This is a genomic window from Streptomyces sp. NPDC014656 (assembly GCF_043084305.1).
Lineage (GTDB): Bacteria > Actinomycetota > Actinomycetes > Streptomycetales > Streptomycetaceae > Streptomyces.
The window spans coordinates 109,961-150,573 of the sequence record NZ_JBIBZN010000018.1; the positions used below are offsets into that span (position 1 = coordinate 109,961).

General features: G+C 74.0%; 37 protein-coding genes and 1 rRNA gene (1 of these 38 cut by a window edge). 8 read left to right on the forward strand and 30 right to left on the reverse strand.

Annotated features, from left to right (window positions below; genetic code table 11):
* On the reverse strand, positions 1-780 hold the 5' portion of the coding sequence (locus ACF1ED_RS31930; protein ID WP_391766419.1) for a prephenate dehydrogenase. Its footprint begins 309 nt before the window's first position; the window shows 780 of its 1,089 coding nt (coding positions 1-780); its start codon is at positions 778-780; its stop codon lies off the left edge, out of view.
* A gap of 131 nt (positions 781-911) precedes the next feature.
* Positions 912-1,358, reverse strand: a complete 447-nt coding sequence (locus tag ACF1ED_RS31935) for a YidB family protein (RefSeq protein ID WP_391766421.1) — start codon at positions 1,356-1,358, stop codon at positions 912-914.
* 111 nt (positions 1,359-1,469) lie between these two features.
* Here ACF1ED_RS31935 and ACF1ED_RS31940 point away from each other — a divergent pair, with 111 nt between their 5' ends.
* Genes ACF1ED_RS31940 through ACF1ED_RS31950 form a run of 3 tightly spaced genes read left to right on the forward strand, consistent with a single transcriptional unit; the run spans position 1,470 to position 3,055 of the window.
* On the forward strand, positions 1,470-1,805 hold the full coding sequence (locus ACF1ED_RS31940) for a DUF952 domain-containing protein (protein WP_391766422.1): 336 nt from the start codon (positions 1,470-1,472) through the stop codon (positions 1,803-1,805).
* Positions 1,806-1,860: 55 nt separating this feature from the next.
* Positions 1,861-2,349, forward strand: coding sequence for a Rieske (2Fe-2S) protein (locus tag ACF1ED_RS31945; RefSeq protein WP_391766424.1), 489 nt, complete (start codon positions 1,861-1,863; stop codon positions 2,347-2,349).
* A gap of 16 nt (positions 2,350-2,365) precedes the next feature.
* Positions 2,366-3,055, forward strand: a complete 690-nt coding sequence (locus ACF1ED_RS31950; protein ID WP_391766499.1) for a DNA polymerase beta superfamily protein — start codon at positions 2,366-2,368, stop codon at positions 3,053-3,055.
* On the opposite strand, the gene ACF1ED_RS31955 is transcribed toward ACF1ED_RS31950, so the two are convergent.
* From ACF1ED_RS31955 to ACF1ED_RS32020, 14 genes are all read right to left on the reverse strand, one after another.
* Positions 3,035-3,805: a DNA polymerase beta superfamily protein gene (locus ACF1ED_RS31955; RefSeq protein WP_391766426.1), complete on the reverse strand. Its 771-nt coding sequence runs from the start codon at positions 3,803-3,805 to the stop codon at positions 3,035-3,037. The genes ACF1ED_RS31950 and ACF1ED_RS31955 overlap by 21 nt on opposite strands.
* A gap of 25 nt (positions 3,806-3,830) precedes the next feature.
* Positions 3,831-4,844, reverse strand: coding sequence for an ADP-ribosylglycohydrolase family protein (locus ACF1ED_RS31960; protein WP_391766428.1), 1,014 nt, complete (start codon positions 4,842-4,844; stop codon positions 3,831-3,833).
* On the reverse strand, positions 4,841-5,578 hold the full coding sequence (locus ACF1ED_RS31965) for an NUDIX domain-containing protein (RefSeq protein WP_391766430.1): 738 nt from the start codon (positions 5,576-5,578) through the stop codon (positions 4,841-4,843). Before ACF1ED_RS31965 ends, ACF1ED_RS31960 begins: the two co-directional genes overlap by 4 nt.
* Positions 5,575-6,657 (reverse strand): AAA family ATPase, encoded by a 1,083-nt coding sequence (locus ACF1ED_RS31970; RefSeq protein WP_391766432.1) that lies wholly within the window; start codon positions 6,655-6,657, stop codon positions 5,575-5,577. Before ACF1ED_RS31970 ends, ACF1ED_RS31965 begins: the two co-directional genes overlap by 4 nt.
* Positions 6,654-7,304 carry a nicotinamide riboside transporter PnuC gene (gene pnuC / locus ACF1ED_RS31975; RefSeq protein ID WP_391766434.1) on the reverse strand — a complete coding sequence of 217 codons (651 nt, stop codon included), beginning with the start codon at positions 7,302-7,304 and terminating at the stop codon, positions 6,654-6,656. Before pnuC ends, ACF1ED_RS31970 begins: the two co-directional genes overlap by 4 nt.
* Positions 7,305-7,428: 124 nt before the next feature.
* Positions 7,429-8,559 carry a pseudouridine synthase gene (locus ACF1ED_RS31980; protein WP_391766436.1) on the reverse strand — a complete coding sequence of 377 codons (1,131 nt, stop codon included), beginning with the start codon at positions 8,557-8,559 and terminating at the stop codon, positions 7,429-7,431.
* Positions 8,559-9,161 carry an SMC-Scp complex subunit ScpB gene (gene scpB / locus ACF1ED_RS31985; protein ID WP_391766438.1) on the reverse strand — a complete coding sequence of 201 codons (603 nt, stop codon included), beginning with the start codon at positions 9,159-9,161 and terminating at the stop codon, positions 8,559-8,561. Before scpB ends, ACF1ED_RS31980 begins: the two co-directional genes overlap by 1 nt.
* Positions 9,158-10,306: a segregation and condensation protein A gene (locus ACF1ED_RS31990; RefSeq protein WP_391766440.1), complete on the reverse strand. Its 1,149-nt coding sequence runs from the start codon at positions 10,304-10,306 to the stop codon at positions 9,158-9,160. Before ACF1ED_RS31990 ends, scpB begins: the two co-directional genes overlap by 4 nt.
* 48 nt (positions 10,307-10,354) lie before the next feature.
* Positions 10,355-10,861 (reverse strand): hypothetical protein, encoded by a 507-nt coding sequence (locus ACF1ED_RS31995; RefSeq protein WP_391766501.1) that lies wholly within the window; start codon positions 10,859-10,861, stop codon positions 10,355-10,357.
* Entirely contained in the window at positions 10,858-11,901 is a 1,044-nt protein-coding gene (locus ACF1ED_RS32000) for a ParA family protein (RefSeq protein WP_226651714.1), read from the reverse strand. The genes ACF1ED_RS31995 and ACF1ED_RS32000 overlap by 4 nt, the downstream gene beginning before the upstream one ends.
* A 452-nt stretch (positions 11,902-12,353) precedes the next feature.
* Positions 12,354-13,469, reverse strand: a complete 1,116-nt coding sequence (gene ald / locus ACF1ED_RS32005; protein WP_362187744.1) for an alanine dehydrogenase — start codon at positions 13,467-13,469, stop codon at positions 12,354-12,356.
* Between the two features lie 146 nt (positions 13,470-13,615).
* A complete protein-coding gene (locus ACF1ED_RS32010; protein ID WP_391766443.1) occupies positions 13,616-15,601 on the reverse strand; it encodes a tetratricopeptide repeat protein in 1,986 nt (661 codons plus the stop codon).
* A gap of 234 nt (positions 15,602-15,835) precedes the next feature.
* Positions 15,836-16,462, reverse strand: coding sequence for an NUDIX domain-containing protein (locus tag ACF1ED_RS32015; protein WP_391766445.1), 627 nt, complete (start codon positions 16,460-16,462; stop codon positions 15,836-15,838).
* Positions 16,463-16,566: 104 nt separating this feature from the next.
* The gene (locus ACF1ED_RS32020) at positions 16,567-18,219 is read right to left on the reverse strand and encodes a CTP synthase (protein WP_391766447.1); all 1,653 of its coding nucleotides are present in this window, start codon (positions 18,217-18,219) and stop codon (positions 16,567-16,569) included.
* Between the two features lie 551 nt (positions 18,220-18,770).
* On the opposite strand from ACF1ED_RS32020, the gene ACF1ED_RS32025 reads away from it, so the two are divergent.
* Both ACF1ED_RS32025 and ACF1ED_RS32030 read left to right on the forward strand, forming a co-directional pair.
* Positions 18,771-20,573 carry a glycoside hydrolase family 15 protein gene (locus ACF1ED_RS32025; protein ID WP_391766449.1) on the forward strand — a complete coding sequence of 601 codons (1,803 nt, stop codon included), beginning with the start codon at positions 18,771-18,773 and terminating at the stop codon, positions 20,571-20,573.
* Between the two features lie 89 nt (positions 20,574-20,662).
* Complete coding sequence (locus tag ACF1ED_RS32030; RefSeq protein WP_391766450.1) at positions 20,663-22,060, forward strand: FAD-binding oxidoreductase; 1,398 nt, start codon at positions 20,663-20,665, stop codon at positions 22,058-22,060.
* A 4-nt stretch (positions 22,061-22,064) separates the two neighbouring features.
* On the opposite strand, the gene ACF1ED_RS32035 is transcribed toward ACF1ED_RS32030, so the two are convergent.
* On the reverse strand, positions 22,065-23,705 hold the full coding sequence (locus tag ACF1ED_RS32035; RefSeq protein ID WP_391766452.1) for a flavin monoamine oxidase family protein: 1,641 nt from the start codon (positions 23,703-23,705) through the stop codon (positions 22,065-22,067).
* A gap of 52 nt (positions 23,706-23,757) precedes the next feature.
* Positions 23,758-25,281: an APC family permease gene (locus ACF1ED_RS32040; protein WP_391766454.1), complete on the reverse strand. Its 1,524-nt coding sequence runs from the start codon at positions 25,279-25,281 to the stop codon at positions 23,758-23,760.
* Positions 25,282-25,440: 159 nt separating this feature from the next.
* Here ACF1ED_RS32040 and ACF1ED_RS32045 point away from each other — a divergent pair, with 159 nt between their 5' ends.
* On the forward strand, positions 25,441-27,063 hold the full coding sequence (locus tag ACF1ED_RS32045; protein ID WP_391766456.1) for a PucR family transcriptional regulator: 1,623 nt from the start codon (positions 25,441-25,443) through the stop codon (positions 27,061-27,063).
* Positions 27,064-27,093: 30 nt separating this feature from the next.
* On the opposite strand, the gene ACF1ED_RS32050 is transcribed toward ACF1ED_RS32045, so the two are convergent.
* From ACF1ED_RS32050 to ACF1ED_RS32070, 5 genes are all read right to left on the reverse strand, one after another.
* Positions 27,094-28,185 carry a glycosyltransferase family 4 protein gene (locus ACF1ED_RS32050; RefSeq protein ID WP_391766458.1) on the reverse strand — a complete coding sequence of 364 codons (1,092 nt, stop codon included), beginning with the start codon at positions 28,183-28,185 and terminating at the stop codon, positions 27,094-27,096.
* A gap of 213 nt (positions 28,186-28,398) precedes the next feature.
* Positions 28,399-30,150 (reverse strand): DNA repair protein RecN, encoded by a 1,752-nt coding sequence (recN, locus tag ACF1ED_RS32055; RefSeq protein ID WP_391766460.1) that lies wholly within the window; start codon positions 30,148-30,150, stop codon positions 28,399-28,401.
* Positions 30,151-30,200: 50 nt separating this feature from the next.
* A complete protein-coding gene (locus tag ACF1ED_RS32060) occupies positions 30,201-31,118 on the reverse strand; it encodes an NAD kinase (RefSeq protein ID WP_391766462.1) in 918 nt (305 codons plus the stop codon).
* Positions 31,115-31,930 carry a TlyA family RNA methyltransferase gene (locus tag ACF1ED_RS32065; protein WP_351856744.1) on the reverse strand — a complete coding sequence of 272 codons (816 nt, stop codon included), beginning with the start codon at positions 31,928-31,930 and terminating at the stop codon, positions 31,115-31,117. Before ACF1ED_RS32065 ends, ACF1ED_RS32060 begins: the two co-directional genes overlap by 4 nt.
* Before the next feature lie 7 nt (positions 31,931-31,937).
* Positions 31,938-32,246 carry a hypothetical protein gene (locus tag ACF1ED_RS32070; RefSeq protein WP_391766464.1) on the reverse strand — a complete coding sequence of 103 codons (309 nt, stop codon included), beginning with the start codon at positions 32,244-32,246 and terminating at the stop codon, positions 31,938-31,940.
* Between the two features lie 42 nt (positions 32,247-32,288).
* On the opposite strand from ACF1ED_RS32070, the gene ACF1ED_RS32075 reads away from it, so the two are divergent.
* On the forward strand, positions 32,289-32,636 hold the full coding sequence (locus tag ACF1ED_RS32075) for an SCP2 sterol-binding domain-containing protein (protein WP_391766466.1): 348 nt from the start codon (positions 32,289-32,291) through the stop codon (positions 32,634-32,636).
* Here the strand turns inward: ACF1ED_RS32075 and ACF1ED_RS32080 are convergent.
* The 4 genes from ACF1ED_RS32080 to ACF1ED_RS32095 form a co-directional block, all read right to left on the reverse strand.
* Entirely contained in the window at positions 32,625-33,506 is an 882-nt protein-coding gene (locus ACF1ED_RS32080; protein WP_391766468.1) for an ABC transporter ATP-binding protein, read from the reverse strand. The two genes, ACF1ED_RS32075 and ACF1ED_RS32080, sit on opposite strands and share 12 nt — an antisense overlap.
* A gap of 47 nt (positions 33,507-33,553) precedes the next feature.
* Positions 33,554-34,588, reverse strand: a complete 1,035-nt coding sequence (locus ACF1ED_RS32085; protein ID WP_391766470.1) for a FecCD family ABC transporter permease — start codon at positions 34,586-34,588, stop codon at positions 33,554-33,556.
* Positions 34,585-35,640: an iron chelate uptake ABC transporter family permease subunit gene (locus ACF1ED_RS32090; protein WP_391766472.1), complete on the reverse strand. Its 1,056-nt coding sequence runs from the start codon at positions 35,638-35,640 to the stop codon at positions 34,585-34,587. Before ACF1ED_RS32090 ends, ACF1ED_RS32085 begins: the two co-directional genes overlap by 4 nt.
* A 169-nt stretch (positions 35,641-35,809) precedes the next feature.
* Complete coding sequence (locus ACF1ED_RS32095; protein WP_391766474.1) at positions 35,810-36,910, reverse strand: HAD hydrolase-like protein; 1,101 nt, start codon at positions 36,908-36,910, stop codon at positions 35,810-35,812.
* A gap of 84 nt (positions 36,911-36,994) precedes the next feature.
* Between ACF1ED_RS32095 and ACF1ED_RS32100 the strand changes: the two genes are divergently transcribed.
* The gene (locus ACF1ED_RS32100) at positions 36,995-38,287 is read left to right on the forward strand and encodes a DUF1015 domain-containing protein (RefSeq protein WP_391766476.1); all 1,293 of its coding nucleotides are present in this window, start codon (positions 36,995-36,997) and stop codon (positions 38,285-38,287) included.
* A gap of 66 nt (positions 38,288-38,353) precedes the next feature.
* On the opposite strand, the gene ACF1ED_RS32105 is transcribed toward ACF1ED_RS32100, so the two are convergent.
* The 3 genes from ACF1ED_RS32105 to rrf form a co-directional block, all read right to left on the reverse strand.
* Positions 38,354-39,109 (reverse strand): hypothetical protein, encoded by a 756-nt coding sequence (locus ACF1ED_RS32105; RefSeq protein ID WP_391766477.1) that lies wholly within the window; start codon positions 39,107-39,109, stop codon positions 38,354-38,356.
* On the reverse strand, positions 39,109-40,290 hold the full coding sequence (locus ACF1ED_RS32110; RefSeq protein WP_391766479.1) for a hypothetical protein: 1,182 nt from the start codon (positions 40,288-40,290) through the stop codon (positions 39,109-39,111). Before ACF1ED_RS32110 ends, ACF1ED_RS32105 begins: the two co-directional genes overlap by 1 nt.
* A gap of 232 nt (positions 40,291-40,522) precedes the next feature.
* Positions 40,523-40,613 (reverse strand): 5S ribosomal RNA (gene rrf / locus ACF1ED_RS32115); the annotation flags it as partial.

Consider the following 40,613-nt stretch of genomic DNA (forward strand, 5'->3'; position numbering starts at 1 on the left):
CCGCTCCTCCTCGTCCGGCGACTGCAGGGACCGCAGCGCCCGTACCGTCTCGTCCAGGTCCGCGGCGACGCCGGAGAGGACGTCGGCGACGGGCCCGGGGTTGGCGGAGAGGATCTCGATCCACATGCGGGGGTCGGACGCGGCGATCCGCGTGACGTCCCGTATCCCCTGCCCGCAGAGGCGCACGGCCGACTCCTCCGCCTCCTCCAGCCGCGCCGCGACCAGCGAGGAGACGAGCTGCGGGGTGTGGGAGACGAGGGCGACCGCGCGGTCGTGGGCGTCGGCGTCCATGACGACGGGCACGGCCCGGCAGAAGGCGACGAGCTCCAGTGCGAGGTTGAGGACCTCGGTGTCGGTGTCCCGGGTCGGGGTGAGCACCCAGGGCCGGCCCTCGAAGAGGTCGGCGGTGGCCGCGAGCGGGCCCGAGCGCTCCTTGCCGGACATGGGGTGGGTGCCGATGTACGGGGCGAGGTCGAGGTCCAGCGCCTCCAGCTCCCGTCGCGGGCCGCCCTTGACGCTGGCGACGTCGAGGTAGGCGCGGGCGGCTCCCGCGCGCATCGCGCCGGCGAGGGTGGCGGCGACGTGCGCCGGCGGTACGGCGACGATCGCGAGGTCCACCGGGCCCTCGGGCTCCGTGTCGGTGCCCGCGCCGAGCGCCGCGGCGGTCCGGGCGCTCGCCTGGTCGTGGTCGCGCAGGTGGACCGTGACGCCCCGGCCGGCGAGGGCGAGTGCGGCGGAGGTGCCGATCAGTCCGGTTCCGATGACGAGCGCTGTTCTCACGGGGGGACGTCCTTGGGGGCGCGGGGCGGTGAGGCCCCAGCCTAGTCAGCCGCCGGGGGCGCACGCGCGTGCGCCCGTCCCGCGGGACGCGGGCCGGGCGACGGCGTCCGGGAGGCGCCCGGCGGCCCGCGTCAGAGCTTCTGCTCGCGGATGATGTCCTCCAGCGACCCGCCCTGCGGGAGCGTGCCGCCCGGGGTCAGCCTGTCGACCGCCTGCGGCAGCGACCGCGCGATCTCGTCGGCGGCCTGCTGCGGGGTGACGCCGGCGTCCCGCGCGACCTTCTGGAGGGTCTCGTCGGGGAGGGCCCGGGCGATCTGGTCGCCGTCGACGGGCTTGTTGTCGCCGGTGCCGATCCAGGACTGGGCCTGGTCGGCGAGGCCGGACCTGGTGAGCACGTCGAGGAGCCCGCCGAGCGGGTTCTGCCCGCCGCCCGCGCCGCCGCTCCCCCGGCCGCCGCCCGCGAGGGCGCCGAGCAGGGAGCCCAGGATGCCGCCGGCGCCGCCGGATCCGCCCTGTCCCGCGCCCGCGCCGCCGCCGAGGAGGGAGCCGAGGAGACTGCCGAGATCGTTGCCCGCCATGGGTTCCGCCTTTCGTCCGGTGAACAGCCCCGATCGCCTCAATCTCACCCATACCGTCACATTCCGCCACCCGGTGTAAGCGCCGTCCCCGCGAGCGGGTAGAAAGGGCGGATGCTGTTCCACGTCGTACCGCTGGACGTCTGGTCCGCGGACCCCGCCCGCCCCTACGCCCCGCCGTCGCTCGCCGCCGAGGGCTTCGTGCACTGCTCGCCGGACGAGCGGTCCGCGCTGGCGGTCGCCGACGCCCGCCACCGGGACGCGCCGGGCCCGCTGCTCGTGCTGGTGCTCGACGAGACCCTGCTCTCCGGGGAGGTCCGCTGGGAGGGTTCGGAGGGCCGGCTCTTCCCGCACGTGTACGGACCGGTCGAGCGGGGCGCGGTGACCGCCGTCCTGGAGGTGCTGCGGGACGCGGACGGCCGTGCGAGGGAGTTGGCGCCCCGGGTGTAGCCCGGGCCCGGCGTGTTGCGGGGGCGGCGGCGCGGACGGCGGGAAGCTGGCCCGTATGACTTCACGGACGACACCCCGCCGGACGGTCCTGCTCGCCGCGGCGGCCCTGACCACGGCGACCGCCGCGACGACCACCGCCTGCGGCTCGGACGACGGCGGGGGCGGCGACGGCGGTACGGAGTCGAGCGCCCCGGCCTCCCCGGAGCCGACCGGCACGGCGACCGGCGCCCCCACCTCCGCGCCGGGGACGGCCGGCGGCACCCCGCTCGCGAGCACCTCGGAGATCCCGGTGGGCGGCGGCACCGTCTTCACGGACCGCAAGGTGGTCGTCACCCAGCCGGAGGAGGGCGAGTTCAAGGCGTTCTCGGCGGTCTGCACCCACCAGGGCTGCCTGGTGAACAAGGTCGCGGACGGCACCATCGACTGCCCCTGCCACGGCTCGAAGTACAGCATCGCCGACGGGGCGGTGAAGGCCGGCCCGGCGCCCCGTCCGCTGCCCGCCGAGAAGATCACCGTCTCCGGGGAGACGATCACCCTCGCGTAGCCTGGCCGCCATGGACATGTCCCCCGAGGCGCTGGTGCGCGAGCACACCGTCTACGCCTGTGTGATGGGCTCGCGCGCCTTCGGCCTGGCCACCGAGGACAGCGACACCGACCTGCGGGGCGTCTACCTCGCCCCCACCCCGCTCTTCTGGCGCTTCGACAAGCCCCCGGCGCACGTGGAGGGCCCCGCCCCGGAACAGTTCAGCTGGGAGCTGGAACGCTTCTGCGAACTGGCCCTGCGCAACAACCCGAACGTCCTGGAGTGCCTCCACTCCCCGCTCGTCACCCACACCACCGAGTGGGGCCGCGAACTCCTCGGCCTGCGCGGCGCCTTCCTCTCCCGCCAGGCCCACGGCACCTTCGTGCGCTACGCCGGCGGCCAGCGCCGCAAGCTGGAGGCGGACGTCCGCCAGTACGGGCACCCGCGCTGGAAGCACGCCATGCACCTGCTGCGCCTGCTGGGCAGCTGCCGGGACCTGCTGCGCACCGGCGAGCTGCGGATCGACGTGGGCGGGGACCGGGAGCGGCTGCTCGCCGTCAAGCGCGGCGAGCTCCCGTGGCCCGAGGTCGAGGCGTGGATGAACCGCCTCCAGGACGAGGCCGACACCGCCCTCGACTCCAGCCCGCTGCCCGCGGCCCCGGACCACGCGCGCGTGCAGGACCTCCTGGTCCGCGCCCGCCGCGCCTCAGCCCTCCAGGTGCTCTAGCCGGGCCCGTACCACCAGGTCGTGCAGGGCGTCGCCGGCGCGGACCGCGTCCGGGAGGCCCGAGGCCGCCTGCGCCGCGTCGAGGACGCCGTGCAGGGCCTCCACCTCGGCCCGTACGTCCTCCGGCACGAGTCCGGCGGCGCCGTGCTCGGCGGCCGTCTTCGCGGCGACCAGGCCGGAGATCCGGGCCGGAGCCTCCGGCACCTCCGCCACGAGGGTCGGCAGGTGGGCCTGGACTTCGCCTGAGCGCATCAGGTGGATGCCGGTGAGCAGCGCCCGGTAGGCGTAGAGCAGCGGCTTGAGCTCGCCGCTCTTCTCGAAGAGCCGCCACTGGGTCGCGGCGAAGCCCCGGTAGTGGTGGGCGTGGTGGGTGGTGAGCACGCCGGGCACGAGGGCGGTCAGCTCGGCGTGCACCGGGGTGGTGTGCACGACCAGCGGCGAGGTGAGCTGCTCCAGGACGTAGCCGTTGCGGCGCAGCATCAGCCGGGCGAACTTCCGCAGGTCGTGCGTGACGAGGTCCATCTCGACCCCGTCGCGCTCCCACATCCGGTCCCGGGTCTCCTCCGGCTCCCGGAGGCCGACCAGCGCCTCGGCGGGGAGCAGGTGGACGCCCCGCAGGTCCACGTCGGAGTCGTGGGACGGGAAGCCGTACAGGTGGGCGCCGGAGACCGTGGCGAAGAGGAGGGGGTCGGGTTCCCCGGCCACCACGGCGGTCAGTTCGGCCTGGTGGGCCTCAAGGGTGAGCGTCATGGGGCCCAAGCCTCCCAGAAGCGGCTCACGCGTCCCAGAGGGCGCCGAGCTCCCGCAGCTCGTCCCGGTGCTCGATCCGCGCGGTCCACTCCGCCGGCCAGGCGTCCGCGCCCAGGTGGGCGCCCGCGAAGGCGCCGGCGAGGGCGGCGATCGAGTCGGAGTCGCCGCGCGTGCAGGCGGCCCGGCGCAGGGCGGTGACCGGCTCGCCGGGGAAGAGCAGGAAGCAGAGCAGCCCGGTGGCGAGCGCCTCCTCCGCGATCCAGCCGTCGCCCGTGTACGCGCAGGGGTCGAGCTCCGGGTCGGCGGTGCGCTGCACGGAGTCGAGCCGTTCGAGCACGGCGAGGCACTCGTCCCAGCCGCGCCGGACGAAGTGGAGGGCGTCCGGGTCCTGGGAGCGGGTCCACAGGTCGCCGAGCCAGCGCTCGTGGTACCGGTCGCGGTTCTCGTACGCGTAGGAGCGCAGCTGTCCGACGAGCCCGGCCGGGTCGACCCCCTGGGCGAGCAGCCACACGGCCCGCGCGGTCAGGTCGGAGGCGGCGAGCCCGGTGGGGTGCCCGTGGGTGAGCGCGGCCTGGAGCTGGGCGGCGCCGGCCCGCTGCTCCTCGCTCAGCCCGGGGACCAGCCCGATGGGGGCGACGCGCATGTTGGCGCCGCAGCCCTTGGAACCGATCTGGCTGGCGTCCTGCCAGCGGCGGTCGCCGTCGAGGAGCCGGCAGGCGAGCAGACAGGTGTTGCCGGGGGCCCGGTTGTTCTCCGGGGAGTGGTACCAGCCGACGTACTCGTCGCGGACGGGCCGGGTGAGCCGGTGCGGGGTGAGGGGGCCGCCGTCCATGGCGGTCCGGACGCCCCGGGCGAAGGCGAGGGTCATCTGGGTGTCGTCGGTGATGTACGCGGTCCCCCGCGTCACCGGCAGCTCCATCTCCCGCCAGGGCCCGCACTTCGCGAGGATCGCGGGCACGTCGTTGAACTCGGTCGGGAAGCCCAGCGCGTCCCCCAGCGCCAGCCCCATCAGCGTCCCCGTGGCAGCCTGCTTGTTCATGCGGATCGTCCTTCCGGTCGGAGCAGCGGCGGGTGGAGGGCGGTGGCCTCTCCCGCCCGGTAGAGCGCGGCCGGTTTCCCCCGTCCGCCGGTGCGGCGCGGCGGTCCTTCCACGGCCTCGACGAAGCCGGGGGTGGTGAGGACCTTGCGCCGGAAGTTGGGGCGGTCCAGCGGGACGCCCCAGACCGTCTCGTAGACCTCCCGGAGCTCGCCGAGGGTGAACTCGGGCGGGCAGAAGGCGGTGGCGAGGCAGGTGTACTCCAGCTTGGCGCCGACGCGCCCACGGGCGTCGGCCAGGATCACGTCGTGGTCGAAGGCGAGTGGCGGGACCTCGTCGTAGGGCAGCCAGCGGGCCTCCGCCGCGTCGCCGCCGCCGCGCGGTTCGGGCAGGTCGGGGACGAGGGCGGTGTACGCGACGGAGACGACCCGCATCCTCGGGTCGCGGTCCGGTTCGGTGTAGGTGCGGAGCTGTTCGAGGTGGAGCCCGGCGACGGTGGCGTCGGGCAGGCCGGTCTCCTCGGCGAGTTCGCGGCGGGCGGCGGTCCCGGCGGACTCGCGGGGCAGCACGAAGCCGCCGGGGAGCGCCCAGGCGCCCGCGTACGGCTCCTGGCCGCGCTGGACGAGGAGGACGTGGAGCCGGCCGGCGCGGACGGTGAGGACGGCGAGGTCGACGGTGACGGCGAAGGGCTCGAAGGCCCGGGGGTCGTACCCCTCGGGGCGCGGCGGGGTGGTCATCGGCGCTCCGGGAGGGGGTCGGCGAGGTGCGGGCCCTCGGCGAGCAGCGCGTCGACGGCCGCGACGGCGGTGGCGAGGCGCTCCTCGTGGGGGCCGGTGAGGACGACGGTGCGGCGGCCGCTGTGGGCGAGCTGGGCGAGGAAGCGGGCGGTCATCCAGGGGCGGAGGTGTTCGCCGTCGCGCAGGCCGTCGTCCTCGAAGTCGACGCCCCGGTGGTCGGTGAGCAGCCACAGGTGCTGGCGGCCGCGGGCGGCGATCTCGCCGGTGGCGGGGCTGGTGGTGCCCAGGTACCGCTCGTGCCAGATGGTGGTGGCGAAGGCGTCGGTGTCGCAGAAGAGGACGGGCGAGCCGTCGCGGGCGGCCTCCTCCTCCAGCTCGGCCTGGCGCTGGGCGATGACGGGGAAGTCGGTGGTGTGGAAGGCGACCTCGGACCAGTCGGCGCCGGGGCGCGCGGCCCGCAGTTCGGCGAGCTTGAGTTCGCTGTACTCGCGGCCGTACTCGGGGACGTACCGGGTGCGCGCCCAGATCCCGCCGCGCCGCCGGTAGTGGTCGGCGAGGGCGAGGGCCATGGTGGTGGTGCCGGTGGACTCGGCGCCGAGGACGACGACCCGGCGGGTGAGCGCGGCGCGGACGGGCGCGGCGAGGAAGTCCCAGCAGCCGGCCGGGTCGGCGCGGACGGCGGTGCCGGAGACGGGGAAGGCGGTGCGGCCGGGGTCGACGAGGACGGAGGCGGCGCCGAAGCGGCGGGCGAGTTCGTCGCCGTACGGCTCCGAGGTGAAGACGGCGTCGACCGGCTCGGGGACGGCGGCCCGGAAGACGGCCATGTGGGCGTCCCAGACGCCGGGGTCGGTGAGGTCGACGGGGATGTCGTCGACGGCGCCGACGACGAGGGCGTCGGGATGGACCTCGCGCATCCAGGCGACCCGCTCCTCCAGGGGGACGGACTCGACGGAGGAGGCGCAGACGAGGACGGTGACGCGCTCGCAGGCGGCGAGGGCGGTGCGGACGAGGTGGTGGTGGCCGGCGTGCGGCGGATAGAACTTGCCGAGGACGAGCCCGTGGCCGTGGCGGGTGCTCACGCGGTCGCCTCCAGCGGGCGGCGGGCGGCGGGGTCGCGGCTCCAGCCGCGCAGGCCGGCCACGCAGAGGGCCATGAAGCCGACGTACAGCAGCGAGGTCAGGTAGAGGCCCTTGTAGGCGTAGAGCGGGACGTAGACCACGTCGGCGGCGATCCACAGCCACCAGGACTCCAGGCGCTTGCGGCACTGGCCGTAGGTGGCCATGAGGGAGAGGCCGGTGGTGAGGGCGTCCCAGAAGGGGACGGTGGAGTCGGTGGCCCGGTCGAGGAGGAGGGTGAGGGCGAGGGTCCCCACCGCCCCCGCCGCGAGCAGCCAGGTCCATTCGGTGCGGGTGGTGCGCCGCACCGGCAGGGCCCCGGCGGAGCCTGGTCCACCCCCGTGGGTCCAGGTCCACCAGCCGTACGCGGCGAGGACGATGAAGACGATCTGGAGGCCGGCGTCGGCGTAGAGGCCGGCCTGGGTGAAGAGCAGGACGAAGAAGAGGTTGTTGGCGATGCCGACCGGCCAGTTGGCGAGGTGCTGCCGGGCGACGAGCCAGACGCAGAGGGCGCCGCTGCCGAAGCCGAGGACCTCGGTCCAGGCGACCGGGGTGTCCAGCAGCGTGAAGAGGGGCCGCTGAAGGGGTTCGAGTACGTCCGCGAGGCTCACGCCCGCCTCCTTAAGAGTCATTCTGACTATAAAAGACGGCGGGGCCCGCGCACAAGGCCGGGGAACGCGAAGGGCCCCGTGTCCGCGGTGCGGATACGGGGCCCTTCCGGTCGGGAGGCGGGTCCTACAGACCGACTTCCTTCATCAGCATGCCGACCTCGGTGTTGGACAGGCGGCGCAGCCAGCCCGACTTCTGGTCGCCCAGGCCGATCGGGCCGAAGGCGGTGCGGACCAGCTTCTCCACCGGGAAGCCCGCCTCGGCGAGCATCCGGCGCACGATGTGCTTGCGGCCCTCGTGGAGCACGACCTCGACCAGGTAGTTCTTGCCGAGCTGCTCGACCACGCGGAAGTGGTCGGCGCGGGCGTACCCGTCCTCCAGCTCGATGCCCTCCTTGAGCCGCTTGCCGACCTCGCGGGGCAGCGGGCCGGTGACGGCGGCCAGGTAGGTCTTCTTCACGCCGTACTTGGGGTGGGTGAGACGGTGGGCCAGCTCGCCGTGGTTGGTGAGGAGGATGATGCCCTCGGTCTCGGTGTCGAGCCGGCCGACGTGGAAGAGCCGGGTCTCGCGGTTGGTGACGTAGTCGCCCAGGCACTGGCGGCCGTCGGGGTCCTCCATGGTGGAGACGACGCCGGCCGGCTTGTTCAGCGCGAAGAACTGGTACGACTGGGTGGCGACGGACAGGCCGTCGACCCGGATCTCGTCGCTCTCCGCCACCCGGAGGCCCTGCTCCAGGACGATCTCGCCGTTGACCTCGACCCGGGCCTGCTCGATCAGCTCCTCGCAGGCGCGGCGCGAGCCGTAGCCGGCGCGGGCCAGCACCTTCTGCAGCCGCTCGCCCTCCTGCTCGGCGCCCGGGAAGGTCTTGGGGGTCTTGACCTCGGGCTTGTTCGCGTACCGCTCGCGGTTGCGCTCCTCGGCCCTGGCCTCGTACTCGCGCGAGCGCGCCGGAGCGGCCGCGCGGCCGGTGCCGCGCTGCTGCTGCTTCGGGGACTGCTTCGGGCCGCCCTTGGCGCCGCCGCGGGCCGCGTCACCGCGGCCCTTGCGGGCACCGCCGGGACCGCCCTTGGCGCCGTCCGAGGGCATGCTCACGTCGTAGCTGCGCTCCTCGGGGCGGGCCTTGCGGGGGCGGCCGGCGCTCTGGCCGCGCTCGTCGCGGCCGTTGCCCGCTCCCCGGTAGTTGTTGCCGCGGCCGCCGCTCTTGGCACCACGGCTCCCGCCGTTGCTTCCGCTGTTCCTGCCGCTGCTGCTTCGCATCAAACTTCCGTCGTCTCTTCGTCCACTGGTTCGTCCCTGTCGGGATCGAACGACGGAACGCCCTCCAGGGAGTCCGGCTCGACCGCGTCCGCCTCGGGGAGGAAGGGCGCGAGCTCCGGAAGCTCGTCCAGGCCGCGCAGGCCCATCCGCTCCAGGAAGTAGTTCGTCGTCCTGTACAGGATCGCACCTGTTTCGGGTTCCGCGCCCGCCTCCTCCACGAGACCCCGCTGGAGGAGGGTCCGCATCACGCCGTCGCAGTTGACCCCGCGGACGGCCGAGACCCGGGAACGGCTGACCGGCTGGCGGTACGCGACCACCGCCAGGGTCTCCAGGGCGGCCTGGGTCAGCCGGGCCTGCTGGCCGTCCAGGACGAAGGCCTCGACGGCGGCGGCGTGGGCGGGGCGGGTGTAGTAGCGCCAGCCGCCGGCGACCCGGCGCAGCTCGAAGCCGCGCCCGTCGGCGGTGTACTCGTCGGCCAGCTCGTGCAGGGCGTCGGCGACCTCGCGCGGGGTGCGGTCGAGGACCTTGGCGAGGTGGGCCTCGGCGGCGGGCTCGTCGACGACCATGAGGACGGCTTCGAGGGCGGGCTTGAGGTCGCTCATGCGGACGGGTCCTCCTGGTCGAATTCCTGGGTCACCCGGGTCTCGCCGTCCCCGCCGGTCCAGGAGACCCTGAGCTCGCCGAGCGGGTCCTCCTGGTCCAGGGAGACGGCCTTCTCCCGGTACAGCTCCAGGAGGGCGAGGAAGCGGGCGACGACCGTGAGGGTGTCCCCGGCGGCGTCCTCCACCAGCTCCCGGAAGTCCAGGGTGCCGCGCTCGCGCAGCAGGGCGGCGACGATCCCCGCCTGCTCCTGGACGCTGACCAGCGGGGCGTGGATGTGGTCCACGTAGACCTGCGGCTTCGCCTTGGGCCGGAGTGCCTTCACGGCGAGCTTCGCGAAGCCCTCGGCACCGATCGAGAGGACGACCTCGGGGAGCAGCTCGGCGTGGTGCGGCTCCAGGCCGACGGTCCGGGGGTGGCGCCGGCCCTCCACCTCCCAGCGCCCGGCGAAGATCTCGGCGATCCGCTTGTACGCCCGGTACTGCAGGAGCCGGGCGAAGAGCAGGTCGCGGGCCTCCAGGAGGGCGAGGTCGGCCTCGTCCTCCACCTCGGCGGCGGGCAGCAGCCGGGCGGTCTTGAGGTCGAGCAGGGTGGCGGCGACCACCAGGAACTCGGTCGTCTGGTCGAGGTCCCCGTCCGGCCCCAGCCCCCGCAGGTGGGCCATGAACTCGTCGGTGACCTGCGAGAGCGCGACCTCGGTCACGTCGAGCCGGTGCTTGGCGATCAGCTGGAGCAGCAGGTCGAAGGGTCCCTCGAAGTTGGCCAGCCGCACGGTGAACCGCCCGTCGCCCGCCTGCGCGGCCCGGGGGCCGTCACCGGGCTCCTCGGGCGCGGGCACGGCTCCGGGGCCGTCACCGGGCCCACCGGACGCCGGTACGGCTCCGGCCCCGTCACCCGGCTCCTCGGGCGCGGGTGCCGGTGCCGGCGCGTCCGCGGGGGCGCGCCCCGGTGGCCCGGCCTCCGGGGCGGTCGCGGGGCGGGCGGCCGTGGTCTCGGGTGCCGGGGCGGTCGCGGGGTTCCCGCCGGGCGTCGCGGGCGGCGGGGCGGCGGCCCCGGGGGGCCCCTGCGCGGGCCCGGAAACGCCGCCGCCCCGTCCCAGCGCGCGGCGGCGCGGTGGGCGGGACGTTCCGTCGGCGTGCGGGTGCATCGGGGGCGGTTCCAGGGGTGCGGGGGCGGGGCCGCCCGCAGGCTACCGTCAGCGGCCGCGCAGACGGCGGACGAGGATGCTCGCGTCGCCGCGGGACTCCAGATCCGCCAGGACCACGGCGACCGCCTCGCGGACGATCCGGCCGCGGTCGACGGCGAGGCCGTGCTCGCCGCGCAGCACCAGCCGCGCGTGCTCCAGGTCCATCAGCTCCTCGGCGGAGACGTAGACCGTGATCTTCTCGTCGTGCCGCTCCCGGCCGCTGGGGCGCCGGTTGGCGGCCCGTCCCCGGCGCCGTGCGGGCGCGCCCGCCTGGGGGGCGGCCGCCTTCACGGGGGCGGGCTGCTGCGCGGGAACCGACTCGGTCTCCCGGGCGCGCGGCTCGGCCGCCTCCGAGGAGGCCGCCGCGTGCTCGGCGGAGCCGGCGGCGCCGCCGTCCGGGCCGGCCGCCGGGTCGCTCTCACCCGCCGGAGCGGGAACGGTTCGGCGGGGCGAGGACGACTGCAGCGCCATCCCCCCGGTCGTACGGAAGAGTTCGTCGGCTCCGGGCAGACTCACTCGGCGTGACACCGGGCGAGCACCTCCCTGGCGAGCTGGCGGTAGGCGGCGGCGCCCACGGAGTTGGAGGCGTACGTGGTGATGGGCTCGCCGGCGACCGTGGTCTCCGGGAAGCGCACCGTCCGGCCGATCACCGTGTGGTACACGTGGTCGTCGAAGGCCTCGACGACCCGCGCGAGCACCTCGCGGGAGTGGACGGTCCGGGAGTCGTACATAGTGGCGAGGATGCCGTCGAGCTCCAGCTCGGGGTTGAGCCGCTCCTGCACCTTCTCGATGGTCTCGGTCAGCAGGGCGACGCCGCGCAGCGCGAAGAACTCGCACTCCAGCGGCACGATGACCTTGTGGGCCGCCGTCAGGGCGTTCACGGTCAGCAGGCCGAGCGAGGGCTGACAGTCGATCACGATGTAGTCGTAGTCGTTCATCAGCGGCTTGAGGGCGCGCTGGAGCGTCGACTCGCGCGCGACCTCGGAGACCAGCTGCACCTCGGCGGCGGAGAGGTCGATGTTGCTCGGCAGCAGGTCCATGTTGGGGACCGCCGTCTTGAGCAGCACCTCGTCCGCCGACATGCCCCGCTCCATGAGCAGGTTGTAGACGGTGAGGTCGAGCTCCATCGGGTTCACGCCGAGGCCGACCGACAGGGCTCCCTGCGGGTCGAAGTCGACGAGCAGCACCCGTCGTCCGTACTCGGCGAGCGCGGCACCCAGGTTGATGGTCGACGTGGTCTTGCCGACGCCGCCCTTCTGGTTGCACATCGCGATGATCTTGGCGGGACCGTGGTCGGTCAGCGGGCCCGGGATCGGGAAGTACGGCAGCGGCCGTCCGGTGGGGCCGATCCGCTCGCGGCGCTGACGGGCAGCGTCGGGCGCGAGGGTGGCCGCGTACTCCGGGTCGGGCTCGTACTCGGCGTCGGGGTCGTAGAAGTGCCCCTCGGGCAGCTCGTCGTAGGCGGCGAAGTGGGTGGACTCTCGGCCCATCTCGTTGCCGGCCGTGGCGTTCACGTGTAGGCCGTCCATCGTCTTCAGCGTGTGGGTTGTCGTCATGGGGCGGCGCGTCGCGAAGGTCCGCACCGCGACGGAGCCGACCGGGGCACCTGGCGCAGCGCTCCCGGGAGTAAATGTCGACTCATTCACAAGTCGTCTTACCTCCTTGGATGTGACCAGGAACATTTATCGATAGGTCAGCGTGGCACCATGCCGACGGTTGGCGACTCTATGGCGTGTCACCGGTCCGCAGCAACACAATCGCCCGGACCCGGCCCGATGTGTCGGCAACCGAACACGCCTCTGTCAAGGGTGCGCGGCCATGCATCCACACGTTTCAGGGGTGTGCGAAACGGTTAAAGGGTTACGTTCGAGGCGAGTTGACCGAACGTTTTGGCGTGGCCGGAGACACAGCCGGCCGGACCTTGTCGAACAAGGTCCGGCCGGGTGCGTGACATTGACGGCGGGCGTTGACGGGGCCGTCCGCGAAGCCGTCGTCGGGGCGGCTCGGGTCAGCCGACGAGGGTGCTCAGCTCGACGTGCTCGTAGCCGTGCGCCTCGGCGACCTCCTTGTAAACCACCTTGCCGTCATGGGTGTTGAGGCCCAGGGCGAGGGCGGCGTCGCGGCGGAGCGCCTCGACCCAGCCGTTGTTCGCCAGCGACACGATGTAGGGCAGCGTGGCGTTGGTGAGGGCGTAGGTGGAGGTGTTCGGGACCGCGCCGGGCATGTTGGCGACGCAGTAGAAGACCGAGTTGTGGACCTGGAAGGTCGGCTCGGCGTGGGTGGTCGGGTGCGAGTCCTCGAAGCAGCCGCCCTGGTCGATCGCGATGTCGACAAGGACACTTCCGGGCTTCATCTTGGCGACGAGCTCGTTGGTGACCAGCTTCGGGGCCTTGGCGCCCGGGATGAGGACGGCGCCGATGACGAGGTCGGCCTCGACGACGGCCTTCTCCAGCTCGAAGGCGTTGGAGACGACGGTCTGCACCTTGGTGCCGAAGATCTTGTCGGCCTCGCGGAGCTTGTTGATGTCGCGGTCGAGCAGGGTCACGTGGAAGCCCATGCCGACGGCGATCTGCACGGCGTTCCAGCCGGAGACGCCGCCGCCGATGACGACGGCCTTGCCGGCGTGGGTGCCGGGGACGCCGCCGGGGAGGACGCCGCGGCCGCCGGCCGAGCGCATCAGGTGGTAGGCGCCGACCTGCGGGGCCAGGCGGCCCGCGACCTCGGACATCGGGGCGAGCAGCGGGAGCGCGCGGTTCGCGGTCTCGACCGTCTCGTAGGCGATGGCGGTGGTGCCGGACTCCAGGAGGGCGTCCGTGCACTCCTTCGAGGCGGCGAGGTGCAGGTAGGTGAAGAGCGTCTGGTCCTTGCGGAGGCGGTGGTACTCCTCCGCGATCGGCTCCTTGACCTTGAGGAGCAGGTCGGCGGTGGCCCAGACCTCGTCGGCGGTGGCGAGGATCTCGGCACCGGCGGCCACGTACTCCTCGTCCGTGATCGAGGAGCCGACGCCGGCGTTCTGCTCGATGAAGACCTGGTGGCCGTTGCGGACGAGCTCGTGGACACCGGCGGGGGTGATGGCCACGCGGAACTCGTTGTTCTTGACCTCGCGGGGGATGCCGACCTTCATCGTCGATCACGGTCCTTGAATCAGGGGGATAACTGGTGCACTGCGATACATACCCGGATGCATTGCGGCGCACCGGGGCAGACCACGTTCGAACGCGGCGGAACCAGTCTAATGAAGGAGTTCCCGCTGTCTAGCCTTTCAAAGTACTAATCTTCTGCGGAGCCACTGCGGATTTCGTAGGCGAAGCGTTCCGTTTCCAGAAGACGGTCCGCCGCAGCCCGGTGCAGCCGCGCCGCCGCCGGATCCCCGAGCCGGTCCAGGGTGTCGGCGAGCCGCAGCTGGAGGGCCGCCTGGAGCCGGGTGTCCTGCGCGCGGCGGGCCCACTCCACGGCCTCCTCGCAGGTCCGCAGCGACTCCTCGGGGCGGCCCGCGTACTCCTGCACCCGGGCCGCCTCGCTCAACGCCCGTGCGTGGCCCGGGAGATCGCCGAGCCTGCGGTAGCCGGCCGCCGCCGCCCGCCAGTGCCGCAGCGCCTCGCCGTACCGCCCCGCGTAGGTCTGCACGGCACCGAGACGGGCGTACAGGCGCGCCTGGTCGGCCCGCTCGTCGTGGGCGAGGCGCTGGGCGAGGGCGCGGCCGTACCAGTCGCCGGCCCGCTGCCAGTCGCCGAGCTCCTGATAGCTGCCACCTACGGATTCCATTGCGCGGCCGGTCGCGTACGGATCATTTGCTTGCCTTCCGGCCTCCCAAGCCAACCGATATCGCAGCAGAGCGTCCTTCGCGCGGCCGGTCCGGGCGTCGAGGTCGCCGAGGTTGAGCAGGGCCGCCGCCCGCTCGCGGTGCAGTCCGCGCCGCTCGGCCACGTCCAGGACGAGCCGGTGCAGCCCGTACAGGTCGGGCGCCGCCGCCTCGGCGCCGCCGTGCGCGGTGAGCGCCCGCACCAGGGAGGCGATGAGGCGGCGGGCGAGGGTGTCCAGCTCGCCGTCGGCGACGGCCGTCCGGGCGCAGGCCAGCAGCGCCGGCCGGCGGGAGGCCAGCCAGCGCGCGGCGTCCTCGGGGCCGGGGAAGCGCAGGGCGCGCGGCAGGCCGGCGAGCTTGCGCCGGGCCGGGGAGCCCTCGGGTTCGGTGACCGCGCGGCAGGACTGGAGGAGCCGCACGGTCCGCTCCAGCATCCGGGCCCGGGCGAGCTGCACCTCGGCGGGCCGGTCGCGCTCCTCCAGCTGGGCGCGGAGCAGGGGGACGAGATGGCCGGGGGCCTCGTACTCCCCGTCCCCGGTCTCGGTGACCAGGCCCAGGCGGGCGAAGTCGGCGAGCGTGGTCGCCGCGGCCTGGACCGAGCAGCCGGCCAGGGCGGAGGCGGTGTGGGCGTCGGCCCGGCCGAGCGGGGCGAGCGCCAGGTAGCGCAGTATCCGGGCGGCCGGCTGGGGCAGCGCCTGGTGGGCGAGGAGGAAGGTGCGGGTGAGGGGGTCGCCGTTCAGGCCGCGCAGCCGCTTGGCGAGGTCGGCGACCGAGGTCTCGGGCCGGCCCGCCAGCCAGCCGCCGGCGAGGACCACCGCGCCGGGCAGTCCGCCGCACTCCTCGACCAGGGCCTCGGCGGCCTGCGGGTCGACGGTGATGCGGACCGAGCCGGTGGCGGAGGTCAACAGTTCGATCGCGGACTTCGGGTCGAGGCCGCCCAGGGTGCAGGGCCGGACGTCCGGGATGCCGGTGAGCGGCCCCTCGGCCACCGCGACGACCAGGGCGTCGGGGTTGTCCGGGAGCAGCGGATCGGCCTGCTCGGCGTCGACGGCGTCGTCGAGTAGCAGCACCGCCCGGCGCCCGCCGAGCGCCTCGCGGACCAGTTCGGTCAGCTCGTCCTCGCCGGCGCCGGGCGGTTCCGCGACGCCGAGGTCGCGCAGCAGCTCGCGGGCGGCCCGGGCGGTGGGCACGGGCTCCCCGCCGGGCTCGGTGAGCCGGGCGCGGTAGACGCCGTCGGGGTAGCGCTCGGCGACCGAGGCGATCAGCTCCTCGGCGAGCGCGGTCCGGCCGGAGCCGGGCCGCCCCGCGACGAGCAGGACGCGGGCGCGGGGCGCCTTGCGCCCGGTGAGGGTGTCCAGTCCGGTCCGCTCGATGTCGGCGCGGAGGGCCTTCAACTCCCGCTGCCGGCCGTAGAACTGCCGGCTGCCGGCCGCCGCCACCGCCTGATCCGTCACGGGCCACACTCCCGTCCACCTGCGCACGAGCCATCCCGCGGGGGACTCCGCACGGGCGTGTACGAGCGTAGTTCAGCCCCCGCCGCCGACCCGGTGGAGCGCGGCGGACACATCGCCCGATCGGATCAGCAGACAGTCACACCGGCTCGACCGAACGGACGGCCGACCCCCTCCCCACGCAGAGCGGACCGAACGGTCACGGAGCGCGTCCGCGAGGGGGCCGCGGACCGGCGGCTACGCCTCGAACGGCCGGGCCGGCCAGGGAGCGTCCGCCGGGCGCAGGGCGTCGACGCCGTCGCCCGCGCGGGCGGCGACCAGCGACAGCACCCCCACCACCAGGCAGTTGTTGTGCAGCTCCCCGGCGAGGACGCCGCGGACCAGCTCGTCCAGCGGGACCCGCGCCACCTCCATGTCGGCCTCCTCCTCGGAGACCGCGTACCGCTCCCCCTCCGCCTCGGCGAGGTCGCGCGCCAGGAAGATCCGTACGGCCTCGTCGCAGCCGCCCGGGGTGGTGTACACGTCCGCGAGCACCCGCCACTCCCCCGCCTTGGCGTGCGCCTCCTCGTACAGCTCGCGCTGCGCGGCGTGCAGCGGGTTCTCGCCGGGCACGTCGAGCAGCCCGGCCGGGATCTCCCACAGCTTCTGCCGCACCGGGTGCCGGTACTGCCGCAGCACGAGCACCCGGTCCTGGGCGTCCAGGGCCAGGACGGCCACGGAGCCGGGGTGGACCTGGTAGTCACGCCGGACGACGGAGCCGTCCGGCATGACCACCTCGTCCGTGCGGACACTCGTCTTGGCGCCCGTGAAGGGTGTGGTGGTGGCGACGACCCGCCACTCCTCCGGGGTGTCCTGCACCTGCATCGGTAGTCCTCCCACTTACGACCACGCGCGGCCGCTCACGACCACATGCGAAAACCGGGGTACCGGCCCGTCAGGACCCGTACCCCGGCAACGTTAACGCCTTGCTACTTCTTGCCCGTCTTGCGCTCGACGGCCGCCTTGACCAGGCCCGCGAAGAGCGGGTGCGGGCGGGTCGGGCGGGACTTCAGCTCCGGGTGCGCCTGGGTGGCGACCAGGTAGGGGTGGATCTCCTTCGGGTACTCGACGAACTCGACGAGCTTGTTGTCCGGGGAGGTGCCGGAGAAGACCAGGCCGGCCTTCTTCTCCAGCTCGGCGCGGTACGCGTTGTTCACCTCGTAGCGGTGACGGTGGCGCTCCTCGACGTACGGCTCGCCGGCGTAGGTCTCGCGGACGACGGAGCCCTCGGCGAGCTTCGCCGGGTAGAGGCCCAGGCGCATCGTTCCGCCCAGGTCGCCGGCGCCCTCCACGTAGGCGAGCTGCTCCTCCATGGTGGAGACGACGGGGTGCGCGGTGGCCGGGTCGAACTCGGTGGAGTTGGCGTCCGGGATGTCCGCCAGGTTCCGCGCGGCCTCGATGACGATGCACTGGAGGCCCAGGCAGATGCCGAGCAGCGGCACCTTGTTCTCACGGGCGTACTGGATCGCGCCGATCTTGCCGTTCACACCGCGGTCGCCGAAGCCGCCGGGGATGAGGATCGCGTCGACGTCGCCGAGCTGCTTGCGCGCGCCCGCCGGGGTCTTGCAGTCGTCGGAGGTGACCCACTTGACCTTGACGCGGGCCTTGTTGGCGAAGCCGCCGGCGCGCATGGCCTCGGTGATGGAGAGGTAGGCGTCGGGCAGGTCGATGTACTTGCCGACGAGCGCGACGGTGACCTCGTGGTCGGGGTTGTGGACCCGGTCCAGCAGGTCGTCCCAGGTCGTCCAGTCCACGTCACGGAAGGGCAGGTCGAGCTTGCGCACGACGTAGGCGTCGAGGCCCTCGGTGTGCAGCACCTTCGGGATGTCGTAGATCGACTTGGCGTCGATGGCGGCGACCACGGCGGCCTCGTCGACGTCGCACATCAGCGAGATCTTGCGCTTGATGGCGGTCGGGACCTCGCGGTCGGCGCGCAGCACGATCGCGTCGGGCTGGATGCCGATGTTGCGCAGGGCGGCGACCGAGTGCTGGGTCGGCTTGGTCTTCAGCTCGCCGGAGGGGCCGATGTAGGGCAGCAGCGAGATGTGGACGACGAAGACGTTGTCGCGGCCGACCTCGTGGCGGACCTGGCGGACGGTCTCCAGGAAGGGCAGCGACTCGATGTCGCCGACCGTGCCGCCGACCTCGGTGATGACGACGTCGACGTCGTCGGTGGCCATGCGGCGGATCCGCGACTTGATCTCGTTGGTGATGTGCGGGATGACCTGCACGGTGTCGCCGAGGTACTCGCCGCGCCGCTCCTTGGCGATGACCTGCGAGTAGACCTGGCCGGTGGTGACGTTGGCCGAGCCGTCGAGGTCGACGTCGAGGAAGCGCTCGTAGTGGCCGATGTCCAGGTCGGTCTCGGCGCCGTCGTCGGTGACGAACACCTCACCGTGCTGGAAGGGGTTCATCGTGCCCGGGTCGACGTTGAGGTACGGGTCGAGCTTCTGCATCGTGACCCGCAGGCCCCGGGCCTTGAGGAGCGCACCCAGGCTGGAGGCGGTGAGCCCCTTGCCGAGCGAGGAGGCGACACCCCCGGTGACGAAGATGTGCTTGGTCGTCGTGGATTTGGGCGGCATCGCCAAGAGGGGGCTCCCGTGGTCGCGTTCTGGAGGTGCGAAGCGGCAGGTCCTCCGGAAGAATCGGGGGTGCCGTCGCTGCGGTTTCGGGGGTTTCGGCTGGCGCCGTTTCCCACCGGTCCACGGGGTACCAGGGTATCAGTGACATCCGGAGACCGCTTCCGGCCACACGCTCGGCACACCGGCCGACCGGGTGGGGCGGACTCCGGAAGGGCCGTTTTCCGGGGCGGGAGCGGGACACCACCCGGGGGAAACGTTCGGGCAAACATCCGGAGAACATCCTGTTCACCCGTATGGAGCAGCGCGTTACGCGGGTGATCACCACGGTCACTACTGTGCGGACCATCCCGCCCGGCCCCGCCGCCGAGCGGCCGGCCGACGGCACCACCCCCGTCCGTGGAGCCGGACCGGGAGCCCGTGTCGCTTCCCCTCGACCCGCTGCCGGAGCCGGCCATACCGCACACTGGCACCGCGGGCACCTCTTGCAACTCGCACCATCCCGCTGCACGCGCCCCGAGGGGCGGACAGGCCGTTCGACTGGAGTGAAGCACGTGGCCGGGCGTATCGAGGATTACGCACTCATCGGGGACATGCAGACCGCGGCACTGGTCTGCCGGGACGGCAGTGTCGACTGGCTCTGCCTCCCCCGCTTCGACTCGCACGCGGTCTTCGCGGGGCTGCTCGGCACCGAGGAGCACGGCTTCTGGAGAGTGGGCCCGGCCGTCCCGGACGAGACCGAGCCGGCCCCCGCCGACCGCCGCCGCTACCGGGGCGACTCGCTGATCCTGGAATCCGAGTGGGACACCCCGCGCGGCACGGTCCGGGTGACCGACTTCATGCCGCCGCGCGACGGCGCGCCCCAGCTGATCCGGATCGTGGAGGGGGTCAGCGGCCGGGTGCGGATGCGCTCCGCGCTGCGGATGCGGTTCAGCTACGGCCGGATCGTGCCCTGGGTGCACAAGGTCGGCGAGCGCACGGTCGCGGTGGCCGGACCCGACTCCGTCTGGTTCGACACCGACGCCGAGACCCACGGCGAGCACCTCACCACCTACTCCGAGTTCACCGTCACCCCCGGCGACCGGATCACCTTCACCCTCTCCTGGCAGCCCTCGCACAAGGAGCCGCCGCCGCTTCCGGACCCGGAGGGCTCCCTGGAGGCCACCGCCGGCTTCTGGCGCGACTGGGTGGAGCACTGCACCTACCACGGCCCCTACCGGGAGGCCGTGGTCCGCTCGCTGATCACCCTGAAGGCGCTCACGTACGCCCCCACCGGCGGGATCGTCGCCGCGCCGACCACCTCGCTGCCGGAGGAGATCGGCGGCGTACGGAACTGGGACTACCGCTACACCTGGCTGCGGGACGCCGCCATCACCCTCTCCTCGATGCTGCGCACCGGCTACCGCGAAGAGGCCCGGGCCTGGCGGGACTGGCTGCTCCGCGCGGTCGCAGGCGACCCGGAGAACCTCCAGATCATGTACGGCATCGCGGGCGAGCGGGAGCTCGGCGAGGCGGAGCTGGACTGGCTTCCGGGCTACGAGAACTCGGGCCCGGTCCGGGTCGGCAACGGCGCCGCGAGCCAGCTCCAGCTCGACGTGTACGGCGAGGTCACCGAGGCCCTGCACCTGGCCCACATGACGGGCCTGTCCCGGAACGACTACGCCTCCCTGCTCCAGCTCAAGCTGATCGACTACCTGGAGAAGAACTGGGACCAGCCCGACGAGGGCATCTGGGAGGTCCGCGGCCCCCGCCGGCACTTCACCCACTCCAAGGTGATGGCCTGGGTGGCGGTCGACCGCACGATCAAGCTGATCGAGTCCGGTGACGCCGACGGCCCGCTGGAGCGCTGGCGCGAGCTGCGCGACGAGATCCACCGGGACGTCTGCGAGAAGGGCTACGACAAGGAGCGGAACACCTTCACCCAGTCGTACGGCTCCAAGGAGCTGGACGCCTCGCTGCTGCTCATCCCGCAGATGGGCTTCCTGCCGCCGGACGACAAGCGGGTGATCGGCACCATCGAGGCGATCCAGCGCGAGCTGTCCACCTCGGACGGCTTCGTGCTGCGCTATCCGACGGCCGGCGAGGAGGCGGGCGTCGACGGCCTGGAGGGCGACGAGGGCGCCTTCCTCGCCTGCTCCTTCTGGCTCGCGGACGACCTGGCGATGATCGGCCGGGTCGACGAGGCCCGCACCCTCTTCGAGAAGCTGCTGGCGCTCCGCAACGACCTGGGGCTGCTCGCCGAGGAGTGGGACCCGCGGCTCCAGCGGCAGGTGGGCAACTTCCCGCAGGCGTTCAGCCACGTCCCGCTGATCGACACCGCCCTGCGGCTGACGGCGAGCGGGGCGTACGGCGGCTGAGCGGGGGCGCACGGCGGCCGAGCGGCGTGCCCGGGGGCCCGGACCTACCATGAGAGTGTCCTGGCCCCCGTACGAAAGGGGGGCTCCCGATGCCTCCCCACGTCACCGTTCCGGACACCGCCCTGGCCGGCCTCCGCGAGGACCTGGCCGGTGAGGTCCTCGTGCCCGGCGATCCGGGATACGACGAGGCCAGGCGCGTCCACAACGGCATGATCGACCGCCGGCCGGCGGTCATCGCCCAGTGCGCGACGCAGGCCGACGTGGCCAACGCGGTCCTCTTCGGGCGGGAGACGGGCCTGGCCGTCGCGGTGCGCGGCGGCGGCCACAGCGTCGCCGGCGCCTCCTCCGTCGACGGCGGCCTGGTGATCGACCTGCGGCGGATGCACGCCGTGGTCGCGGACCCCGAGCACCTGGCGGTACGGGTCGAGGGCGGCGCCCTGATGAGCCATCTGGACCGCGCCACCCAGCCCTTCCACCTGGCCACCACCGGCGGCCGGGCCTCCACCACCGGCGTCGGCGGCTTCGCCCTGGGCGGCGGCTCCGGCTGGCTGGAGCGGAAGTTCGGGCTCGCCTGCGACAACCTGCTCTCCGTCGACCTGGTCACGGCCGAGGGCAAGCACGTCGTGGCGAGCGCGGAGGAGAACCCGGAGCTGTTCTGGGCGCTGCACGGCGGCGGCGGCAACTTCGGCGTGGCGACCTCGCTGACCCTGCGGCTGCACGAGCTGCCCGCGATGAGCTTCGCGCTGCTGCTCTTCCCGCCGTCCGCCGGACCCGCGGTGGTGGAGGCGTACCGGGCGATGGCGGAGACCATGCCGGACGAGGCGGGCGGCGGCGTGCTCTACTTCCCCGCCCCGCCCGCGCCCTTCGTCCCCGCGCACCTGGTCGGCGAACTGGTGGTGGCCGCCCTGGTGACCTTCGCCGGGCCCCGGTCGGGCGTCCGGCACCTGGCGGGCCCGCTGACCGCACTGCGGCCGGTGGTGGAGCTGGTCGAGGAGATCCCCTACGCGGACCTCCAGTGCATGCTGGACGACCCGCCGGGGCTGCGGAACTACTGGTCGGCGGAGTACCTGGGCGCGCTGCCGGACGAGGCCGTGGAGGTCTTCTGCGCCCGCGGCGAGCGGATCCCGGCGGGCACGGCCACCCAGCACGTGCTCTTCCCGCTCGGCGGCGCGGTGGCGCGCGGTCCGTCGGACTGGCCGCTGCCGTGGCGCACCGCCCCCTGGGCCGTCCACCCCTTCGCCACCTGGGAGGACCCGGAGGCCGACGGGCGCGCGATCCAGTGGGTGCACGACGTGCGGACCGACATGCGGCCGTGGACGACGGAGGCGGTGTACCTCAACTTCATCGGGACGGAGGGCGAGCAGCGGGTCGTCGCCGGTTTCGGGGCCGGAAACTACCCGCGGCTCGCCGCCGTGAAGGCCGCGTACGACCCCGACAACGTCTTCCGCCTCAACCACAACGTCGCGCCGGCCGCCGCCGCGGCCTGACGCGCTAGCGGAGGGCGTCGATCACCTCCCTCGCGGCGCGCTCGCCCTCGGTGGCGCCGCCCTCCATGAAGCCCTGGAAGTCGTAGGAGCAGTGCTCGCCGCCGATGTGGACGTTGCCCTGGGCGGTGCCCTCGTACCCGGCGTACCGGTGGAGGTAGCCGACCGGCCAGCAGGAGTAGGCGCCGAGCGCGTTCGGGTTCTTGTGCCAGGCGGAGAGCTGGGCGCGACCGTTCCAGGCCCGTGAGGTGCCGGGGAAGAAGGCGTCGACCCCGGCGAGGTAGCGGCTCACCAGGTTCCTCACGTACGGGTCGGACTCGGTGGAGAAGGGGCCGGCGGGGTTCAGGTTCCGGGCGAGGCGGCCGCCGTTGTACTGGATGAGGATGCCGCCGGTGCCGCCCTGGACCTTGGTGGTGTCCCAGGTCTGCTGCACGTCCAGGTCGGTGAAGCAGTCGCCGGCGGAGACCCCGGGCCAGGGGCCGGTGCCGCGCCAGGGGCGGGTGCCGAACTGCATGTTGAGCTTGGTGCAGTAGCCCATGCGGGCGTCCCGCAGCAGGTTCGTCATCAGCGGGTCGAAGCCGGCCCGGGTGAGGTCCAGCCGCTGGAGGACCGGCAGCGGGACGCACAGGACGGTGTGGTCGGCGGTGACGGTCCGGGTGGAGCCGCCCTCGGCGAAGGTGAGGGTCTGGGTGCCGTCGGCGTTCGCCCGTACCGCCTGGAGCGTCCAGCCCCTGCGGAGGGTGCCGGGGTTCAGGGCCCCGGCGATGGCGTTCGGGAGCCGGTCGTTGCCTCCGGTGATGTGGTAGCGCTCGTTGGACAGGCCCCAGATGTTGAAGTTGCCGGGATTGGTCTGGTAGCCCATGAGCAGGACGAGGGCGAGCGAGGACTGCTCGGTGGTGTCGGCTCCGTACTCGACGTTGTAGGCGACGTCGATGAACTTCCCCAGCGGCGAGGCGTGCCCGCCGGGGACGCGGCTCTCGATCCACTCGTACACCGACATGTCGTCGAGGGCGGTGCCGGTCGGGGTGGACCGGTTCCAGAGGACCTCCCCCGCCTCGGAGAGGTCGCGGCGCAGCGCCTGGTAGACGCCGTTGAAGTCCTCGTCGGCCTGGTGGCGCGGGTAGTAGCCGCCGCCGAACCAGAGGACCTCCTCGGCCCCGTTGGGCCCGCCGCCGAGGAAGTCCTCGGTGGGGAGGCCGAAGCGGCGGCAGAGCTCCAGCATCTTCTTGTGGCTGGTGTCGATCAGCTCGCCGCCGATCTCGGAGGTCTGCCCGTAAGCCCAGTGGTCCCGCTGGGTCCACATGCGGCCGCCGACGCGGGCCGGGTCGGCCTCGTAGAGGACGGGGGCGAGGCCGGCGTCCTGGAGGGTGAGGGCGGCGGTGAGTCCGGCGATGCCGGCGCCGACGACGGCGATCCGGGCGTCGGACCGCACCGGCGGGTCGGGGACGGCGGCCGCGGCGGGGACGGCTCCGGCGGAGACGGCGGCGCCGGCGATCCCGGCCGCGGCGGCGGCCTTGAGGAGGGTGCGGCGGCCGAGGGGGTCGTTCCTCAGGCCGCGCAGCTCGTCGACGGGGAGGCCGAGCCGGCGGGCGTCGGCGTGGTCGGCGGCGAGGCGGTTCAGGAGGTGCATCGGGTTGGTGCGTGCCATGGGGCGCTCCTGGAGAGATGGGGTGTCAGCCGTGCGGGGTCAGCCGTGCGGGTCAGCCGTGCGCCGCGGGTACGGGCTCCGCCTGCTCGTCGTCGCGTTCGGCGGCGTCCTCCAGGACGATCCGGCCGATGATCTCGTACCGCTCGGGGCGCCGGGCCTTGAGGTAGAACCCGAGGCCGAGGCCGCCGAAGAAGACGGTGCCGACGATCCACGGGATCGCCTTGAAGAAGAGGGAGTCGGCGGCGAGTCCGGCCGCGGTCTCCATGTTGACGACGAGGAGGACGACGACGGCGGTCATGGCGATGCCGCCGAGGAGGGGCGCGGTGAGGGTCCTGAACCAGTGCCGGTCCTCGGGGTGGTTCTTGCGGAAGTAGCCGATGACCGCGAAGGAGCAGAGCGTCTGCACGATGAGGATGGCCATCGTGCCGAGGATCGCGAGCAGCGTGTAGAGGTGGATGTAGGGGTCCTGGCCGGTGAGCCAGAAGGCGCCGACGAGGCAGACGGCGATCACGCTCTGCACGAAGGACGCGAGGTACGGCGAGCCGTGCCGGGGGTGGGTGCGGCCGAGCGCCGGGTGGAGGAAGCCCTCGCGGCCGATGGCGTAGAGGTAGCGGGAGGCGCACTGGTGGAAGGCCATCCCGCAGGCGAAGGAGCCGGTGAGCAGCAGCCACTGGAAGGCGTCGACGGCCCAGGCGCCGATGAAGGTCTGGGTGGGCGCGAAGAACAGGTCGAGCGGGGAGGCGGAGGAGGACAGCTTCACCGAGCCGGCCAGGCCGTTGCCGGCGATCGTCATCCACGACACGTAGATGTAGAAGAGGCCGACGCCGACCACGGAGATCAGGGTGGCGCGGGGGATGACGCGCTTGGGGTCGCGGGACTCCTCTCCGTACATGGCGGTCGACTCGAAGCCGACCCACGACCAGAAGGCGAAGAAGAGGCCGAGTCCGGCGGAGGCGCCGGTGAAGGCGTTCTTCGGGTTGACCGGCTCGACGGGGATGCCGTCGGGGCCGCCGCCGTGGATCAGGACCGCGGTGGCCACCGCGAAGAGGACGGCGATCTCCGCGATGAGCATGACGCCGAGCGCCTTGGCCGTCAGGTTGATGTCGAAGTACGACAGGACGGCCGTGACGGCCAGCATGGCGGCCGCGTACAGGACCCACGGCAGGTCGACGCCGAGCTGGTCGGCGACGGTGGTCTTCGCGAAGTAGGCGAAGACGCCGACGATGGACGCCTCGAAGACGATGTAGGCGAGGACGGCGAGCATGCCGGAGGCCATGCCGGCGATCCGGCCGAGGCCGTGCGAGATGTAGCCGTAGAAGGCGCCGGCGGCGGTGATCCGCTTGGCCATGGCCACGTACCCGACGGAGAAGACGGTCAGGACGACGGTGGCGAAGAGGTACCCGGCGGGGGCCCCGACGCCGTTGCCGAAGCCGACGGCGATGGGGAGGTTGCCGGTCATGGCGGTGATCGGCGCGGCGGTGGCCACGGCCATGAAGACGACGCCGACGAGCCCGACGGAGTTCGCCTTGAGCCGGTCGACGCGCGGGGCCGGCTGTGGAGTGGAGGTGTCTGCCATGGCGGGAGAGCATCCACCCGCGTGACGTAGGCCACAAGCGACAATCGGTCATACAAATCCCGCCGTGCCACGACGAGTTGTCGCCCCCGAGGGCGAACGGACCCTCCCCGTGACCGTGGGGAGATGTCCAGGAAACACCGTGGACGATACCGTCCGCCCATGGACACGCAGGGCGGCATCACCGTACAACGGGCACTCGAACTCCCGGGGCTCCGCAGCGGCCTCCCGGAGGTCGTCGCCGGCGCCGACCGGCTCCAGCGGACCGTGCGCTGGGTGCACGCCGGCGAGGTGCCGAACATCGCGTCCCTGCTGAAGGGCGGCGAGCTGCTGCTGACCACCGGCCTCGGCCTGGGCACCCGCCCGGCCGAGCAGCGGGCCTTCGTGCGCCGCCTCGCCGACCGGGGCATCGCCGCCCTCGTGGTCGAGCTCGGCCCCCGCTTCGCCCGCCTCCCGGCGACGATAGTGGAGACCGCCCGCTCCGCCGGGCTGCCGCTGGTCCAGCTCCACCGCGAGGTGCCGTTCGTCGCCGTCACCGAGGAGATCCACACCGAGATCGTCAACGGCCACTACGCCCTCCAGCGGCAGGCCGAGGAGGTCCACCGGCAGTGCACCGAGGCCCTGCTCGGCGGCGGCGGGGTGCCACAGGTGCTCCGGATCCTCTCCGACTTCGCCGCCAACCCGGTCTTCCTGGAGACCGCCGAGGGACAGCTGCTGTACGCGGCGGGCACCGAGTCCGGGCCGGCCGACCCGCTCCAGGTCTGGGACGGGCTCCGCGGCCAGCGCGCGGCCCGCGAGTCCGGCCCGCCGACCGGCACGGTCCTCGTCGACGTCCCCGGCGGGGGCCCCGGCGCCGGCTCGGTCCGGGCCCGGCTGGTGCTGCTCGCGGTCTCCGGCGCCCTCTCCCCCCTGCACCGGATGGCCGCCGAGCGGGCCGCGGGCCTCCTCGCGGTCGTCCTCATGCAGGCCCGGCAGGAGGAGGAGCTGGCGGCCCGCGGCCGCGGCGACTTCCTCACCGACCTCGCGGAGGGCCGGATCTCGGCGGAGGACGCCCCGGCACAGGCCCGCGTCCTCGGCTTCAAACCGGGCGAGGGCCCGCTGCTCCCGGTCGTCATGCGCCTCGCCCCCGAACTCTCCCCGTCCGGCAGCTGGGCGCTGCTCGCCCGCGCCGTCCACGAGGAGCTGTCCTCCGTCGGCGTCCCCGCCCTCCTGGGCGTCCGCCCGGTCGAGGGCCGGGCCCCGCTCCTGCTGGGCCTGCGCTCGGAGTCGGAGCGGACGGCGGTCGCCGACCGGGTCGCGGCGGCGCTGCGGGCCGGCGCGGAGCGGGCCGGCCTGGAGGGCACCGGGGCGCACCCGCCGGTCGTCGTGGTCGGCATGGCCGGCGGCTGGGCGGCGGCCTCCGCCGGGCTGCGGCACGCCGCGGAGACGGCGACGGCGGCCCAGGGCCTGACGGACCGCCCCTGGTACGACGCCCGGCGCCTCGACATCGACCTGCTGCTGTGGCGGCTGCGCGACCACCCGGACCTGGCGGCCTTCGTCGACCGTGCGATCGGCCCCCTGCGCGACCACGACCGCGCCTCCCGGCCCCCGCTGCTCCCCACCCTGGAGACGTACCTGGCGCACGCGGGCCGCAAGGCGGAGACGGCCCGCGAGCTCCACCTCAACCGCCAGACCCTCTACAACCGGCTCGCCCGCATCTCCGAGCTCCTCGGCACGGACCTGGACGACCCCCAGACGGTCCTGGCGCTCTCCCTGGCGCTGCGGGCCCGGCGGCACACCCCGTAAGGGCCCGGCGCACCGCCCGCGGCGGCGGGTCTAGCGCGTCGCCGCGAGCTCGTCGTACACGCTCAGGACGTGGGCGATCGTGTCGTCCTCCGACGGCCAGGTCCGCGCCTGTACGCGTCCCGCCGCCGCGAGGTCCATCCGCCGCTCCGCGTCGTCCAGCAGCCCCCGGACGGCCGCCGCGAGCGCCGCCCCGTCGCCGTACGGCACCAGTTCCGCCGCGTCGCCGACGAGTTCCGGCACGCCGCCGACCGCCGTGGCGACCAGGGGCACGCCGAGCCGCAGGGCCTCCTGGGCCAGCAGGGAGCGGGCCTCCCAGCGGGAGGGCAGCACCGCGACGTCCGCCGCGGCGAGGAGTTCGGCGACGTCGTCGCGCCGCCCGACGATCCGGACGGCGAGCCCCTCGGCGACGATCCGCCGCTGGAGCGCGGTCCGTTCGCGCCCCTCGCCGGCGATGACGAGCAGCGGCTGCGGATCGAGCTCCCGCCACTCCCGCGCCGCGTCGAGCAGCGTCCCGTACCCCCGGCCGGGTTCGAGCGCGCCGACGGCCATGAGCAGCGGCCGGTCCACGGCGCCGAGTTCGGCCCGGGCCTTGCCGTCGTGGAGGCAGACGGGCCCGCGGGCGGCGGGCAGGGTGACGGGGGCGAGCCGCGCGTCGCGGGCCCCGCGCCGCCGGGCCCGGTCGACGAGTTCGGAGGAGGTGCCGAGGACGACGGCCGCCGCCCGCGCCGTCCGGCGCTCCAGGAGCCGTACGAGACCGGCCCGGGCCCCGTCGGCGTGCGGCCGGCCGTGCCAGGTGGTGACGAGCGGGGTGCGGGCGGGCCCGACGCCGCCGGAGACGGCGAGCGCGGCCCGTACGGAGGCGTGCAGCCCGTGCGCGTGGACGACGTCGGCGCCGATGCAGGCGTTGCGGAGCACGCCGACGGTCGCCGGGTCGTTGCGGCGGGGCAGCGGCACGACGTGCGCGCCGGCCCCGGAGTAGTCGTAGAGGCGGTCGAGTTCGGCCGGAGCGCACACGGTCACCCGGACGCCCCTCGCCACCAGCCCCGAGGCAAGTGATCGGACGTGAGCGCTGCTGCCCGCGCTGCCGCCGCCCAGCACTTGGACCGTACGGAGCTGTGTCACGCGCCCAAGGATGCCAGCCCGGGCGGCCGACCGTACGCACGTTCCGGCACCGACACCGCATCGTTCCCCGCGCCGGCGGGCGGCCGGTGCCCCGCCCCAGGCCCCGAGTTCACCCACTCGGGTGAGCTCGCGAGGCGTTCGCGCGCGCCCCCGTCCGAGGGCGCGTACGAACGCCGGGCCCGAGGGCGCGCGAACGCCCGGCCGCGCGCCGCCTCAGGCGTCGGCCCTGGCCGTGGCCAGCAGCTCCTCCGCGTGGGCCCGGGCGGTCTCGGAGTCCTCCTGCCCGGCGAGCATCCGGGAGAGCTCACGGACCCGCTCCTCGCCCTCCAGGACGGTGACCCCGGAGCGGGTGACGGAACCGTCGTTGGTCTTCTCCACGAGCAGCTGCCGGTCGGCGAAGGCCGCCACCTGCGGCAGGTGGGTGACGACGACGACCTGCGCGGTCCGGGCCAGCTTCGCGAGCCGGCGGCCGATCTCCACCGCCGCCTTGCCGCCGACGCCCGCGTCGACCTCGTCGAAGAGGTACGTCGGCACCGGGTCGACCCCGGCGAAGACCACCTCGACGGCGAGCATCACCCGGGACAGCTCACCACCGGACGCCCCCTTGGCGATGGGCCGCGGCGGGGCACCGGGGTGCGGGGCGAGCAGCAGCTCGACCTCGTCGGCGCCGGCCGGACCGTAGGCGACCCACCGCCCGCCGACCTCGACGCCGGAGGACCCGTCGGCCGCCTCGGTCTGCCGGATGTCGAAGGACACCCGCGCGTGCGGCATGGCGAGCGAGGCCAGCTCGGCGGTGACCGCCCCGGCGAACCGGTCCGCGGCCTCGGTGCGGGCGTCGGTGAGCCGCTGCGCGAGGACCGACAGCTCGTCGCGGAGCCGGTCCCGCTCGGCGGTCAGCTCCCCGGTCCGCTCGTCGTCGCCGTCCAGCTCCCCGAGCCGCCGCGCGCTCTCCTCCGCCCAGGCCAGGACGGCCGCGACGGACTCGCCGTACTTCCGCGTGAGCTGGGTGAGGGCGGCCCGCCGCTCCTCCACCGCGGCGAGCCGCAGCGGATCGGCGTCCAGGTCGTCCGCGTACCCGGCCAGCTCCTGCGCCACGTCGGCCAGCAGGATGGAGATCTCCCCCGCCCGGTCCGCGAGCGCGGCGAGGGCCGGATCGTGCGCCCGTACGGCCTCCAGGGCCCGGCCCGCCCCGCCGACCAGGGTGGTCGCGTCGACGGACTCGGGGTCCTCCGGGTTCCCGGCGAGCGCGGCGTGCGCGAGCGCGGCGGCGGAGGCGAGCGCCTCGGCGTGCCCGAGCCGCTCGGCCTCGGCGGCCAGCTCCTCGTCCTCGCCGGCCCGCGGGGCCACGGCCTCGATCTCGGCCAGCCCGAAGCGCAGCAGATCGGCCTCCTGCGCTCGCTCACGTGCCCGGGTGGTGATCTCCTCCAGCTCGGCGGTGACGGCCCGCAGCCTGCGGTACACCTCCGTGTAGGCGGCGAGCGGCCCGGACACCGCCTCGCCCGCGTACCGGTCGAGCGCGCCGCGCTGCCGGGCGGGCTTCAACAGGCCCTGCTGATCGGTCTGGCCGTGCACGGCGACGAGTTCGTCGGCCAGCTCGGCCAGCAGCCCGACCGGCACCGAACGCCCCCCGAGGTGCGCCCGTGAGCGCCCCTCGGCGGAGACCGTACGGGTCACCAGCAGGGCGCCCTCGTCGAGTTCCGCCCCCGCCTCCGCGGCCCGCGCCGCCACCGGCGCGCCGGGCGGCAGGCTGATCCGCCCCTCGACGACCGCCGAGGCGGCCCCGATCCGCACCAGGGCCGGGTCGGCCCGCCCACCGAGCAGCAGCCCCAGGCTCGTGACGACCATGGTCTTGCCCGCGCCGGTCTCACCGGTCACCGCGGTGAAGCCGGGCGACAGCTCGACCACCGCGTCGTCGATGACCCCGAGCGACCGTATCCGCATCTCCTCCAGCACGCCCCAGACCATACGAGGTTTCCGTGCCGCGACGCGACATCACCCCCCGTGAGGAACGGCGGTCAGTGCGGCGCGCCCCGCCAGCCCGAGACGGGCAGCGCGAACTTGGCGACGAGCCGGTCGGTGAAGGAGGCGTGGTGGAGCCGGGCGAGCCGGACCGGCACCGCGCCGCGCCGGACCTCGACCCGGGCGCCCGCGGGCAGTTCCACGGTCCGCCGCCCGTCGCACCACAGCACCCCGTGCGGGGTGTGCGGCTCGACCTCGACGGCGAGCACGGACTCGGGCGTGGTGACGAGCGGCTTGGCGAACAGCGCGTGCGCCCCGATCGGCACCATCAGCAGCGCCTCCACCTCGGGCCAGATGACCGGGCCGCCCGCCGAGAAGGCGTACGCGGTCGAACCGGTCGGCGTCGCGCAGATCACCCCGTCGCAGCCGAAGCCGGTGACCGGCCGGCCGTCGATGGCGAGGACGACCTCCAGCATCCGCTCCGGGGACACCTTCTGCACGGCGGCCTCGTTGAGCGCCCAGTCGCTGTGCAGCACGTCGCCGTTCTGGTAGACGGCCACGTCCAGGGTCATCCGCTCCTCGACCTCGTACGCCCGGGTGACGACCCGGTCGACGACCTTGTCGAGGTCGTCCCGCTCGGCCTCGGCCAGGAAGCCGACGCGGCCGAGGTTGACGCCGAGCATCGGCACCCCGGAGGCGCGGGAGAACTCGGCGCCCCGCAGCAGCGTCCCGTCACCGCCGAGGACGATGATCAGTTCACAGCCGTCGAGCGCCTCGGGACAGTTGTCCGGGATCTTCTCCACGGAGGGCGGCACCGGCAGGTCCGCCGCCTCCGCCTCCAGGACACGGACGCCGATGCCGCTGCGCAGCAGCCCCAGGACGACGAGCTCGGCGCTGCGCACCGCGGCCGGCCGGCCGGTGTGCGCGAGCAGGAAGACGGTACGTGGTGCCTGTGGTGCCGCTGATGCTGTCAACGAGGTCCCTCCGCCACGGCGCGGTCGACGTCAGCCGGATCGAGTGCGGGCGCGCCGGCCCGCAGCCACAGAAAGTACTCGACGTTCCCCGACGGCCCGGGCAGCGGGCTGGCGGTGACGCCGAGCACCCCGAGCCCGAGCTCCGCCGCCTGCCGGGCGACGTTCTTCACGGCGTCGGCGCGCAGCTCGGCGCTGCGGACGACGCCCCCGGAACCGAGCCGCTCCTTGCCCACCTCGAACTGCGGCTTGACCATCAGGACGAGGTCGGCGCCGGGCGCCGTGCAGGCGACCAGCGCGGGCAGCACGAGCCCGAGCGGGATGAAGGAGAGGTCGCCGACGACGAGGTCGACGGGGACGCCGTCGATCGCGTCGAGGGTCAGCTCGCGCACGTTGGTGCGGTCCTTCACGGTGACCCGCTCGTCGCTCTGCAGCGACCAGGCGAGCTGCCCGTAGCCGACGTCGACGGCGACGACGTGCCCGGCGCCGGAGCGCAGCAGCACGTCGGTGAAGCCGCCGGTGGACGCGCCCGCGTCGAGCGCCCTGCGGCCCGCGACCTCCAGCCCGAGGGGGACGAAGGCCTCGAAGGCGCCGGCGAGCTTGTGCCCGCCGCGCGAGACGTAGTCGGGGTCGGAGTCGTCCTGGGAGACGACGATCGCCGCCGCGGTCTCGACCTGGGTGGCGGACTTGGTGGCGACGGTCTTGCCGACGGTCACCCGGCCCGCGGCGATCAGCTGGCCGGCGTGCTCGCGCGAGCGGGCGAGTTTGCGCCGGACCAGCTCGGCGTCGAGTCGGCGGCGTGCCACTCCTGCCACGTTGGGTTCAGCTCCTGGGGTCGTGCGGACGGGGTTCGGGGGCGGGGTGCGCGTCGAGCGTGGTCAGCTCGGCGCGCAGTCCTCGGTGTACATCCTCGTACACCGCGAGGTGTCCCTCCGCCGGGAGGCGGTCGGCCTCGGCCAGCCGCTCCAGGAGCGCGTCGACGGCCGGCAGCCCGGTGGCCTCCCGCTCCACCCCCAGCGGCGCGGGCGCGGCGGGCGCCTCCACCGCTCCGCCGGCGCCGTCCCCGGAGCCCGTACCGGCGTCCCGCGCCGTCTCCGGGCCGGTCTCCGCCGCCGTCATCGCTTCGCTCATGCCCCGACGCTACCGCGTGGCCCTGGGGTACGGTCGACGGCGATGGCGACGATCACGGAGTGCCGCGACGCACTCGACAAGCTGGCGGACAACCTCGCGCGCGCGGACGGCGACGTCCGGGGAGCGGCGGCGTTCGACCGCACCCTGAGCTGCCACCTCACGGACCTCGACACGACCTTCACCGGCCGGCTCGCGGGCGGCCGGATGACCGTCGGGTCGACGGCGGCCGGCCCGCCGCGAGAGAAGGCCCAGATCCGCCTCGCGATGACCGGCGACGACCTGGTCGCGATGGTGGACGGCCGGCTGAACTTCGCCAAGGCGTGGGCCTCCGGCCGGATCAGGCTGGAGGCCGGCTTCCGCGACCTGCTGCGGCTGCGCTCACTTCTGTAGCGCGGGCTCCTGGGCACCGCCCTGCGCGGCCTCCCTCGCGGCCTCCCGCGCCGGCACGGCCCGCCGGGCCCGCGCCTGCCGCCCGGCCGGGACGACGAGCGGGGTGCCCGTCTCCGGGTCGTCGATGACCTGGCAGCGCAGCCCGAAGACCCGCTCGACCAACTCGGCGGTCACCACCTCGGACGGCGGGCCCTCGGCGACGACCTCGCCGCCGCGCACCGCGATGAGGTGGGTGGCGTACCGGGCCGCGTGGTTGAGGTCGTGCAGGACGGCGACGAGCGTCCGCCCCTGCGTCTCGTGCAGCTCGGCGCACAGGTCGAGGACGTCGATCTGGTGCTGGATGTCGAGGTACGTGGTCGGCTCGTCGAGCAACAGCAGCGGCGTCTGCTGGGCGAGGGCCATGGCGATCCACACCCGCTGGCGCTGTCCGCCGGAGAGCTCGTCGACGAACCGGTCGGCGAGCTCGGCGACCCCGGTGGACTCCATCGACTCCTGGACGATCCGCTCGTCCTCGGGCGACCACTGGCGCAGCAGGCCCTGGTGCGGGTAGCGGCCGCGGGCGACGAGGTCGGCGACGGTGATGCCGTCGGGCGCGATCGACGACTGCGGCAGCAGGCCGAGGGTCCGGGCGACCTTCTTCGCCGGCATCGCGTGGATCGACTGGCCGTCGAGCAGCACCCGGCCCTGCGTGGGCTTCAGCATCCGGGACAGGGCGCGCAGCAGGGTGGACTTGCCGCAGGCGTTGGGCCCGACGATCACGGTGAAGGAGTTGTCGGGGATCTCGACGGACAGGTCGCGGGCGATGACCCGCTGCTCGTACGCGAGGGTGACCGAATCGGCCCCGAGCCGCTGCTGCTGCCGATCGCTCATGGGGGTGCTCCTGGTGTCCGGTACGGGTGCGTGCGGGGTCGAGGTGGTCATATCCGGCCCGCCTTGCGCTCGCTGACGAGCAGCCAGAGCAGGTAGCAGCCGCCGAGGATGCCGGTGATGACGCCGACGGGCAGCTGCCGGTCGCCGAAGGCGTTCCCGGCGATCCAGTCGGCGCCCAGCAGCAGGGCGGAGCCCATGACGGCGGACACCGCCAGGTTCGGGCCGGGCGCCCGGGTCAGCCGGCGGGCCAGCTGCGGGGCGCTGAGGGAGACGAAGACGATGGGCCCGGCCGCCGAGGTGGCGACGGCGACGAGCAGCACGGCGGAGGCCATCAGGACGATCCGGGTGCGCTCGACCTTCACGCCGAGGGCGTACGCGGCGTCGTCGCCCATCTCCAGCATCCGCAGCGCCCGCCCGTGGCCGAGGACCAGCGGCACGAGGACGCAGCAGACGGCGAGCAGCGGCCAGAACTGCGTCCAGTCGCGCCCGTCGAGGGAGCCCGTCATCCACACCGTGGCGCGGGTGGCGTCCACCAGGTTGGCCTTGGTGATGAGGTAGTGGATGACGGACGTCAGCATGGCGGCGGCGCCGATGCCGACGAGCACCAGCCGGTAGCCGTGCACGCCCCGCTTCCACGCCAGCAGGTAGATCGCGACGCCGGTGACGACGCCGCCGACGACGGCCCCGAGGGCGGTGGCGACGGCGCTGCCCTGGAAGAGGACGATCACGGCCAGCGCGCCGACGGTGGCGCCCTGGCCGAAGCCGATGACGTCGGGGCTGCCCAGCGGGTTGCGGGAGACCGACTGGAAGACGGCCCCGCCGAGGGCGAGCGCGCCGCCGACGAGGATCGCGACGAGGACCCGTGGGAGCCGCAGCTCCATGACGGCGAACTCCTGGACGACCGTCCCCTTGCCGAGCAGGGTGTCGACGACCTCGCCCGGCGTCATCGGGAAGTCGCCGGTGCCGACGAGGACGATGCCGAGCCCGAGGGTGAGCAGGATCAGCCCGAGGCCGCAGAGCGCGGCCCGCGGCTCGTACCGCAGGGAGAGCCCGCCGCCGGTCCGCAGGGTCTTGGTGGTCACAGCTGGGCCATCCTCTTGCGGCGGACGAGTCGGATGAAGACGGGACCGCCGACGAGGGCCGTCACGATGCCGACCTGGAGTTCGGCGGGCCGGACGAGGACCCGGCCGAGGACGTCGGAGCCGAGCAGCAGCACGGGCGCGAGCACGGCCGCGTACGGCAGGATCCACCGCATGTCGGGGCCGGTGACCGCCCGGACCATGTACGGCACCATCAGGCCGAGGAAGACGATCGGCCCGCAGGCGGCGGTCGCGGCGCCGCACATCAGGGTGACGGCGAGCATGGCGACGACCCGGGTCCGGTTGATGCTCACGCCGAGCGCGCGGGCCGAGTCGTCGCCCATCTCCATGGCGTTGAGCGGCCGCGCGATGCCGAGGGCCAGCACGGCGCCGACGAGGATGAAGGGCGCGACCCGGCCGACGGTGTCCATGTCGGCGGAGGCCAGCGAGCCGACGGTCCAGAAGCGGAGCCGGTCGAGGGCGGCCGAGTTCAGCAGCTGGACGGCGTTGACGAAGCCGTACAGGGCGGCGGTGGCGGCCGTGCCGGCGAGCGCGAGCCGCACCGGCGTCGCGCTGCGGCTGCCGCCGAGCGCGTACACGACGACGGAGACGACGGCGGCGCCGACGAAGGCGAACCACACGTAGTCGCGGACGTCGGTGACGCCGAGGAAGGCGATGGCCGACACCACGGCGGCGGCCGCGCCGGCGTTCACGCCGAGCAGTCCGGGCTCCGCCAGCGGGTTGCGGGTCAGCCCCTGCATCACCGCGCCGGCCAGGCCGAGCGCCAGGCCGACGAGCAGCCCGAGCAGGGTGCGCGGCACCCGCACGTCGTGGATGACGACGTCGTTGCCGACGCCGCTGTTGTGGAACAGCCCGTGCCACACGTCGTCGAACGGCACCGGCTTGGCACCGATCATGATGCTGAGGACACAGACAAGCAGCAGGACGCCGACGGCTGCGAGCAGCCCGAGGGCGCGCACGGAGTTCCGGCGCCTCGGGGTCTGCCCGGCCTTCACCGGCTCCGCGCTCGTACGGGAGGGACTCTCGACCAACACCCGGTTAGGTTAGCCTACCCAATATTGATCTAGCAGGGCCCGGTCGCCCCGAATCCCCCGGGACCTCCGGCGCCCCCCGGAGCCGCCGGGCGGCCACCGGGATCCCCGGCGCCCCGCCGAGCCCCCCGGCCGGCCGTCCCGGTCCCCCGGAGCGGCCCGTTCCAGGGCCCTACAGCCCGAGCCGCGCCAGCGCCTTCCCGGCGTCGAGCCCGCACGCCCCGGACCCGGCCGACGTCCACGCCGCCCCGCACAGCGCCCGCACCCCGTCGAGCACCCCGGATTCCCCAACCGGCCCCGCCGGCCCCGTCTCTCCCGTCTCCTCCGCGCCCTCCAGCACGAGCGCGTCCCCGCTCACCGAGGCCCGCCACCCCCCGCACCGGAAACCACCTCCGCCGTCCGCCACGACCTCCGGCTGACCGACGAGCAGCCCCCGCAGATCCGCCGCCACATACGTCGGCCGGTGCTCCGGCACCGCCGCGAGCAGCGTCGCCACGTCGGTCACCCCCGTCAGCACCAGCAGCGAGTCGACGCCCCCGTGGAAGGCGCCCTCGATGTCGGTGTCCAGCCGGTCCCCGACGACCAGCGGCCGCTGTGCCCCGGTCCGCAGCACGGTCTCCCGGTGCATCGGAGGCTGCGGCTTCCCCGCGACCTTCGGCTCGACCCGGCCGCCGGTGGCGATCCGCACGACCTCGACGGCCGCGCCGTTCCCGGGCCCGATCCCGCGCGCGCCCGGGATCGTCAGGTCGGTGTTGGAGGCGTACCAGGGCACGCCCCGCCCGATCGCGTACGCCGCCTCCGCGAATCGCCCCCAGGCCATGTCCGGCCCGCCGTACCCCTGTACGACGGCCACCGGCTCCTCGTCGGCCGACTCGACGGGGACGAGCCCCCGCTCCCGCAGCGCCACCCGCAGCCCCTCGCCGCCGACGACGAGCACCCGGGAGCCCCCGGGCACGTCCTCCGCCACGAGCCGCGCCACGGCCTGCGCCGAGGTGACGACGTCCCCCGGCTCGGCCGGCACGCCCAGCTCGGTGAGGTGCGCGGCGACCGCGTCCGGCGTCCGCAGCGCGTTGTTCGTCACGTAGGCGAGCCGCATCCCGCCGTTCCGCGCCGCCCCGAGCGCCTCCACGGCGTACGGGATCGCCGCCCCGCCCGCGAAGTACACGACCCCGTCGAGGTCGAGCAGTGCCGTGTCGTACGCCGCGCTCAGCGCGACCGCGCTGCCGCCGGGCCGGCCCCGTTCCGTCCGCCGCTCCTGGCCGTCTCGCGCCATGACCACCCGCTCCTCACTCACCGCCGGTAAATCCCCCGCTCCCCCGATCATCGCTCATCGCCGCCGCGCGCCTACGATGACGAGATGAACACCTCAGGTCACGCGGCCGACGCCGTCCGCGACGACACGGCGGGGCTGCGCCTGCATCCGTTCCGCGGCATCCGGTACGTCCCCGAGCGGGTCGGCAGCCTCGCGGCCGTCACGTCCCCGCCCTACGACGTCGTCGTACGACCTGACGGGCTGCTCCACCTGGAGTCCGCCGACCCGCACAACATCGTCCGGCTGATCCTCCCCCAGGCGGTCACGGCGGGCACCCGCCACCGCAAGGCGGCGGTCACGATGGACCGCTGGCTGGCCGACGGCGTCCTCGCCCCCGACCCGACCCCCGCGCTGTACGTGTACGAGCAGCGGGGCGACGGCGTCCTCCAGCGCGGCATCATCGGCGCCCTGGAACTCAGCACGCCCGACGAGGGGGTCGTCCTCCCCCACGAGGACGTGATGCCGCACGTCGTCGAGGACCGCGCCGCCCTGATGCGCACCACCGCCGCCAACCTGGAGCCGCTGCTCCTCACCTACCCGGGCGACGGTGACGGCGCGGACTCGGTGATCGAGGCCGCCGTGCTGCGCGAGCCGCTGCTCGCCACGACGACCGAGGACGGCTTCCACCACCGGCTGTGGGCGGTCACCGACCCGGCCGAGCAGGCGGCGGCCACGGCCGAGCTCGCCCGCCACCAGGCACTCATCGCGGACGGCCACCACCGCTGGGCGACCTATCTGCGGCTCCGCGCCGAGCATCCGACCCCCGGCCCCTGGAACCAGGGCCTGGTGCTCCTCATCGACACGGTCCGCTATCCCCTGCGGGTCCGCGCGATCCACCGCCTGCTGAGCCGGCTGCCGGTCGCGGAGGCCCTGGACGCGGTCGGCGACTCCTTCCGGGTCCGCCGCGTCGAGCGCCCCCTCCCCGAGGCGCTGGAGGTTCTGGCCGAGGCGGCCGCCGGGGGCAACGCCTTCCTCCTCGCGGGCGACGGCGCCTTCCACCTGCTGGACCGTCCCGACCCGGCCCTGCTGGCCCGCACGGTCCGCACGGACCGTCCGGAGGCCTGGCGCACCCTGGACGCGACGGTCCTGCACGCCACGCTCCTGGACCACGTCTGGCACGTCCCTGACGCCCCCGAGGACATCGCCTACATCCACGACACGGCGGCGGCGGTCGCCCAGGCCGAGCGCCGGGGCGGCACGGCGGTCCTGATGCATCCGGTACGGGAGGAGGTCGTCCGCGACCTGGCCCGCCAGGGCGTCACGATGCCCCGCAAGTCGACGTCCTTCGGCCCCAAGCCGGCGACGGGACTGGTCCTCCGCAGCCTGGCCCTCGACTGAGGCCCGTACGGCACGGGGAAGGGGCGGCACCCAACGGATGCCGCCCCTTCCCCGTCTCACCGAGCCTCAGCTCCGGTCGTCCTCGTCATCGTCCTCGTCGGCCATGACGTCGTCCTCGTCGGTGAGGTCCCGCTCGTCGTCACGGTCGTCGGCCGCGTCCTCGTCCGCCCGGTCCTCGTCCGCCCGGTCCTCGTCCTCGTCCTCGTCGAAGGCGTCGACGAACTCGACCCCGTCGAGCTCGGCGAGACGGTCGGAGGCGTCCGTCGCCCCGTCCTTGTCGGCCTCCAGGGCCTTGGCGAACCACTCCCGGGCCTCCTGCTCCCGTTCGGCGGCGAGCAGGGCGTCGGCGTAGGCGTACCGCAGCCGCGCGGTCCACGGGTGGTTGGCGCTGGACGCCAGCTCGGGGCTCTGCAGGGTCACGATGGCGGCCTCCAGCTGCCCCATGTCCCGGCGGGCGCCGGCGGCGACGAGCCGCATCTCGACCTGCCCGGCCTTGTCGAGCTTCTGCACCTCGGGCTCGCCGGCCATGGCGAGCGCCCGCTCGGGCCGGCCGAGGCCGCGCTCGCAGTCGGCCATGACGGGCCACAGCTCCACGCCGCCGCTCATCCGGCGCGCGGCACGGAACTCGGCCAGCGCCTCGGAGTACTTCTGGTTGGCGTACGCGGCGAAGCCGGCGGCCTCGCGGACGGCGGCGACGCGCGAGGCGAGCCGCAGCGCGACCTTGGAGTAGCCGTAGGCCTTCTCCGGGTCCTCGTCGATCAGCTGCGCGACCATGACCAGGTTGCGGGCGACGTCCTCGGCCAGGCCCTTGGGCAGGCTCATCAGCTCCTGACGCACATCGGGGTCGATCTCCTCGCCGGTGACCTCCGGCGGGATCGGCAGCCGCTTGAGGGGCGCGCGATCGCTCCGCTCCCGGTCCCCGCGGTACCCGCCGCGCTCGCCGCCACGGTCGTCACGGCCCCGGTACCCACCGCGGTCGCCGCCCCGGTCGTCCCGCCCACGGAACCCACCCCGGTCGTCGCGGCGGAATCCGCCGCCGCCCCGGTTGTCATCGCGCCGGAAGCCGCCACCGCGCTGGTCGCCGCCACGGTCGTCACGGCGGAAACCGCCACCGCGCTGGTCGTCCCGACGCTCGTCGCGCCGGTCGTCACGCGGGAAGGAGGGCCGGTCGTCCCGACGGAACGACGAGGGACGCTGGTCCCGGCGGTCGTCACGCGGGTACGAGGGCCGGTCATCGCGACGGAACGACGAAGGACGCTCGTCCCGGCGGTCGTCACGACGGAACCCGCCGCCACCACGCTGGTCACCACCACGGTCGTCACGACGGAAACCGCCACCGCCCCGCTGGTCGCCACCACGGTCATCGCGACGGAACCCGCCGCCACCACGGTTGTCACCGCCCCGGTAGCCACCGCCACCGCCACCACGGTTGTCGTCACGCGGGTACGAGGGCCGGTCATCGCGACGGAACGACGAAGGACGCTCGTCCCGGCGGTCGTCACGACGGAACCCGCCGCCACCACGGTTGTCACCACCACGGTCATCGCGACGGAAACCGCCGCCACCACGCTGGTCGCCACCACGGTCATCGCGACGGAAACCGCCGCCACCACGCTGGTCGCCACCACGGTCGTCACGGCGGAAACCGCCACCGCGCTGGTCGTCCCGACGCTCGTCGCGCCGGTCGTCACGCGGGAAGGAAGGCCGGTCGTCCCGACGGAACGACGAAGGACGCTCGTCCCGGCGGTCGTCACGACGGAACCCGCCGCCACCACGGTTGTCACCACCACGGTCATCGCGACGGAAACCGCCGCCACCGCGCTGGTCACCGCCCCGGTAGCCACCGCCACCGCCACGGTTGTCGTCACGACGGAAGCCGCCGCCACCGCGCTGGTCGCCGCCACGGCTGTCGCCACCACGGTCGTCACGGCGGTAGCCGCCGCCACGGTTGTCGTCGCGGCGGAAGCCACCCCCACCACGGTTGTCACCACGGCTGTCGTCACGGCGGGGGCCACGGAAGCCGCCCCGGTCGCCACCGGCACCGTCCCTGCGACGCGGCTCGCGCTCCGGACGGTCGTCGGGAGAGTTGGTGGACATCGGTGTGACTCCTGTCTTCGGGTACTGCAGTCATTCTCGCGCAGCCGGCACCCGGCCGCGCCTCGGAAAAGTCAAGCAAAAACAAAAGGACCCCTGGTCCCAGCGTGAACGCTGGGACCAGGGGTCCTTTGAAGAATTGTTCGGCGGCGTCCTACTCTCCCACAGGGTCCCCCCTGCAGTACCATCGGCGCTGAAAGGCTTAGCTTCCGGGTTCGGAATGTAACCGGGC

Bases quoted from the DNA above. Each gene is read 5' to 3' on its own strand.
- ACF1ED_RS31935 (WP_391766421.1), bottom strand. From the start codon at position 1,358: ATGGCGGGCAACGATCTCGGCAGTCTCCTCGGCTCCCTCCTCGGCGGC.
- ACF1ED_RS31940 (WP_391766422.1), top strand. From the start codon at position 1,470: ATGCTGTTCCACGTCGTACCGCTGGACGTCTGGTCCGCGGACCCCGCC.
- ACF1ED_RS31945 (WP_391766424.1), top strand. From the start codon at position 1,861: ATGACTTCACGGACGACACCCCGCCGGACGGTCCTGCTCGCCGCGGCG.
- ACF1ED_RS31950 (WP_391766499.1), top strand. From the start codon at position 2,366: ATGTCCCCCGAGGCGCTGGTGCGCGAGCACACCGTCTACGCCTGTGTG.
- ACF1ED_RS31955 (WP_391766426.1), bottom strand. From the start codon at position 3,805: ATGACGCTCACCCTTGAGGCCCACCAGGCCGAACTGACCGCCGTGGTG.
- ACF1ED_RS31960 (WP_391766428.1), bottom strand. From the start codon at position 4,844: ATGAACAAGCAGGCTGCCACGGGGACGCTGATGGGGCTGGCGCTGGGG.
- ACF1ED_RS31965 (WP_391766430.1), bottom strand. From the start codon at position 5,578: ATGACCACCCCGCCGCGCCCCGAGGGGTACGACCCCCGGGCCTTCGAG.
- ACF1ED_RS31980 (WP_391766436.1), bottom strand. From the start codon at position 8,559: ATGCGAAGCAGCAGCGGCAGGAACAGCGGAAGCAACGGCGGGAGCCGT.
- scpB (WP_391766438.1), bottom strand. From the start codon at position 9,161: ATGAGCGACCTCAAGCCCGCCCTCGAAGCCGTCCTCATGGTCGTCGAC.
- ACF1ED_RS31990 (WP_391766440.1), bottom strand. From the start codon at position 10,306: ATGCACCCGCACGCCGACGGAACGTCCCGCCCACCGCGCCGCCGCGCG.
- ACF1ED_RS32000 (WP_226651714.1), bottom strand. From the start codon at position 11,901: ATGACGACAACCCACACGCTGAAGACGATGGACGGCCTACACGTGAAC.
- ald (WP_362187744.1), bottom strand. From the start codon at position 13,469: ATGAAGGTCGGCATCCCCCGCGAGGTCAAGAACAACGAGTTCCGCGTG.
- ACF1ED_RS32015 (WP_391766445.1), bottom strand. From the start codon at position 16,462: ATGCAGGTGCAGGACACCCCGGAGGAGTGGCGGGTCGTCGCCACCACC.
- ACF1ED_RS32020 (WP_391766447.1), bottom strand. From the start codon at position 18,219: ATGCCGCCCAAATCCACGACGACCAAGCACATCTTCGTCACCGGGGGT.
- ACF1ED_RS32030 (WP_391766450.1), top strand. From the start codon at position 20,663: ATGCCTCCCCACGTCACCGTTCCGGACACCGCCCTGGCCGGCCTCCGC.
- ACF1ED_RS32035 (WP_391766452.1), bottom strand. From the start codon at position 23,705: ATGGCACGCACCAACCCGATGCACCTCCTGAACCGCCTCGCCGCCGAC.
- ACF1ED_RS32040 (WP_391766454.1), bottom strand. From the start codon at position 25,281: ATGGCAGACACCTCCACTCCACAGCCGGCCCCGCGCGTCGACCGGCTC.
- ACF1ED_RS32045 (WP_391766456.1), top strand. From the start codon at position 25,441: ATGGACACGCAGGGCGGCATCACCGTACAACGGGCACTCGAACTCCCG.
- recN (WP_391766460.1), bottom strand. From the start codon at position 30,150: ATGGTCTGGGGCGTGCTGGAGGAGATGCGGATACGGTCGCTCGGGGTC.
- ACF1ED_RS32070 (WP_391766464.1), bottom strand. From the start codon at position 32,246: ATGAGCGAAGCGATGACGGCGGCGGAGACCGGCCCGGAGACGGCGCGG.
- ACF1ED_RS32075 (WP_391766466.1), top strand. From the start codon at position 32,289: ATGGCGACGATCACGGAGTGCCGCGACGCACTCGACAAGCTGGCGGAC.
- ACF1ED_RS32080 (WP_391766468.1), bottom strand. From the start codon at position 33,506: ATGAGCGATCGGCAGCAGCAGCGGCTCGGGGCCGATTCGGTCACCCTC.
- ACF1ED_RS32095 (WP_391766474.1), bottom strand. From the start codon at position 36,910: ATGGCGCGAGACGGCCAGGAGCGGCGGACGGAACGGGGCCGGCCCGGC.
- ACF1ED_RS32100 (WP_391766476.1), top strand. From the start codon at position 36,995: ATGAACACCTCAGGTCACGCGGCCGACGCCGTCCGCGACGACACGGCG.
- ACF1ED_RS32105 (WP_391766477.1), bottom strand. From the start codon at position 39,109: ATGAGCCTGCCCAAGGGCCTGGCCGAGGACGTCGCCCGCAACCTGGTC.